General features: G+C 44.8%; 42 protein-coding genes (1 of these 42 cut by a window edge). 19 read left to right on the top strand and 23 right to left on the bottom strand.

Annotation, left to right across the window (positions count from 1 at the left end):
- Positions 1–36 precede the first annotated feature (36 nt).
- Positions 37–2,262: a photosystem I core protein PsaB gene (gene psaB, locus ACE1CD_RS06110; protein WP_374798974.1), complete on the bottom strand. Its 2,226-nt coding sequence runs from the start codon at positions 2,260–2,262 to the stop codon at positions 37–39.
- A gap of 119 nt (positions 2,263–2,381) precedes the next feature.
- Positions 2,382–4,637 carry a photosystem I core protein PsaA gene (psaA, locus tag ACE1CD_RS06105; protein WP_374798972.1) on the bottom strand — a complete coding sequence of 752 codons (2,256 nt, stop codon included), beginning with the start codon at positions 4,635–4,637 and terminating at the stop codon, positions 2,382–2,384.
- A 492-nt stretch (positions 4,638–5,129) separates the two neighbouring features.
- On the opposite strand from psaA, the gene ACE1CD_RS06100 reads away from it, so the two are divergent.
- Both ACE1CD_RS06100 and ACE1CD_RS06095 read left to right on the top strand, forming a co-directional pair.
- Entirely contained in the window at positions 5,130–7,355 is a 2,226-nt protein-coding gene (locus ACE1CD_RS06100) for a hypothetical protein (protein WP_374822402.1), read from the top strand.
- 346 nt (positions 7,356–7,701) lie between these two features.
- Positions 7,702–9,231 carry a thioredoxin-like domain-containing protein gene (locus ACE1CD_RS06095; protein ID WP_374822399.1) on the top strand — a complete coding sequence of 510 codons (1,530 nt, stop codon included), beginning with the start codon at positions 7,702–7,704 and terminating at the stop codon, positions 9,229–9,231.
- On the opposite strand, the gene ACE1CD_RS06090 is transcribed toward ACE1CD_RS06095, so the two are convergent.
- Together ACE1CD_RS06090 and ACE1CD_RS06085 are read right to left on the bottom strand one after the other, a co-directional pair.
- The gene (locus ACE1CD_RS06090) at positions 9,224–9,979 is read right to left on the bottom strand and encodes a circadian clock KaiB family protein (protein WP_374798966.1); all 756 of its coding nucleotides are present in this window, start codon (positions 9,977–9,979) and stop codon (positions 9,224–9,226) included. The two genes, ACE1CD_RS06095 and ACE1CD_RS06090, sit on opposite strands and share 8 nt — an antisense overlap.
- A 124-nt stretch (positions 9,980–10,103) precedes the next feature.
- Positions 10,104–11,396 (bottom strand): type IV pilus twitching motility protein PilT, encoded by a 1,293-nt coding sequence (locus tag ACE1CD_RS06085; RefSeq protein WP_374799176.1) that lies wholly within the window; start codon positions 11,394–11,396, stop codon positions 10,104–10,106.
- 882 nt (positions 11,397–12,278) lie between these two features.
- Here ACE1CD_RS06085 and ACE1CD_RS06080 point away from each other — a divergent pair.
- The 3 genes from ACE1CD_RS06080 to ACE1CD_RS06070 all read left to right on the top strand — a co-directional run bounded on the left by ACE1CD_RS06080 (position 12,279) and on the right by ACE1CD_RS06070 (position 17,616).
- Positions 12,279–12,656 (top strand): hypothetical protein, encoded by a 378-nt coding sequence (locus tag ACE1CD_RS06080; protein WP_374798964.1) that lies wholly within the window; start codon positions 12,279–12,281, stop codon positions 12,654–12,656.
- A 419-nt stretch (positions 12,657–13,075) separates the two neighbouring features.
- Positions 13,076–14,206, top strand: coding sequence for a non-hydrolyzing UDP-N-acetylglucosamine 2-epimerase (gene wecB / locus ACE1CD_RS06075; protein WP_374822396.1), 1,131 nt, complete (start codon positions 13,076–13,078; stop codon positions 14,204–14,206).
- Positions 14,207–14,616: 410 nt separating this feature from the next.
- The gene (locus tag ACE1CD_RS06070) at positions 14,617–17,616 is read left to right on the top strand and encodes a GDSL-type esterase/lipase family protein (RefSeq protein WP_374822393.1); all 3,000 of its coding nucleotides are present in this window, start codon (positions 14,617–14,619) and stop codon (positions 17,614–17,616) included.
- A 203-nt stretch (positions 17,617–17,819) separates the two neighbouring features.
- Here the strand turns inward: ACE1CD_RS06070 and ndhD1 are convergent, their stop codons facing one another.
- The 5 genes from ndhD1 to ACE1CD_RS06045 form a co-directional block, all read right to left on the bottom strand.
- Complete coding sequence (ndhD1, locus tag ACE1CD_RS06065) at positions 17,820–19,415, bottom strand: photosynthetic/respiratory NAD(P)H-quinone oxidoreductase subunit D1 (protein WP_374798958.1); 1,596 nt, start codon at positions 19,413–19,415, stop codon at positions 17,820–17,822.
- Entirely contained in the window at positions 19,412–19,564 is a 153-nt protein-coding gene (locus ACE1CD_RS06060) for a hypothetical protein (RefSeq protein WP_374822390.1), read from the bottom strand. Before ACE1CD_RS06060 ends, ndhD1 begins: the two co-directional genes overlap by 4 nt.
- Positions 19,565–19,668: 104 nt before the next feature.
- Positions 19,669–21,756 (bottom strand): NAD(P)H-quinone oxidoreductase subunit 5, encoded by a 2,088-nt coding sequence (locus ACE1CD_RS06055; RefSeq protein ID WP_374798954.1) that lies wholly within the window; start codon positions 21,754–21,756, stop codon positions 19,669–19,671.
- 272 nt (positions 21,757–22,028) lie between these two features.
- A complete protein-coding gene (locus ACE1CD_RS06050) occupies positions 22,029–22,412 on the bottom strand; it encodes a thioredoxin family protein (RefSeq protein WP_374798952.1) in 384 nt (127 codons plus the stop codon).
- A 180-nt stretch (positions 22,413–22,592) separates the two neighbouring features.
- Positions 22,593–23,306 carry an NnrU family protein gene (locus ACE1CD_RS06045; protein ID WP_374799174.1) on the bottom strand — a complete coding sequence of 238 codons (714 nt, stop codon included), beginning with the start codon at positions 23,304–23,306 and terminating at the stop codon, positions 22,593–22,595.
- 201 nt (positions 23,307–23,507) lie between these two features.
- Between ACE1CD_RS06045 and ACE1CD_RS06040 the strand changes: the two genes are divergently transcribed.
- Positions 23,508–24,530, top strand: a complete 1,023-nt coding sequence (locus tag ACE1CD_RS06040; RefSeq protein ID WP_374798950.1) for a LysR family transcriptional regulator — start codon at positions 23,508–23,510, stop codon at positions 24,528–24,530.
- A gap of 623 nt (positions 24,531–25,153) precedes the next feature.
- A complete protein-coding gene (locus tag ACE1CD_RS06035) occupies positions 25,154–28,390 on the top strand; it encodes an ATP-binding protein (protein WP_374822387.1) in 3,237 nt (1,078 codons plus the stop codon).
- A 14-nt stretch (positions 28,391–28,404) separates the two neighbouring features.
- Here ACE1CD_RS06035 and ACE1CD_RS06030 read toward each other — a convergent pair whose 3' ends face one another.
- Positions 28,405–29,133, bottom strand: a complete 729-nt coding sequence (locus ACE1CD_RS06030) for a Crp/Fnr family transcriptional regulator (protein WP_190461998.1) — start codon at positions 29,131–29,133, stop codon at positions 28,405–28,407.
- 268 nt (positions 29,134–29,401) lie between these two features.
- Between ACE1CD_RS06030 and ACE1CD_RS06025 the strand changes: the two genes are divergently transcribed.
- Positions 29,402–30,379, top strand: coding sequence for a DALR anticodon-binding domain-containing protein (locus ACE1CD_RS06025; RefSeq protein WP_374822384.1), 978 nt, complete (start codon positions 29,402–29,404; stop codon positions 30,377–30,379).
- Positions 30,380–30,556: 177 nt separating this feature from the next.
- Here ACE1CD_RS06025 and ACE1CD_RS06020 read toward each other — a convergent pair whose 3' ends face one another.
- A complete protein-coding gene (locus ACE1CD_RS06020) occupies positions 30,557–31,411 on the bottom strand; it encodes a Cof-type HAD-IIB family hydrolase (protein WP_374822381.1) in 855 nt (284 codons plus the stop codon).
- A gap of 192 nt (positions 31,412–31,603) precedes the next feature.
- Between ACE1CD_RS06020 and ACE1CD_RS06015 the strand changes: the two genes are divergently transcribed.
- From ACE1CD_RS06015 to ACE1CD_RS06000, 4 genes are all read left to right on the top strand, one after another.
- On the top strand, positions 31,604–31,735 hold the full coding sequence (locus ACE1CD_RS06015; RefSeq protein WP_374822379.1) for a hypothetical protein: 132 nt from the start codon (positions 31,604–31,606) through the stop codon (positions 31,733–31,735).
- 373 nt (positions 31,736–32,108) lie between these two features.
- Positions 32,109–32,876, top strand: a complete 768-nt coding sequence (locus tag ACE1CD_RS06010) for a PEP-CTERM sorting domain-containing protein (RefSeq protein WP_374822376.1) — start codon at positions 32,109–32,111, stop codon at positions 32,874–32,876.
- 129 nt (positions 32,877–33,005) lie between these two features.
- On the top strand, positions 33,006–35,963 hold the full coding sequence (gene polA / locus ACE1CD_RS06005; RefSeq protein ID WP_374822374.1) for a DNA polymerase I: 2,958 nt from the start codon (positions 33,006–33,008) through the stop codon (positions 35,961–35,963).
- A 63-nt stretch (positions 35,964–36,026) separates the two neighbouring features.
- Positions 36,027–36,326 carry a hypothetical protein gene (locus ACE1CD_RS06000; protein ID WP_374798939.1) on the top strand — a complete coding sequence of 100 codons (300 nt, stop codon included), beginning with the start codon at positions 36,027–36,029 and terminating at the stop codon, positions 36,324–36,326.
- A 31-nt stretch (positions 36,327–36,357) separates the two neighbouring features.
- Here the strand turns inward: ACE1CD_RS06000 and ACE1CD_RS05995 are convergent, their stop codons facing one another.
- Positions 36,358–37,233 carry an SDR family oxidoreductase gene (locus ACE1CD_RS05995; RefSeq protein ID WP_374822371.1) on the bottom strand — a complete coding sequence of 292 codons (876 nt, stop codon included), beginning with the start codon at positions 37,231–37,233 and terminating at the stop codon, positions 36,358–36,360.
- Positions 37,234–37,492: 259 nt separating this feature from the next.
- Between ACE1CD_RS05995 and ACE1CD_RS05990 the strand changes: the two genes are divergently transcribed.
- The 3 genes from ACE1CD_RS05990 to ACE1CD_RS05980 all read left to right on the top strand — a co-directional run bounded on the left by ACE1CD_RS05990 (position 37,493) and on the right by ACE1CD_RS05980 (position 39,121).
- Positions 37,493–37,921 carry an element excision factor XisH family protein gene (locus ACE1CD_RS05990; RefSeq protein WP_374822368.1) on the top strand — a complete coding sequence of 143 codons (429 nt, stop codon included), beginning with the start codon at positions 37,493–37,495 and terminating at the stop codon, positions 37,919–37,921.
- A complete protein-coding gene (locus tag ACE1CD_RS05985; protein ID WP_374822365.1) occupies positions 37,897–38,244 on the top strand; it encodes a XisI protein in 348 nt (115 codons plus the stop codon). The genes ACE1CD_RS05990 and ACE1CD_RS05985 overlap by 25 nt, the downstream gene beginning before the upstream one ends.
- A gap of 313 nt (positions 38,245–38,557) precedes the next feature.
- The gene (locus tag ACE1CD_RS05980) at positions 38,558–39,121 is read left to right on the top strand and encodes a thermonuclease family protein (protein WP_374822362.1); all 564 of its coding nucleotides are present in this window, start codon (positions 38,558–38,560) and stop codon (positions 39,119–39,121) included.
- 2 nt (positions 39,122–39,123) lie between these two features.
- On the opposite strand, the gene ACE1CD_RS05975 is transcribed toward ACE1CD_RS05980, so the two are convergent.
- The 3 genes from ACE1CD_RS05975 to ACE1CD_RS05965 form a co-directional block, all read right to left on the bottom strand.
- A complete protein-coding gene (locus ACE1CD_RS05975; protein WP_374822359.1) occupies positions 39,124–39,432 on the bottom strand; it encodes a LapA family protein in 309 nt (102 codons plus the stop codon).
- Between the two features lie 195 nt (positions 39,433–39,627).
- Complete coding sequence (locus ACE1CD_RS05970) at positions 39,628–41,073, bottom strand: phosphoglucomutase/phosphomannomutase family protein (protein WP_374822356.1); 1,446 nt, start codon at positions 41,071–41,073, stop codon at positions 39,628–39,630.
- Between the two features lie 92 nt (positions 41,074–41,165).
- Positions 41,166–41,435, bottom strand: coding sequence for a hypothetical protein (locus ACE1CD_RS05965; RefSeq protein ID WP_374798925.1), 270 nt, complete (start codon positions 41,433–41,435; stop codon positions 41,166–41,168).
- Positions 41,436–42,175: 740 nt separating this feature from the next.
- On the opposite strand from ACE1CD_RS05965, the gene ACE1CD_RS05960 reads away from it, so the two are divergent.
- A complete protein-coding gene (locus tag ACE1CD_RS05960) occupies positions 42,176–43,225 on the top strand; it encodes a hypothetical protein (protein WP_374822354.1) in 1,050 nt (349 codons plus the stop codon).
- A 119-nt stretch (positions 43,226–43,344) separates the two neighbouring features.
- Here ACE1CD_RS05960 and ACE1CD_RS05955 read toward each other — a convergent pair whose 3' ends face one another.
- From ACE1CD_RS05955 to ACE1CD_RS05940, 4 genes are all read right to left on the bottom strand, one after another.
- Complete coding sequence (locus ACE1CD_RS05955) at positions 43,345–43,509, bottom strand: hypothetical protein (protein WP_374822351.1); 165 nt, start codon at positions 43,507–43,509, stop codon at positions 43,345–43,347.
- Positions 43,510–43,539: 30 nt separating this feature from the next.
- Positions 43,540–44,778 carry an RNA-guided endonuclease InsQ/TnpB family protein gene (locus tag ACE1CD_RS05950; protein ID WP_374822348.1) on the bottom strand — a complete coding sequence of 413 codons (1,239 nt, stop codon included), beginning with the start codon at positions 44,776–44,778 and terminating at the stop codon, positions 43,540–43,542.
- A gap of 299 nt (positions 44,779–45,077) precedes the next feature.
- On the bottom strand, positions 45,078–45,935 hold the full coding sequence (rsmI, locus tag ACE1CD_RS05945; protein ID WP_374822345.1) for a 16S rRNA (cytidine(1402)-2'-O)-methyltransferase: 858 nt from the start codon (positions 45,933–45,935) through the stop codon (positions 45,078–45,080).
- A gap of 15 nt (positions 45,936–45,950) precedes the next feature.
- Positions 45,951–48,263 (bottom strand): EAL domain-containing protein, encoded by a 2,313-nt coding sequence (locus ACE1CD_RS05940; protein WP_374822342.1) that lies wholly within the window; start codon positions 48,261–48,263, stop codon positions 45,951–45,953.
- A gap of 234 nt (positions 48,264–48,497) precedes the next feature.
- On the opposite strand from ACE1CD_RS05940, the gene ACE1CD_RS05935 reads away from it, so the two are divergent.
- From ACE1CD_RS05935 to ACE1CD_RS05925, 3 genes are all read left to right on the top strand, one after another.
- The gene (locus ACE1CD_RS05935; RefSeq protein WP_374822339.1) at positions 48,498–49,367 is read left to right on the top strand and encodes a sugar kinase; all 870 of its coding nucleotides are present in this window, start codon (positions 48,498–48,500) and stop codon (positions 49,365–49,367) included.
- A 127-nt stretch (positions 49,368–49,494) separates the two neighbouring features.
- The gene (locus tag ACE1CD_RS05930; RefSeq protein WP_374798913.1) at positions 49,495–50,397 is read left to right on the top strand and encodes a 3'(2'),5'-bisphosphate nucleotidase CysQ; all 903 of its coding nucleotides are present in this window, start codon (positions 49,495–49,497) and stop codon (positions 50,395–50,397) included.
- 532 nt (positions 50,398–50,929) lie between these two features.
- A complete protein-coding gene (locus tag ACE1CD_RS05925) occupies positions 50,930–53,578 on the top strand; it encodes a PAS domain S-box protein (RefSeq protein WP_374822336.1) in 2,649 nt (882 codons plus the stop codon).
- Positions 53,579–53,585: 7 nt separating this feature from the next.
- Here the strand turns inward: ACE1CD_RS05925 and ACE1CD_RS05920 are convergent, their stop codons facing one another.
- The 4 genes in view from ACE1CD_RS05920 to ACE1CD_RS05905 are tightly spaced (at most 42 nt apart) and all read right to left on the bottom strand, a layout consistent with a single transcriptional unit that may run on beyond the window.
- On the bottom strand, positions 53,586–55,841 hold the full coding sequence (locus ACE1CD_RS05920) for a hypothetical protein (RefSeq protein ID WP_374822333.1): 2,256 nt from the start codon (positions 55,839–55,841) through the stop codon (positions 53,586–53,588).
- Positions 55,842–55,883: 42 nt separating this feature from the next.
- Complete coding sequence (locus ACE1CD_RS05915; RefSeq protein ID WP_374822330.1) at positions 55,884–56,696, bottom strand: sugar phosphate isomerase/epimerase family protein; 813 nt, start codon at positions 56,694–56,696, stop codon at positions 55,884–55,886.
- 8 nt (positions 56,697–56,704) lie between these two features.
- Positions 56,705–57,478 carry a hypothetical protein gene (locus ACE1CD_RS05910; protein WP_374822327.1) on the bottom strand — a complete coding sequence of 258 codons (774 nt, stop codon included), beginning with the start codon at positions 57,476–57,478 and terminating at the stop codon, positions 56,705–56,707.
- Between the two features lie 14 nt (positions 57,479–57,492).
- On the bottom strand, positions 57,493–57,671 hold the 3' end of the coding sequence (locus ACE1CD_RS05905; protein ID WP_374822324.1) for a glycosyltransferase family 2 protein. Its footprint extends 643 nt past the window's final position; the window shows 179 of its 822 coding nt (coding positions 644–822); the start codon falls outside the window, past its right edge — the gene reads right to left on this strand; its stop codon occupies positions 57,493–57,495.

Below are 57,671 nucleotides of genomic sequence, written 5' to 3'. Positions count from 1 at the left end.
TAATTACCTAACAACGAGGTTATTCAATTGAGGACATCAACCGAATTTACCAGCAGTAGAGGCAATTAGGAAGGCCGCGTAGGTAAGGACATAACCAACAGCGAAGTGGGTTAAACCAACCAAACGAGCTTGAACGATCGACAGAGCAACTGGCTTGTCTTTCCAACGAACCAAGTTCGCCAGAGGAGTGCGTTCGTGAGCCCAAACGAGGGTTTCGATCAACTCTTGCCAGTAACCGCGCCAGCTAATCAGGAACATGAAGCCGGTAGCCCAAACTAGGTGTCCGAAGAGGAACATCCAAGCCCAGATCGACAGGTTATTCATGCCGTAAGGGTTGTAGCCGTTGATCAGCTGAGACGAGTTCAGCCAGAGGTAGTCGCGCAGCCAGCCCATGAGGTAGGTAGAGGACTCATTGAACTGAGCCACGTTGCCTTGCCAAATACCCAGATGCTTCCAGTGCCAGTAGAAGGTTACCCAACCAATGGTGTTCAGCATCCAGAACATAGCCAGGTAGAAGGAGTCCCACGCAGAGATGTCGCAAGTACCGCCACGACCGGGGCCATCGCAAGGGAAGGCATAGCCGAAGTCTTTCTTGTCGGGCATCAGCTTGGAACCGCGTGCATCCAACGCACCCTTAACGAGGATCAGGGTAGTGGTGTGCAGACCGAGAGCGATCGCATGGTGTACCAAGAAATCGCCAGGGCCAATGGTGAGAAACAGAGAGTTAGTGCCTGCATTGATTGCATCCAACCAGCCCGGTAACCAGACGTTGGCGTGGTTAGGCCAAGCGGTGCTGGCAATACTGTCTGGATTGGACAGCAGCACATTCATGCCATACAGCACTTTCCCGTTAGCCGACTGCACGAACTGTGCAAACACCGGTTCGATCAGGATTTGCTTTTCAGGAGTTCCGAAAGCTACCACCACATCGTTGTGGACGTACAAGCCCAAGGTGTGGAAACCCAGGAACAGAGACACCCACGAGAGGTGAGAGATGATTGCCTCTTTGTGCTGTAGGACTCGATCGAGTACGTTGCCTTTGTTTTGTTCGGGGTCGTAATCACGCACCAAGAAGATAGCTCCGTGGGCGAAAGCACCGACCATGATGAAACCAGCAATATATTGGTGGTGAGTGTACAGCGCTGCCTGAGTGGTGAAGTCCTGCGCCAAGAAAGCGTAAGAAGGCATCGAGTACATATGTTGAGCCACCAACGAGGTGATTACACCCAAGCAAGCTAGGTGCCAACCCAACTGGAAGTGCAAAGAGTTGTTGTAGGTGTCATAAATGCCTTGGTGAGGCATATTGAACGGTCCTTCAACCTTTGTGCCAAAGAAATCTTTGGCATTCATCATTTCCTTGATGCTATGACCGATTCCGAAGTTCGTCCGGTACATATGACCGGCGATGATGAACAGAACTGCGATCGCCAAGTGGTGATGGGCAATATCCGTTAACCACAGGGACTGAGTTTGGGGATGGAAGCCACCCAAGAACGTCAGAATTGCCGTGCCCGAACCTTCCGAAGTCCCGAAGATGTGTCCCGCGGTATCTGGGTTCTGGGCGTACACACCCCAGTTGCCTGTAAAGAACGGAGCCAGACCTGCTGGGTGTGGCAGAGTAGTCAGGAAGTTATCCCAACCTACGTGCTGTCCGCGTGCTTCCGGGATTGCAACGTGAACCAAGTGGCCTGTCCAAGCCAGCGAGCTAACACCGAACAAACCAGCCAAGTGGTGGTTCAGACGGGATTCAGCGCTCTTGAACCAAGAGAGGCTGGGGCGGAACTTGGGTTGTAAGTGCAACCAACCTGCGAACAAGAACACAGCTGCCAGCAGCAGGAGGAACAACGCGCCTTGATACAGGTCATTGTTTGTCCGCATACCGATCGTGTACCACCACTGATACACACCGGAGTAGGAAATGTTTACCGGGTAATCAGCTCCACCTTGGGTAAAAGCTTCTACTGCCGGTGCGCCAAATTGGGGGTCCCAGATCGCGTGTGCTATGGGACGAACATTCAGCGGGTCTTTGATCCACTGTTCAAAGTTACCTTGCCAGGCTACGTGGAACAGGTTGCCGGAAGTCCACAGGAAGATGATTGCTACGTGGCCGAAGTGGGAAGCGAAGATCTTTTGGTAAAGATTCTCTTCTGTCATGCCATCGTGGCTTTCAAAGTCGTGGGCCGTGGCTATCCCGTACCAAATCCGACGTGTTGTCGGGTCTTGCGCGAGATCCTGGCTAAATTTTGGGAATTTAGTCGCCATCTTTAAGTCCTTCTCGCATTTCCTCAGTTATTGTTCATGGTTCGCCATTCATTGCTCCTTATTCGTTATTTTTGTTCATTTCAACGAACTGGGAACAATGAATCGCGAACATGAACTATCTAGCCCAGTGAAAGTGTGCGAGCTAGGAAGAACGCCCATGTGGTTGCGATTCCTCCCAGGAGGTAGTGAGCCACCCCCACAGCCCGACCTTGAACGATGCTCAGGGCACGAGGCTGAATGGATGGAGCCACTTTCAGCTTATTGTGCGCCCACACAATCGATTCGATCAACTCTTGCCAGTAGCCGCGACCGCTGAACAAGAACATCAAGCTGAATGCCCAGACGAAGTGAGCGCCCAAGAAGATCAGACCGTAGGCAGACAAAGCTGTTCCGTAGGACTGAATCACCTGAGAAGCTTGAGCCCACAAGAAATCGCGCAACCAACCGTTGATCGTCACGGCACTTTGGGCAAAGTTACCACCTGCAATGTGAGAGACGGTGCCATCTGGGTCAATAGTACCCCATACATCGGATTGCATTTTCCAGCTGAAGTGGAAAAGTACTACCGAGATGCTGTTGTACATCCAGAACAGACCGAGGAATACGTGATCCCAACCCGATACTTGGCAAGTGCCGCCACGACCGGGACCATCACATGGGAAGCGGAAGCCCAAATTAGCTTTATCTGGAATCAGACGAGAGCTGCGGGCGAACAGAACGCCCTTGAGCAGGATCAGAACGGTAACGTGGATGGTGAAAGCGTGGATGTGGTGAACTAAGAAGTCCGCTGTTCCCAGCGCGATCGGCATCATTGCCACCTTACCGCCTACAGCCACAATTCCGCCCCCAAAAGCATAGCTTACAGGCTGAAGCGCATTGGGAGCTGTAGCACCCGGAGCCAATGTGTGAATATTTTGTACCCACTGAGCAAATACGGGCTGTAGCTGGATCGCCGTATCCGAGAACATATCTTGGGGGCGACCGAAAGCACGCATCGTGTCGTTATGGACGTACAAGCCGAAGCTGTGGAAGCCCAAGAACATACACACCCAGTTCAGGTGAGAAATGATGGCGTCCCGGTGACGGAGAACGCGATCGAGCAAGTTGTTTTGGTGTACTACCGGATCGTAGTCCCGCACCATGAAGATTGCTGCGTGAGCTGCTGCTCCTACGATTAGGAAGCCTCCAATCCACATATGGTGTGTGAACAGGGACAGCTGCGTCGCGTAGTCTATCGCTTGGTAAGGATAGGGTGGCATGGCGTACATATGGTGCGCCACGATGATGGATAGAGAACCCATCCACTGGAGGTTCCAAGACAGCTGAGCGTGCCAGGAAGTTGTGAATACTTCATTCATTCCCTTGTGGCCTTCGCCTGTGAAGGGACCTTTATGAGCTTCTAGAACTTCCTTAAAGCTGTGACCGATACCCCAGTTCGTCCGGTAGAAGTGTCCGGCAATAATCAACAGTACTGCGATCGCCAGGTGGTGGTGTGCTGTATCCGTCAACCACAAGCTACCGGTTACTGGGTTCAATCCGCCCTTGAACGTGAGGAAGTCGGCATACTGACCCCAGTTCAGGGTAAAGAAAGGCACTAAGCCTTGTTTGAAACTGGGATAAATCTGCGCTATCAAGTCACGGTTCAAGATGAACTCGTGGGGCAAAGGAATATCTCCCGGAGCCACACCAGAATCAAGTAGCTGGTTTGTCGGCAACGATACGTGGATTTGGTGACCTGCCCACCCCAGAGAACCGCAGCCTAGCAACCCAGCCAGGTGGTGGTTCATCATCGACTCCACGTTTTGGAACCATTCCAATTTGGGAGCCCGCTTGTGATAGTGGAACCAACCGGCAAACAGCATCAGAGCTGCCATTACCAGTCCACCGATCGCCGTGCAATACAGTTGGAAGGTATTCGTGAAGCCTGCGGCACGCCACATATAGAACAGACCCGAAGTGATCTGAATTCCGTGGAAGCCGCCACCTACATCAGCATTAAGAATTCCTTGACCTACGATCGGCCACACAACCTGGGCACTCGGTTTAATGCCCGTTGGGTTAGCTAGCCAAGCTTCGTAGTTCGAGAAGCGAGCGCCATGAAAATACATGCCGCTCAACCAGACAAAAATGACAGCCAAGTGACCGAAGTGTGCGCTGAAAATTTTACGCGATATATCTTCCAGGTCACTGGTATGGGTATCGAAATCATGGGCGTTCGCATGGAGATTCCAAATCCAGGTTGTGGTTTTTGGACCTCTGGCGAGAGTGCGATCGAAATGTCCGGGCTGACCCCACTTTTCAAAGCTAGTCGGAACCGGATCTTTATCGACTACAACCCTTGCCTTTGCTTCCCGCTCCGGAGGACTTACAGCCATGAAGACTCTCCTCTCTTTTTACAAGGCACGAGCATTGACTCGTCTGAACTCACTCTTGAGGATTGTAAACTGAGGAGCTCCGCTTTGCTTGCAATTAAGACGACTGCCAACTCTTACAAGCTTTTGGGGCCGCTTTAATTGCCTGCGGTAGTTCCTTCTGTTGAATTATAGGACTTGCTTCCCAACCTGTTTGTCAGCACTTAACAATAATTCAAATTGGCTAGAGCGAAGACATACACTAGCTTTTACCCTATAACTATTGGTTAAAAAGTCAAGAGGTATTTCGATTTAGTTAATAAAACTCAATAATTAGTTAAGATTAAGCCTCAAATAAGGGAGCCGAAGGTAATAATTAGAAGTGTTTGAGCCTTTTGGGCTATAGTCTCCTATGGACGGCTTGTAGGGTCGGGTTTAATCCAGAGCCATAAAGGTAAAAAATAACTTATATAAAACCGTCCCAGTTATGTATAGCTTGTTTAGGAGCTTTGTAGCGTGCTTGATACAAACTGGCAGCAAAGGGCTGGAAAAGCGCTCGTCACATCATTCTTAATAGCGGGAATACTTGTTTTGAGTTTGACGGGCTGTGGCGATCGCATATCCACATCCGGGACATCTGACAACTTAAATACCGCACCAAACCAAAACGCACCCAAAATTGCGGAAGTTTCCCCGCCTCAAGTCATTCAAGAGCTGCGTCAGGCATTGGAAACTTACCAGCCCCAGGTAAGTATTGTCAGTCCTCAACCCAACGAGGTTTTAAACGATAACACTCTCACAGTGCGATTCCAAGTGCAAGACCTACCGATCTTCAAAAATCCAGAACTAGGTCTTGGCCCCCATCTGCAAGTCTTCTTGGACAACCAACCCTACCAGACAATTTATGACCCCAACGAGCCTTTAATTTATAGAGATTTAGCCCCTGGTACTCACACACTCAGGGTTTTTGCCTCTCGTCCTTGGCAGGAAAGTTTCAAGAATGAGGGAGCTTATGCCCAAACCACATTCCATATATTTACTAAGACAGATGACAATAACCCCGACCCCAATCTGCCACTGTTAACCTACAGTAGTCCTCAAGCCAATTATGGGGGAGAACCAATCATACTGGACTTCTACCTCACTAACGCTCCACCGCATGGAGTAGCGCAAGAAGATCCTCAAGATAACATTTCAGATTGGCGGATTCGTTGTACCATCAACGGCGAAAGCTTCATCATCGACCAGTGGCAACCAATTTATTTAACAGGTTTTCAACCAGGGAAAAACTGGGTACAACTGGAATTGCTCGACGAACAAGGCAACCCAGTCAAAAACGCCTTTAACAATACAGCTCGTCTAATTACCTACGAACCAAACGGAAACGATACGCTTTCCCGCCTCGTTAGAGGGGAACTTTCAGCTGACGATGCTCGTGGCATAGTCGATCGCAACTATATCCCCAAACAACCAGAACCTGAACCCACACCTGAACCCACAGTAGAAGCCACACCTACACCCGATTCAGCAGTAGAAGCCATACCCACACCTGAGCCAACACCGGAATCAGTACCTTTCGTTACTCCTGTACCCGAAGTTATACCACCACCCGCACAACCACAAGAGGAACCAACAAAAGCAGAAACTGATGCAGAAGCTAGCAAATCCGCCGAAACACAACCAGTAGAATCCAAACCAATACAAACACCCCAAGCGAGTGGATACTTTAATCGCTTTTCGCGTCCAGATAGCATTCCCGAACCAACACAACCTAAAGCATTTGAAAAACCGGGATTTGGCGGATTTTTTAATCGTTTCCGACGTCCGCAAATGATTAAGCCTTCTCCTACACCACCAGAAGCGATCGAAACACCAACGCCTGCGTTAATTCCTACTCCACCAACTCCCTCAACAGAAACTGTACCGACACCGGAAACAGAGGTAGCACCAACTCCCTCAACAAAAACTGTACCGACACCATTACCCGAAACATCCCAAACTTTAGAACAGGATCTGGCTAAATCCGAGCAAGGAGAATCTCAAGATAGCGAAAATGTCGATCGCATCGAAACCACTTCTGCTACCGAGACGTCACCATCTGTAGATTTGCCGCCGACTTTACCTGAAATAATCGAAACCCCTACTCCAGAGCCAATTGCACCTCAAGCAGAGCCATCTCCACTAGAAACCTCTTATCCACCTCAAATTGAGGCAAGTGAAACGAACAGATTAGAAACCACCCCTGTACCCCAAGCAGAAGCAACTGATACAACCAATGGGAAATCGGCGACATCAGATCTAGAAGCAAAATCGAGCGAGTTACCTGCTAGCGAGGCAAGTCCAACTATCCTTGAGGTGGAATCATCACCCAGCTTGCCACCTACACTGCCAGAAATAATCGAAACATCAACCCCTGAGTTGAAAACTCCTGGCCCATCTACTCCTGCATCGGAAACATTAGCCGAATCTAAGGCCGATCGAATTAAAATTCCGGAGGCAAAATCTAATCAACCAGATGTAACGCCACAACAAGCACCCAATCAAGAAAAAATCAACCAATTTTTACGATTCTTCCAGCCCTTTAGGCGTTCACCTAGCTCGGTGTCTACACCTCCAACCGTTCCCAGTTCTCAAATTGAGAAATCAGAAACATCTCAACCAACTTCAGAGGTGTCATCTCCGACAGAACCCTCTGAGGTACCAGCAGATGCTAGAGCAGTTGATGTAGTGACGGAAACTTAGATTACACTTCCGCCACAACTCCCCTTTTTCAGGGTGTATCAACAATCACAGAACTTAGCTAGAACATCTGAAAGTCGGGTCAATTCATGAATTGACCCGACTGCGTAAGCGATCGATAAAATGACTGTAGGCGATCGCATTTATACAGCCCATAAAGCGGATTTCTTCAAGAAATCCGCTTTATATACACAATCGATACAACCGGACATAATATGAAATACGCAACGATCGCAAAATCAGTACACCTACTAGGTAACTTGTAGCCTTAGCCACTCAGAAAAATTTGGGTTAGGTAAAGAAATTTGAAGCTATGCTATGGGATATTGTCCTAATTGAAGGAGATCCTATGGCACCTCGCGTCAGAGCCCCAGAACTGCCTCAAAACTATCCTTGGCTTAATACCGATCGCCCCCTATCCCTCCAGCAACTGAAAGGACGAGTCGTACTACTTGACTTTTGGACATATTGTTGTATCAATTGCCTACACGTTTTACCCGACTTAAAATTTTTAGAACAAAAATATAAAGACAGCCTTACCGTCATAGGTGTCCATTCAGCCAAATTTGAGAACGAGAAAGAAGTTGAAAACATCCGTCAAGCTATCCTGCGCTACGATATCGAACATCCAGTCATAGTTGACAGCGGCTTTAGAGTTTGGGAACACTATGCAGTGAGAGCGTGGCCAACTCTGGTACTCATCGATCCGGAAGGCTACTATGTTGGTAACGTTTCCGGTGAAGGCCATCGGGAAAAACTCGACAACCTGATTTCACAGTTAATACAGACACACCAAGAGAAAGGAACTATTAATTTTCAAGAAATTAGTCTGGCTTTAGAAAAACAGCGACAACCATTAAGCGCACCGCTAGCTTTTCCCAGCAAAGTTTTAGCAAGCGAAAACGGGATTGGCGGTCAGTGGTTGTTTATCGCAGACTCCGGTCATCATCGCATCGTCGTAAGTACTTTAGATGGAGAAGTTTTGCATCTAATCGGTACGGGAAAACCAGGTTTAACCGATGGTTCCTTTAGTGAAGCTCAGTTTTTTGCTCCCCAAGGAATGGCTTTTGATGAAGAAAATCGGATTCTCTACGTTGCCGATACGGAAAATCATGCTTTGCGTCGGATTGATTTTCAAAGCCAAACAGTTGAAACTATAGCAGGCACAGGCGAACAAAGCCATAATATTCCGCCTCACAGCGGAGTTGGTTGGGAAACTCCCTTGAATTCCCCTTGGGATTTGCTCAAACTGGCTAATAGTCTTTTTATTGCAATGGCTGGTTCTCACCAAATTTGGGAAATGCGTCTGGACACAGGGATTGTGCAAACTTATGCTGGTACGGGTGCAGAATCTTGCGTTGATGGCACTCGTCAAGAGTCCGCTTTTTCCCAACCGAGCGGGATTACTACAGACGGTCGAGAATTATATATCGCCGATAGCGAAATCAGCTCGATTCGTGCTGTCGGACTCGGAGACATAGATAAAGTGAGAACTGTCTGCGGTAGTGGGGAATTATTCGGTTTTGGGGATGAGGATGGCATTGGATCGAAAGTAAGACTACAGCATTGTCTGGGTGTAGAATATGCGCCAGATTACCTTTGGGTAGCCGATACTTATAACCACAAAATTAAGCGAGTTGACCCTCACACTGGCAAGTGCCTGACGATGCTAGGCGATGGCAAGCAGCAGTTAAGAGATGGTCAAGGTCTAGATTGTAGCTTTTTTGAACCATCCGGTCTAAGTGCGATCGCAACACATCTTTTTATTGCCGATACGAACAACCATGTTATCCGTCGTGTGGAACTGGATACTCTTAATGTCACCACCCTTCATTTTCCCGGCTTGTGTGCGCCAGATGTCTGCCTTCCTGCTACCTAAGAGTATCTTTTGAAACTAACAGCCACATTATTCTGTCTACATCCTCTATTTCACCGACAATTCGTCGTATCGGTCGAGGCCAAACCTTAACCAGAGTGGGTGTGGCAGAAATCTGGTCAGCTTCTGCTTGTTCTGGATGCTTAAAAACATCAATAACTTTTAGAGTGTAAGGCTGGTAGAGAGATTGCTCTAGAAGCTTATGTAAAGTTTGCAGAATTCGTTCTGTAGTGCTGTTGTGACCGGAAACAAAGAGACGCAGTACGTATCCCTGAGCTTCTGGCGACTTTGGTAAGGGTGAGTAGAGTTCTGGCTGGAAACTGGGATGAAGAAGGCTATTTTCAAACCGTACCACGAGATCGTGTTCTTCCCATAGCTGCGGAAATCGATCGCGATAAGTTCCCAACACCATCGGATCGCACAAGTCTTCATGCCAAGGGGCAGTCTGCCAAACCAATTCCCCGGTTTCAAAGACAGCATTCAGAAGTGATTGATACCGTAAAACCGCTGGATAAGCTTCCGCAGAAATACGCACTTGCTTGTTGCGAGGATCTATCCATCTGTCTATAGTCGCTGTATAGCAAGGTACTAAAAAGTGGGGTGGTTCTGTTAAGCCCAAAATTTCTTGCAATCCGGCACATAAATGCAGATGCCATCGATTCTGCTTGTTTGGATCGATGCAGTAAATGAGATCTCCTCCTGGTGTAAAAAGCGCAATCCCTTTAAAAAGTTGCCCTTTGTCAGCGGTCATTGGTCATTAATTATCGGTCATCAGTTAGCGGTCTTTGGTGCCCAGTAATGAGCTCGGCACAAACAAAGGACAAGAAAAAGAGCGTTCTGAGGAATCCTCCTGAGAACGCCAGCAAATACAAAAATTAGACACGTCCCCGCAGGAATTGAGCCATTTCGTTCGGGGTCGGCGACCTTTCCAACGCTTCCTCTTCGGTAATCCGGCCTTCCTGATAGAGCGCCAAAAGAGCTTGGTTCATGGTCTGCATACCGTCAAATTTAGATTTGAGCATAACTCCAGTGATTTCCTCGTATTTGCCCTGGATGATGTACTCTTTGATCGCATCTGTGTTGATCAGAATGTCATGGTAAGCTGCACGCTTGCCATCGGTGGTTTTGCACAAACCCTGTGCAACTACTGCTACCAGGGATTCTGCGATCGCCACTTTCATAGAATTCTGTTCTTCTGCCGAGTATAGGTTGAGAATCCGTTCAATTGTTTTTACCGCACTGTTGGTATGTAGCGTCCCTGCTACTAAGTGACCCGTTTGTGCAGCTTTAAGCGCCGTGTTAACGGTTTCTTTATCCCGCATTTCCCCTACCAGAATCAAATCCGGGTCTTCCCGCAAAGCCGCTTTCAAAGCGTTATCAAATTTTCGGGTATGCTGTCCTACCTCCCGGTGTTTAATTAGAGATTTTCGACTGACGTGGACAAATTCTATGGGGTCTTCGATCGTGATGATATGCTTGGCCATATTCTTGTTAATGTAATCGATCATGGCCGCCATCGTTGTGGACTTACCAGAACCTGTTGGCCCCGTCACCAAGATCAGACCCTTATGGTAATGACAAATATCTTTAAACACTGGAGGCAAGTTTAATTGCTCCATGCTCAAGATATTGTTTGGAATCAAGCGCATCACCATCGCTGGGCCTCTCATACTACCGAAAACGTTGATGCGGGCCCGCGAGAATTCGTACTGCGTTACTCCATCAAAGTCTAGATGTTCTTCAAATTTCTGAATTTCCTCGTCGCTCATCACCTCCTGCATCCAACTCATAAAAGTTGGATAATCGACTTCGGGGAATTCCGCGAGAATGATGTCGCCGCGCTTGCGAAAGCGCGGTGCTTCACCTACGCCGGCGTGGATATCCGAGATGCCGTTGTCAAAAGCATACTTGACAACTTCTGCTAGAGTTGGCTGCCCTGGAGATCGACCGTTACTTCCCCCTGGTGTCCGTCCGCCTGCGGATGCTGGCGTTGCTGCTGGTGTTGCTGCTGGTGGAGGAGTCGGCTGCTGTCTTGGGGGTGGAGCAGGCGGGGCACTGGCAGCCCCGCCTGCTGTTGGGAAGGGCGGCGGTGGTGGCGCAGCACCCGGAGTCCTTGCTACGGTCGGTGGTGCCCCTGCACCCGGAGGTCGAGAAGTTGTAGGCGGCATACCCGTGCGAGCGGTGTTGGGCATAGCTACAGTTTCTTCTGTTGGTCGCTGAGTTGCTCCAGCAGATGTCTCAGGTCCGGGCATTCTTCTGGCAGGTGGTGGCCCTGGTGGTGGGCCTGGTGGCATCCCACGAGAACCGGGCGGTGGTGGCATGGGGGGGCGCTGTGAGTCTGTCATAGGTTTAGTACTTTACGACGCTGTGAAATTTTTCTGCCGATAGAGCGGACACACTTCTATCTCTTTTAAGTTTTCCCATAATTTGGTACTGTGCATCAGTTTCGTCAAAATATCCGCTAAAATTACAAAAACTAGCTTTTTACAACTTAACTCCCTTCTTAGCCGCCTGGATTACCATTTGTGCGGTTGTGTTTCTGCCATTACAAGCTTATCCTCTGGCTGAGCGATCGCTTACAACTGTTACGTCAGTATTAAGTCCCAAGCTCAGACACAAAGTTAGCTTTGTTTTGGCAGTAGGTATTTCTCTTGTGTTCCTTTGATTTTGCAACAGTTTTCCAGTTTTTTGCAAAACTGATGACAAAATTATGAGAAACGCAGCCGGAACTAATAAGAAATATTAAGGAGTTTAGCAGTATGTCCACCGATTAAGTTTTACTGCCTTGCTCATAATACCTATATCCAAAGACATAGGTTATAGAACAGTTTTTGCCTAAGAGTTACCTCTTTAGGCAGACATAGAATGCAAAAATTTACTGAGATTCTAGTAACGCCAAGAAAACTGATAAAATGTAAAGTTTATTAAAAATATATTCATCTTAACCAAAAGTTTATATATACTAAAAACCACCGAGCTATCAGTCGGAAGTAATAATCCGAATTTTACGTAAATCAGATTTTTTCCTTATTAAGGAAGGAGGAATGACTATGACACTAGCAAAAAGCCAGAATTTAAGCACAACCTATGCCTTTTCTACGATCAAAAGCTTTTTAATCTGGACGTTCACCCTCTCAGTTTGCTTACTGGTAGTTGGTTTTCCGATAGTCATGCTCATGGTTGTTGTAGGCTCTCTGCTATCGATCGCGCTGCAATCGGTTATGCCAGTTAGCGCGGTGTTACTGGTAGCGGGCGGTTTAATTGCCGCTAATGTTCTAGCAGTTATGGCAGGCGCAGCCATGCTTTCCCTGAAAGGCGTTCATCCTCACGAAGTTAAATGGTTAAATTGGTTGCGTGGAGAGGAAAACCTACGTCATAGTTCTGTTTACGCGGCCTGCCCTTTAACGTGCGACATCAATATAAAGTAAACGTCCACGGTTAGCCGTTATTTTAAACGGTTATAAGGCCCGGTAAAACCGGGTTTTTTCATGTGTAGGGAGATCTGCCAAACAGTATGTATAAATCTTATGGCTTGAAATAAGCCAAAAAAGAAAAAATGTTATTTTTTTTCGCTGATAGATTGGAGTGGCTAAGCAAATTACTTCACCCTTGACCTTTTGAGAAATTCTCTAAAATTTATTTCGTAACTGGTAAATGTTTGTAGATTTAAGAAAATATATTTAGCGTTTTATCCTTCGTTACATTCGGTAAAACCCCTATATCTGCTACCAACCTAGTTATTTTATCCACCCAGCGCCCCTCAAATATAAAAATCCGGATTTCTTCCGAGATAGCTGTACCATGATGGCAGACTTGTATTTGCACCTTTGCTAGCCACTCGATTTCAATGTCCCAATCACCCTTCAAGATTTGTATTATCGTGGGAACCCGCCCGGAGGCGATTAAACTAGCTTCAGTGATTCAACACTTCAAGAGTTCCTCATCTTTTGACACGCGGGTGATTTTGACAGGCCAGCATCGCGAGATGGTAGATCAAGTGATGCAACTGTTCGACCTTCGCGCTGATGGGAATTTGGCAATTATGCAGCCCCAGCAAACCTTAACCGATATTACCTGTCGCAGTTTACAGGGTTTGGAAATGTTATTTAGGGAAATGCACCCGGATGTAGTCTTAGTGCAGGGAGATACGACCACGGCTTTTGCAGCAACCCTAGCAGCATTCTACCAAAAGATTCCCGTAGGACACGTAGAAGCAGGTTTGCGGACAGACGATATGTTCAACCCCTACCCGGAAGAAGCAAATCGGCGTTTGATTTCTCAACTAACCCAGCTGCATTTTGCGCCGACTTCGCAAGCTGTGGATAATCTTCGGCGTTCGGGAGTTGTGGGAGAAATTTACCAGACTGGCAATACTGTGATCGATGCTTTGTTGATGGTGGCGGAACGTCAGCCTGCTTGTAACATACCCAATTTAGATTGGCAGAAGTACAGAATACTACTGGCAACGGTGCATCGGCGCGAAAATTGGGGGGAACCCTTAAAGGATATTGCGAAAGGATTTCTGCAAATTTTAGATAAATTTCCGGATACGGCTTTGCTGTTGCCCCTGCATCGCAATCCTACGGTGCGAGAACCGCTACAGGCTATGTTGGGTAAGCATTCCAGAGTATTCCTGACCGAACCTTTGGATTATGGGGAATTGGTAGGTGCAATTCAGCGCTGTTATTTGCTGTTAACAGATTCTGGCGGACTACAGGAGGAAGCGCCTAGCTTGGGGAAACCAGTCTTGGTGTTACGGGAAACTACGGAAAGACCGGAAGCGATCGCAGCTGGGACAGCTAAACTGGTGGGAACCAATCCCACTAATATTTTTGCTGTTGCCAGCGAGTTACTGTCCAATCCCACTGTTTATAAAGCAATGGCAACAGCAATCAATCCCTTTGGGGACGGTCATGCAGCGAAACGGATTTTACAGATTGTCGAGAATTACTGCCAGAGGGCGGCGGCGAGATCCTGAGAATCCCATCTCTGTATAATACTGTTCCGATTAGGTCAAGCTCTCACTTGACTAAGTTGGGTTTTCTTTGCTGAACCCAACTTATTAGTTATTTACTTTGTTTTCCCTTTTCCTCTCTCTTTTACTCAATAGAGAGGAGCGGCTACGTTACAGGTTTCTACGGTCTCTTCATCTCAGCTTTATAAAGTAAGCCAAAAAATCCGCAATATTACGAAGAATTTGTAAAGATACTGCTTCACTTATAGCACTATTTCGTAAGTGTGGCATAAACTAAACTCAACAAATACTGGCGTTCTAATAGTATTTACAGACTTATTTGGGCGTTGATTTAGATTTCCAGAAACTTAGGTTCCTGGTACGTACTGACGCGGCAATTTTTAGCGACAAAAAATTTTTTAGGAGGAAAATTTATGTTACCAAAGATTCTCACAATAGGTGACTCTATCACTCATGGAGTTATTTATCCCAGTAGCGATACAGAGAGCGGGGGATACCGCACAGAACTATACAACTTATTTGCAGCTGATAATTTCAACGTAGACTTTGTAGGCCCCCGATCTAATGGACCGAGTAACATCGATAAAGACCATGCGGGAAATCGCAGTTGGAGAACAGATGAAATTCTTAATGGCAGAGTTTCAGAACCTGAGATTGGCAAACTCGATGATTGGCTGAATGCTTATCAGCCGGATGTAGTTCTGCTAACGATCGGCACCAATGATATACTACAGAATTATGACCTTGGAAATGCAGACGATCGACTCAACGAAATAGTCGATAAAATTACGACGAAATTACCTAATTCACATTTGTTTCTAGGCTCTATTCCCAACTCTTATAAATACGCCGACGATCTGCAACAGGTTGCTAATTTCAACTTCCAAGCTCTCCAAATTGTAAACAACAAAGTCGCACAAGGAAAAAATGTTACTTTTGTCGATATAAACTCCAAGCTAAACCAGAACGATTTAGCCGATAAAATTCACCCGAATTTGGATGGCTATACGAAAATGGGTAATGCTTGGTACGATGCGCTAGTGCCATTTCTGGGTATACAGAAAACCACTCGCGTCCAAGCTGAAAATATGACACTGACGAACTACATTGTCGAATCGCGGAACAGCTCGGCTTTGGGTCAGAAGGTAATCAGTGTCAATGCAGCTACAAACTCCATTGGTACGGCTTCCTTTCAGTTTTCCGGTTCAGCGAATAAATACGATGTAGTCGTCGGTTATTATGACGAAAACGACGGACAAGGACAGCTAAAATTCAAAATAGGCGGGAACCAAGTAGATCAATGGACGCTCAACCAAAACTTGGGCAATGCCTCTCCAAACAGCCAAACAAAGTTACGCCGAACAGTTGCCACGGGAATATCCTTAAATCCGGGAACTGCGATCGAAATTCAAGGCACGGCAAACCAAGGCGAGTATGCACGAATAGATTACGTAGAATTTATTCCCTACTCGAACGCAAGCTTCTCTGCTGCTAATATTACACAAGCCAACGGCACCACTCACACTATTTCTGTTACCTATACAGATGAGGACGGTATAGACTTATCTAGTATCGACAACAACGACATTCGGGTAACTGGGCCAAATAACTTCAATCAACTGGCGACCCTTACAGGAGTGAATCAAAGCAACGGTGCAGTCACCGGCTTTTACCGCATTAACGCTGCGGGGGGTACTTGGGATACAGCCGACAATGGCACTTATACTGTAGCGCTACAGAACAATCAGGTTAAAGATAACAGCAACAACTTCTTCCCAGGCGGAAATTTGGGAAATTTCCAGGTAAATGTGGCTCAGTCTGGCGGAAACATCCGTATAGAAGCTGAGAATATGCAGCGAACAAGCTACCTGATTGAATCAAATACTGCTGCTTCCAACAGTCAATTAATCAGTTTAGGTTCATCGGGTAGTTCAAGCGGTAAAGTAACGAGCAACTTTAGCGGTGCGAGCGGTATATATGATGTAGTAGTTCGCTACTTTGATGAAAACGATGGACAAGCAAGTGTAAGCGCAAAAATTGGCGGTACTCAAATAGCACAGTGGAGTTTTAATCAAAACTTAGGTAATTCTGGCGCTGTCAGTCAAACGGCAGTTACAAAAACGATCGCTTCTGGACTATTTATCAACCAAGGTGCAGCGATCGAACTTCAAGGCATCGCCAACAGTGGTGAGTTTGCCAGGATTGATTATATCGAATTCCTGGCCGCCGGTACAGCGCCACCGCCAAGTGATGTCAGCGCACCGATACTGACCTTATCTGCAACAAACATCACCAACACTAGCAATAGTGCCTACACTTTCACAGTTACTTACACTGATGACCAAGCTGTCGATATTTCCAGTTTGGATAGCAGCGACTTGCGCGTCACTGGCCCAAACGGTTTTGACCAATTGGCAACCTTTGTCAGCGTTGACAGCAACACCAATGGCGCTACCCGCACCGCTACTTACAGTCTTAATGCTCCCGGTGGCAGTTGGGATGCCTTAGACAACGGCAATTACACTGTAGCTTTGCAAGCAAACCAAGTTAAAGATACCAGCGGCAACTTTATTAGTGGTGGAAATCTGGGTACATTTCAAGTGAGCGTACCTCAGCCTAACGGAACTGTCCGTATAGAAGCTGAGAATATGGTGCGGACAAACTATCTGGAGGAGTCAAACAGCGCTGCTTCTGGTGGCAAAGCAATAGGTCTCCCGAAAAGTGGAGCCACTTCTGGTAGCGCCAGCACAAGCTTTACTGGCGCTAGCGCTACCTATGATGTATTTCTGCGATATTTTGATGAAAATGACGGACAAGCAACATTGAAAACTTCGATCGCAGGTACTCAAATAGACCAACGTACCCTCAACCAAAATTTGGGTAGTGCGGCTGCGGATAACCAATCTGCCGTCACTCAAAAGATTGCTACGGCTTTATCTATTAACCAAGGCGCAACAATTCAAATCCAAGGGGTAGCAAACCAAGCTGAGTATGCGCGGGTCGATTACATCGAATTTATCCCTGTACAGCAAGCACCGCTCACGGTAATTAATGGTACTGATTCTGCCGATATCCTGACAGGAAACTCTCAAAATAATACCATTAATGGTTTAGCAGGTGATGATACCCTAATTGGTGGTGCTGGCAACGACAGTTTGAATGGTGGTAGCGGTGCGGATTTGTTCGTATTAGCACAAGGACAAGGAACTGATACCATTGCAGATTTTACAGATAATCAAGATGTGCTGGGATTATCGGGTGGTTTGACGTTCCAGCAACTTTCTATTATCCAAGGTACTGATGTTAACTGGAACAACACTTTAATTAAAATTACAAGTACTGATGAGCTTCTAGCGACTCTGAGTGGGATTCAAGCTAGCAGTATTACGGCAAATGATTTCACTGTGGTTTAGGAGTGCGATCGATTGGATCGGGACTTACGCACGCCGAAGCCAGAAACCGGGGTTCTTCGTCGATATCTAGTTGAAAAAGCAACGATTTTTCTAAGAAACCCGGTTTTTTTGCGTAAGTCCTATGGATAATTTCAATCACCAAAACAAAAAAGCCCCCACTGTGGGGGCTTTTTTGTTTTTACACACTTCAAATTTGCGCGAGATTAATCGCCAATTTGAGGCGCAATCGCCACAGTTTTCAAAGTTGTTGGCAATGTCCTATTTGCTTGTGCTTTTTCAGTCAAACTAGGTACAGAATCTCGAAGTCGTGCCGTCAACGCCACTGTAGTAGCATCGTAGATTTGAGTCAGCATTTTGGGATAGAAACCAATGCCAATAATGGGAACTAATAGAGAGGCAATAATGAACACTTCTCGCGGTTCCGCATCGACCAAAGCTTCATGTTCGACTAACGCTTTGTTTTCCGGGCCGTAGAAAATCTCCCGCAGCATAGACAGCAGATAAATTGGCGTCAAAATCACACCAACCGCTGCTAAGAATACGATCACCACTTTAAAAGTGGAACTGTAAGCATCGCTGGTCGCAAAGCCGATAAATACCATCAACTCTGCCACAAAACCGCTCATTCCCGGTAACGCTAAAGATGCCAGAGAACAAGCAGTCCACATAGAGAAAATCTTCCGCATTTTCTGACCGACGCCGCCCATTTCATCTAACATCAGGGTGTGCGTGCGATCGTATGTTGCCCCCACCAAAAAGAACAAACTAGCGCCGATCAAACCGTGGGAAACCATTTGCAAAACAGCACCGCTTAAGCCCAAATTAGTAAAAGAAGCCATGCCGATCGTCACAAATCCCATATGAGATATTGACGAATAGGCAATCTTGCGCTTCAAATTCCGCTGGGCAAAAGAAGTTAGCGCCGCGTAGATAATATTCACAACCCCCAAAACTACTAAAGCCGGGGCAAACACCACATGGGCGTCAGGAAGAATGCCCACATTCATCCGCAGCAAGGCGTATCCACCCATTTTGAGGAGAATGCCGGCCAGCAACATATGCACTGGCGCGGTTGCTTCACCGTGGGCATCTGGCAGCCAGGTATGGAAAGGAATAATGGGAAGTTTGACAGCGTAGGCAATAAAGAACGCCGCATACATCCACAATTGGAAATTGAGGGCGAAGTCCTTAGCGGCGAGAGCTCTCATATCGAAAGTTACTTTATCGCCGTAAAAGGCCATCGCCAGCGCTGCCACTAAAATAAACAGCGAACCGCCAGCGGTGTAAAGGATAAATTTAGTAGCCGCATAGAGACGTTTCTTGCCGCCCCAAATCGCCAGTAGCAGATAAACCGGAATCAATTCCAGTTCCCACACCAGGAAAAACAGCAGCATATCCTGAACGGCAAAGACAGCGATTTGACCGCCGTACATCGCCAGTATCAAGAAGTAAAACAGCTTTGGCTTCAAAGTCACAGGCCATGCTGCCAAAGTTGCCAGCGTGGTCATAAAGCCGGTGAGAATGATCAGGGGCATGGATAGCCCATCCGCGCCTACCGACCAATTCAAGTCGAGTTGAGGCACCCAGGCATAGCTTTCCGCCAGTTGCAGACCGGGTTCGGATAAATCGTACCCCGTGTAGAAAGCATAAGCAATCAGGGCAAAATCAATCAGCCCTACAGTTAGCGCGTACCAACGCACCGTCTTACCGTCCTTGTCAGGCAAGATGGGGATGAGAAGGGACGCCGCAATGGGGAATAAGATTATGGTTGTCAGCCAAGGAAAATTAGCTGTATTCATTGCCACTCAAGTTTGGAAATACCGAGTCTGGAAGAATGATGAGTTTGGAGTTGAGTAGGTACACCGCAGTGTCCTGCCCGTACCATTTTGAGTTCTAAAGAGGCAGATGAGTATATTTCTTTGGATTTAATTCCAAAGTGTGCGCTCAAAACTACTCCTCCACTCAAAACTAAAATAGGGCGGTCGATCGAAATGTTGGTGCTGTGAAGCTGACATTGCGATCGAACACGCCCCTAAAAAACCAACGCTACGATCAAGTCACCCCAAAGAAAATCACTCCCAAGAGGACTGCGGCAAACACGATGAGCGCGTAGAATTGAGCGCGGCCCGTTTCAAAGTATTTCAGACCTTCACCGCTTAAGAGTGTCACCAAGCCGGTCAAGTTGACCGCACCATCGACGACTTTGAGATCGACTTCCATAACTGCCCTAGCTAAGCGACGGCTACCTTGAATGAAGAGCAAATCGTAAACTTCGTCAAAGTACCACTTGTTCTTAGACAGTTTGTAGAGAGAGGGGATTTTGGCAGCGATCTCACTCGGATCGATCTTAGCCAGCAAGTACATCAAAGTAGCTAACGTTATCCCAATTAAGGATATCCCCACAGAAGTACCCGCCATCACCAGAAATTCCGACAAACTTTCGTGTCCGGCTTCTGCGTGTAACTCTGTAGCTAATTCGGTCGCTGGATGGATGAACTCCTCAAAGTAATTGCCAAAAGGTGTTCCCACCAAACCAATCAGTATAGAAGGAACTGCCAAAACCATCAGCGGCAGAGTCATCGTGATGGGTGATTCGTGCGGTTTATCGCTGTGGTGATGACCTTCGTGTGCTTCATGGTCATCGTGACCGTGCGCTTCTGCTACAGTCAGTTCTTGAGGATTCATGGCACCTGGGCCAAAAGCCAAGCCCTGACTTTGTAACACTTCTGCTTTAATCTTGTTGCGGATATTTTCATCTTTACCTCGGAATTTACCTTCAAAGGTAGTGAAATACATCCGAAACATATAAAAAGCAGTTATCCCAGCAGTCAACCAGCCGATCGCCCACAGAACTGGATTAGCTTGGAAAGTAGAACCCAGAATTTCATCTTTTGACCAAAAACCTGCAAAAGGCGGGATACCGGAAATCGCCAAAGTCCCGATCAAAAAGGTAATCGCAGTAATGGGCATATATTTCCGCAGACCGCCCATCATCCGCATATCTTGAGCGTAAGCCGGGTCGTGACCGACGACTGCTTCCATACCGTGAATCACCGACCCAGATCCCAAAAACAGCATCGCTTTAAAGTAAGCGTGAGTTGTCAGGTGAAACAATCCAGCACCGTAAGCGCCTACTCCCATCGCCATCACCATGTAACCCAACTGGGACATAGTGGAATAGGCGAGACCTTTTTTGATGTCATTTTGGGTAATTGCAGTAGTTGCGCCCACAAAAGCTGTCACCGCACCTGTCCAAGCGATGACATTCATCGCCGACGGTATACCTTCAAACACTGGGTACATCCGCGCAATCAGGAATACACCAGCGGCGACCATCGTGGCGGCGTGGATGAGGGCGGAGATCGGCGTTGGGCCTTCCATCGCATCCGGTAACCAAACGTGGAGGGGTACTTGAGCGGATTTGGCGACTGGGCCCATAAATACCAAAATTGCAAATAGTGCCGCCAAACCTGCACTGAGATAACCCGATTCTACAAAAGCTTGTAGTTTAGTTCCAATGACATCAAACTCAAAGCTCCCGGTCGCCCAGTATAAGCCCAGGATACCCAGAAGCAAACCAAAGTCGCCGACGCGGTTAGTGACAAATGCTTTCTGGCAGGCGTCGGCGGCGGCTTTGCGATCGTACCAAAATCCGATCAGCAAATAGGAACACATCCCGACGAGTTCCCAGAAAATATAAATCTGCACCAAGTTGGAACTAACCACCAAACCCAACATAGATGAGCTAAACAAGCTCAGATAGGCGTAGAAGCGCACGTAACCTGGGTCGTGAGCCATGTAGCCATCTGTATAGACCATGACGAGGAAGGCTACGGTGGTCACGACGACTAACATTAGGGCTGTCAGATGGTCGATCGTATAGCCCATTGTCAGGTGGAAATTACCAGCTGCTGCCCATTCCAGAGTACGGGTGTAGGGTTCGTGGCCTTGAAATTGACTCCAGAACAAGGCAAAGGACAAAACCATTGCCGCGCCTAGCATCGATACCACAAACACGGCATTTAACTGCCGCAGCTGGTTAGTAAATTTGTTAAATGAAATCAGCCCGATGCCGACTAACATGGCCGCTAAGAGCGGCAGGACGGGTATTACCCAAGCATACTGATAGATCGGTTCCATCACGGATGTCTACTTTAAAGTTGTTCTCTCTAGTTGGCAAAACCGTTAATAATTGTGGCACACACAGGATTGCTTCATCTCTGCCACGAGTTAGGCCAAATCTTAAAAAAAACTGGTTTTTTGGGATGTCCGAGTCGCACTGATGAAATTTTTGCTTCAAAAAAACCCGCTTTTCGCATTAGTTATGCGATCGGTTACCATAACCGAAAAATATCCCACCCTAATATACCAGGGTGGGATATTTTAATTATTTAACTTGCTATCGGGGCAAATTAGGCAGAGAAATGTTGATATTCGATCGGCTGTAACCGTTGCTGTTTGCTATGCTCTGCACAACCGAGGGAAATCAACTCCAGTACCGCAGAAAGATCGTCCCGATTCCGGAAGGAATCGAAACGATAGGCGATTTCACCATCTACAAATAAAATTAGCGTTGGCAGTGTTGTCAGTCGATAACTGTGGGAAATTTTAAAATTTTCATCAGCGTTAACGCACACTACCTTGACTTTTTCGCCCAATTTTGCTTGAAATCGAGCTAATTGGGGGGTTATCAGCTTACACAAACCACACCAGGGAGCCGCAAAATGAACCAGCACCGGAGTGGGAGATTTTAAAACTTCTTGTGAAAACGTCCGCTCGTTAACCGACAACAGCATGATCCCTCAAGCTATGGTTTATATGGGTTTGATATGCAGTTGGGATCATGTTACATCGATTCGGGATCGTCTGACGATAGAGATCGCAAATGGTGACAAAAAATAATTATCGAGAGTGGAAACAGGAGACAGGAAAGCAAGAAAGTTTTCTTGCTTTCCGCTTTCATTACTTTATTCCCATCACCAGTTGACACGGGCAGTAGCTTGAATTAAAAGAGGGTGACAATACCACAATAACAAGACAAAAACACCTACCCCAAGATAGGCTGGCCGAATAAATTCTTGCCATTGTAAAGTTTGACGACCTTGGACGATCGCAAGAAAGGGTATTGCAGAGGTACGGGCTTTTACGGCGGTAAATGCTTCGCCGTAGCGAGACAGGAGGCGGCGATCGCCATGCCATACACCGAATAAATGATGCAAAATCAAACCTATTGATGTAATCAGGGTAAAAGTGGTGCCGATCCAGAGCGTGTGTGCAACGCACCAGATAATTTGTCCTACCATTTGGGGATGCCTGGTGACGCGAATGATACCGGTTTCGTAAAGATGAACTTGCGGTTTCTCGATCGCGGCAATTTCCAACAGGTTAAACGTGGCTGGATAAAGAAACAGAAACGAAACTGCCGACAGCAACCATACCAGAGGCTGAACTCCAGGAACGCCCTGTACCTGCCACAATTGCAGTCCATCGTAGCGATGGTTAAAAAAGTAAACGATCGTCGCGACGGCGAGAGGTAGGCTGACACTGGCAAACAGGATGCGATAAGCTCTAGGCCCAATGATTTTTTCGCCCCACTGCCGCAAAGCAGCCAAACCGCTATGGGCGATCGCAAAACCCAAAAGCAACCCCAGAATCGTGAAATGGCTCGGAGTCAGCCAAGCAAATGACATCATATTACTTAAGCAATTTAATTCAAACGGATTCCCGCACAGCTTATGTCAGAGATATTCTCAGTGGAACCGATCCCTTGTTATGTTAATTTCGATTTCAGCAGAGGCATCACAACGGTAAATCGCTATCAGCGCCAATTACAACCGAAATATTCATAGTTTTTCGGCCCAAGGCTCCTTACACCTTTCTGGTAAGCCAGTATGTCTGACCTTCCTTTCACACTAGATCAGTTGCGTATTCTCAAAGCGATCGCCGCTGAGGGAAGCTTCAAACGCGCTGCCGACAGTCTTTATGTCTCGCAACCCGCCGTGAGCTTGCAGGTACAAAACTTAGAGCGGCAGTTGGATGTGCCGTTGTTCGACCGAGGGGGCCGACGGGCACAACTCACCGAAGCAGGTCATCTCCTGCTCAGCTATGGCGAAAGAATAATATCACTTTGTGAAGAAACTTGTCGCGCCATAGAAGATCTCCAAAATCTCCAGGGTGGCACTTTGATTGTCGGGGCATCTCAGACAACGGGGACATACTTGCTGCCCCGGATGATCGGCTTGTTCCGACAAAAGTATCCGGATGTGTCAGTACAATTGCACGTTCACTCTACTCGCCGAACTGCCTGGAGTGTGGCAAACGGACAAGTGGATCTTGCCATTATTGGCGGTGAAATTCCTTCCGAACTTGTAGAAGCTTTAGAAATCAAGCCTTACCTAGAGGATGAGTTAGCGTTGATTTTGCCCGTCTTTCATCCTTTAGCAAAAGCCGATATCATCCACAAAGATGACCTTTACAAGCTGCAATTTATAGCTTTAGACTCCCAATCCACTATTCGCAAAGTGATTGACCAGGTGCTGAGTCGTTGCAGCATCGATACTCGCCGTCTGAGAGTGGAGATGGAATTGAACTCGATCGAGGCGATCAAAAATGCAGTGCAGTCAGGCTTGGGAGCGGCTTTTGTCTCCATTTCGGCAATTGAAAAAGAGTTACAGATGGGTATCCTCCGCCGCGCCACAATTGAAGATGTGGTTGTCAAGCGGATGCTGTCGGTGATTTTTAATCCCAATCGTTACCGCTCCAAAGCCGCAGAAGCTTTTAGCATGGAAATTCTGCCTCAGTTTGCCCATCCCGGATGGGGAAAAGAGCTTTTAGAAACACCGTCCCTCACGGGAAATTCCCATAAATTTCCTGCACAAGAAGAGACGAAAACTATCTTCAATAATGGCAGTTGAAGAGACTGGGGACTGGGAAATTTTAAATTTGAGATTTGAGATTTGAGATTGTATTCAATTTCAAATCTGCAATCTGTAATTTTTAATTCCTGAATCCCCACTAACTAACACTAAATTCCTATGTATGGAAATCTATTGCACCCGTCCAAACTGCCCCCGCCCCTCAATGTGTTCTCAGACTTGGACGATAGTTTTTTAGCATTTTAGCAAGCTACCAAATCGTTGCGAAAAATAGATTTTTGTAAACAAATATTGAGTGTATAAAAATCGAGTTGGTTTGCCAAGACCCAATTACGCGATCGCTTCACAATGCTTTACAAAGAGTTTCTAATACGAATTGTTGACAACGCATCCGAGGGGTAGACCTTTCAGGGAAAATAGAATAAAAAATCACATCTTTTTTTAGTGATGGCCATAGCCAATGAAAGTGGCTGGAGAAGGGCTGTTTTGCAAATTTAAGTATCCCTTCTCATTTTGTTCTGTAACTCAGCCAACTTGAGTAACGCGGTCAATCCATTCAAAAAAAGGCACTTCGGTGGCGATTTGTTGAAAATTTATCTAAATCTAAGTCGCGTAAAAAGTATCCATCCGGCAAGAGCGCTTTCTTATTATTGAGAAACTAAATGAAAAACCAGACTCCAGCACGAATCATACTAGAATTGACAGCTTCAAACTGGTATTTTTGCTTACAAGTTCTGCAAAGAGCGTTGGAATCAGTTGGATGGATAAGAGCTTTACTGATAGCAGGCGAAAACTCAGATCTGTGTAAGAAAATAGAGCTATATTGGTTGGAAATAATAGAAGCTTCTTTGGGACTGGAGTATAGAAAACCGGGAGTAGAAGAGCTTTACCCGGTGCCCAACAATGAATCTGCTGCATACTGTTATTCATCTGCTACTGAAGCAGAAGCATTGGTCAAAGAAGAATGTAAGGCGACGGCGATCTTTACTGTAGGATCTTTGGCAGAGCTTTACCATCTGAGAAATTCTGACGATCGCGCTTGGCATAGCAAAGTTGTAAATTCTCCGGCTTCCGACAACAATCTGCAAACAAACTCTGCCAAAGCAGCTCGCACAACGGGAGAAAAGAAGGGCGAATCTATTCCACCAATACAGCTTGTCAGTCTGTCAGGAGTAGAAGCGAGTGTAATTGTATTATCTAGCGATCTGAATTTATGGATGCAGATAGACCCACTAAAAACGCCAGAAAATATCCAGCAAAACTGGCGAGTTTCTCTAATTTTCGATCCGCACAAAATTGTCGAATTGCTTGCTATCCCAGCGATCGCAACTGCTCTACCTTACTATTCGGAATTGATGGCGGCGGATCTGACGAACAACAATAGCATTGTCAAACGGTTGTGGCTGCAACTGCTGTCGTTGCTTCAACCATCTCGTGCGATCGCGCCAGCGCAACAAGATCGCAGTTCTGATGCTGTCAAGCAAATAGAAAAGCATGAGAACTGGAAAGAAAACACACTTAAACTTGCTTCTAATCCGCAAATGTCGAGTACCTCAGTATTATCTTCATCACTTTTAGAGAGTGCATCCATACCTGTGCTGCTAGAACCACTGTTCTGGGAGTCGCCGATCGGTATTCTTTGCGAGAGCTTAGATGGAGGTATTCTCAGAGCAAATCCAGCTTTCGAGAAATTGATAGGTTACACAGAAGCACAATTGCGACGACTGGATTGTCGAGCTATCAGTCATCCGGAAGATTTCGCGGCGGAAGTTAGGTGTATTCAGCAAATAGTCAGGGGAAGTTTACAGCGACAAACGCTGCAAAAGCGCTATATTTGCCGAGATGGCACGATTGTCTGGACAGAAGTGACGATATCGCAGATCGATAGCGGCGAAGCAGACGATCGCTACTTACTGGTATTCGTAAAAGATTTAACCACTATTCAACGAGCGGAACAGGAACTGCAAAAGCGGCGACAGTGGGAAGCGCTGTTGAGCGAAATAGCCGCCACGATCCGCAGTTCGTTCGATTTTCCCAAAATTTTAGAGATTGCGGTCAGGCGGCTGCGATCGGTTCTCAATACCGATCGGGTGCTTGCCTATCAGTTGCAATCAGACCAAAGCGGTGTTTGCGTAGCGGAAGCAGTCGAGCCTGCTTACCCGGTAATTTGGCGGCAAACTTTTTCAGCGGAAACAATTCCCACAAGTTATCTGAAAGCTTACAGCCAAGGTCGCCTTTGGCATACAGCAGATATCTACAGAGAGGCTTTATCTGTCTGCCATCAACAAATGTTGGAAGCAATGAAGGTACGCAGTATGATGGCAGTGCCAATTCAACGCCCAAATGAAGAGTTACAGGAAGAAGGTGTGCGTCCTTTGTGGGGTTTAATTTTTGTTCATCATTGTCGTACTCCCCGACAGTGGACGCCAGACGAACAACAGCTGGTGCAGGCTGTTGCCAATCAGGTGGCGATTGCTTTTGAGCAGTCGCTGAGAGTTCAGCAACTGCAAGCATATACTCAAGAATTGGAAGAACGGGTAACAGAACGAACTCGTTCTTTGGAAAGATCTCTGCAATTTGAGCAACTGATTCGCAACCTAACGAAGGTGCTGCATCAGGTGGATCTTGATGAAGACCAAATGCTGCAAGTAGCAGTCGAAGGTTTAGTAAAAACGCTGGGAGTTGCAGGTGGTTATGGATGCCTTTTTAACAGAAACAATGGTGTACTGGAGGTGCGTTACGAATATTTGAGAAAGACAGAGATTTACAACTTTACTTCCCACTCGTTAGCACAAAAGCATCAGAAAAGCCAGCAAAACTCTCCTATAACTGGTAAATCTTTGCTGGGGGTGTGCTGGGCGCTAGAGGATTTGTCTGAAAGTAGCCGCAATGGGCTTTTAGCTGGAAAAAGCTGTTTTATAAGTAATCCATCACAAAAGTCGATCGCGCTTGGCGAGAGCGAAAGTTTAGCGATCGTGCCTATTTTTGATGCACTGGGCTTAATCGGTGCTATTTGTCTGCGTGCGGGCACAAGTGAAGCACCTGCTACTACTCCACGTCCATTGGAGGCAGATGAAATTCAGCTAGTCGAGCAAGTGGCGAGTCAATGCGCGATTGCGATCGACAGATCCCGCACTTGGCGATGCTTGCAAGCACAAAACCAGGAACTGGCTACCCTCAATCGCGTCAAAGGAGAACTGATTGCCAACACCAGTCACGAGCTGCGGACACCCTTAACCGCTATTCTCGGTTTTTCAAGTGTCCTCATCCAAGAATGCTTCGGGACACTCAATAGCAAACAGAAAGAATATGTGGAACGCATCAATAGCAGCGGTCAACACCTGCTGGCGCTGATCAACGATATTCTCGATCTTTCCCGGATTGAGGCAGGTCGCTTGGAACTGGAACCGCAAATAGTTTTTATCGCCGAAGTAGTCGAAAGCGCGATCGACTTGATCCGGGAGCGGGCCCAGGAACAAGGTTTGACTCTGGATGTTGAACTAGATCCTGACTTAGAGTACTGCGTGGCCGATCCCAGACGCCTCAAACAAATGCTGTTGAATTTACTTATCAATGCGATTAAATTTACTCCAGCTGGAAAAGTTGGTCTAAAAGTCTATCGTTCTCACCTTTTATCGGAAAGCGGCTCTACGGACAAGATTAATTTTCTTGTTTGGGATAACGGTATCGGCATCGATTTGGAAGATCAAGGGAAACTTTTTTCTCCTTTTTCGCAAATTGATAGTTCTCTATCGCGTCGGTATCCGGGAACTGGGTTAGGATTGGCGATCGTGCGGAAATTGGCAGAACTCCACGGAGGGTCGATTACGCTAGAGTCTGGCAAGGGGCAGGGGGCACGCTTCACCCTGTCTTTGCCCCTGCTTTCCTCTTCCGAATAACAATCCCGGTTTTTTTAGCGACGCAGTGCCGTATCGGTGGGCAAACAGATCAGATTGTCGTCTTGGGTATGAATTAATCCCCTCTGGCGTAACTTGCCCATTAAGCGAGTGACTGTCACGCGAGTCGAACCGATCGCGCTGCCAATTTGGGCGTGGGTGAGAGTCCAGGGGAGAGAGTAACCTTGTTCGCAGGGTTCGCCAAATTCCTCAATCAACAGGGTGAGGAATCCTAACAGGCGATCGATCGTGCGGCGTTGTCCTAGAGTACTCAGCCACAGTAATTTGCGCTGGTGCTGGTAGCGAAACGCATCTAAAACTTCTCGCCGGAAGTGGGGCCAGTTGTCTAGGTCGTGCCAGTACATCCACACTACGGCTGTTTGATCGACGTGGGCGTAGCTGTGGAGTGTAAATGGGGACTGAGCTACAATTTCAAATGGCTGTCCGGCACCTACAAAGCCTAAGAAGGCTTCCTCTTGGTTAAGGGTGGAGGCGCGAGAGTTAAGGTTACGATGGGTGGCGCTCACTTGGGCAACACCTACCATTCGCACAGCACCTCGCTGTACTAAATACAGCAACCCAGGTCTGGCTGGAATTTTTTCGTCTTTGCTGAAAGTGCGACACCGATAATGTTCGTTAGCCCAGTCTAATATTCGCTGCCACGTTAAAAACGGTCGCGATGCTTCCGGTCGCAGTGTATCTGAGCTTACAGGGTTTGGTTGTATGGAGAGAGACTGTTGCACCATAGGTTGGGAGGCCAAAAAAGGGCTTTAATGGGACGTTTATCGACAGGGTGGTTTTTGGGTAAAACCGAGTCATCGGGCAATATTAAAACTAGATCCGCTTTATAGCATCTTTATATAAGTTTTACTGTAAATTTAAAGTAATAAAAGATACCTTAGATTTTACTAAATTATCAAGGCTGGGAGTTTGTTATTTGTTATATTTGATGCAAGTTACTACCGTAGATAGATGTAACCGATGTAAAAATATGACGTGGCTCGGTAAACAGCTGTGAATGAAGATTTACCGATGATGGATTTTCCTGCGATCGCATATGCGCTGCGGCTCTACTTACAAGAGGCAATGGATTTGCTCAGTCAAAAGCTAGGTATTGCAGATCCTGACATTAGCTTCGATCGGGATGTGCAGGGTAGGAACGCGACCGGAATTTTTGATGTATACCAATTTCAGAATCAAACACAGATACTTTACGTGTCGCCCATCGCGCTCAGGCTGTCAAAGTTATCGAGAATACCAACTGCGGATTTGGCAGGTGATCTCGTAGATGAACTCTACGGATTAGGGGAAGAGCGTTACCCGGAGATTAAAAGATATTTTAACATTAAAGTCGCAGAGCGAGGCTGGATTCACTGGCATTTGAGTGATTTGGCTATATCAGCGTGGTTGCAGCGTTTGGTTGAGGGTGAGAGAGGAGGTAGAGGAAAGAAAGAAAAGATTTATTCTCTCACTCCCCCACTCCCCCCCACTCCCCCCCACTCCCGACTCTCTCAAGGAGTCGCCAGTCAAGATTCCGCAATTTTTGCGATCCAGTACGCTCATGCTCGCTGTTGCTCGCTGCTGCGGATGGCGCACCGAGAAGGTGCGATCGCGCTGGCAGAAGCCGATCCAGAAACGACTCCGACGCACTGGTGCATTGTCTCCCCCAAGGCGATTCCGTGGCTGACAGGTGAGAAAAAACTGCGGTTGGTACACCCAGCCGAACGCACTCTGATTTGCTCTTTGTTTGTGTTGCTGGATACTTTGTATTGCCCCTCGTCTTCTGAGCGTGCGATCGATTGGCAGAAAATAGCGCTGGATCTGGGCCAAACGTTCGAGACGTTTTATAGCCGATGCCGCATTTGGGGTGAGCTGAAGACAGAAGATCCGAGTCTGTCTCAAGCGAGATTGGGGTTGTTCGCAGCTACTCAACCCTTTCTACGCTTGCTTTTGGAGGACTTTTTAGCAGTGTCTGCCCCACTGGAACTATAAGTTTATTTAGGCAATATCTGCCAAAATGGGGTGATAGTTATCAAAATTTAATATATAGAAAGGGATGACAAAACTAATTCAGCTCTTGTATAGTGACTACTGTGTGAGGAGCGAACCAGTTGGGAGACCGAGACGAAACACGGCCAGTCGTCGGTCTCCTTTCTGATCGAAGGCGTTTTAAAGGATAAATTTTTCAATGGCCGCGACAACGCCGTCTTCTTCAACGCTGGGAGCTACCCAATGGGCGATCGCTTGTACGTCGAAAGGGCCATTTGCCATCGCTACACCGACACCGGCGTACTCAAGCATTTCGACATCGTTATAGTTATCTCCAACCGCCATCACGTTACCAGACTCCAATCCTAGAATGTCTTCAGCAAGGTAACGAACGGCAGTACCTTTGTTCACCCACGGGTTGGTAGCTTCAAAAAAGGTGGCTACGGATTTGGTAAGGTAAAGTTCTGCTGGGGTGTACTGCTGCTTTAAGGAACCCAACAAACGCTCGATCGTATCGGTATCGTCGCTGAGCGCTAATACTTTAGTAGGACAAATATCTTCTCCGTTATCTCCTGTGAGCGCTAGGCGCAAGTCGCCTACTGGGATAGGCTCGATCGCAGAACGTTGTGAGTAAATCTCTGTCTCGGGGGTAATTTGACGGACGTAGAGTCGATCGTTGATGTAGAAGTGTACGGAAAGCAGCGATCGCAATTCCGGTTGCTCGAAGTAGTCTAGCAGTTGCAAGGCAATTTTCTTAGCTACTGGCAGATGACGCAGCACTTTTTGAGTGGCTGGGTCTTTAATCAATGCTCCCTGGTAAACTATCAGGGGTAGTTGCGAGTTTATGTCTTGATGGAAGCGCAAAGCAGAACGGTACATCCGACCAGTCGCGATCGCCACCTGTACTCCTTTTGCTTGCACTGCTTTAATTGCTTGTTTGACCGGTTCGCGAATTTGATTGGACTCACCTGCGATCGTTCCGTCGATGTCTAAGACCAAGAGTTTTATCTCTCGATCGGCTGCGCTTTGCTGCATAGTTTTTGTCCGTACTCCTCAATTAGTTTGCCATACCCATAGGTGTTACCCCCATAATTTAGCTATGTAGGGGCCATGCTTTTTAAGTATAAATACTTAGTTCACGAGCATAGCATCAATATCTGCAAAAAGCAGATCGATAAATTTGTGGAAAATACGGTATTACCTAACCATTGATAAAGGTTATTTTATATGACATCGCCAAGAGTTGAAATTTATTTAGGCAAAGAATACAACCAAAGCTTTGTCTTGTGGGTTATCAAGTTTATTTCGTGGGCGATTTTTATTTGGGGTTTATCTACGGGTGCTTGGATAGATAAATAATCTGGGGACAGGTAGGCAAATAATGCGAACAGTCATTTTTGCTTAAACCTTGCTGAACCAGTTTATTTATAGTCTTTATTACGTCGCTAATGGTTAAGTAAACCATTAGTAATTTTCTATTTTTATAAAAAATCAAGGGCTTGCTAGATCGACCGAAAGGGTGGATTTGAAGCTTCTCAAATCTTTCCTAAAAATTGGGTAATCAAAGCCTATGGGGATAATTGTGCAAAATTTGGCTATAAAAAAGAAAAGTTCATAAATGCAGCAATAAATTTAAAGATTTAAAGAAGCATGGCCGAAATAGTAGACGCTCAAAATTAGAGCCAGTAATAATGTGATTGAGATAGAGCAAAAAAGTTCCCGGAGAAATTCAATGAAAACAAAATTATTGGCAAGTCTGACATTTTCTGCTGCTGCTGCGATCGCCGGCTTGATAGCACCAGCCCAAGCAGCTTCTTTATATAGTGGAGAAATGTTTGGTACTGGGGGTCTGAAATTTCTTGAAGATACTAAAGTTGATTTCACATTTAACGAAACTCACGGTAGTTATCAATCAACGGTCAAAATTTTTGAGGTAGGTGCTAATAACAGCCTCACTTTCATCAAAAATTTATTTTCCGAGACAAAAGGTTCCGATAATGGCAGTGCAAACGGTTGGCTGGGAAGTTGCGGAAATACGGTGGCGTATACACCCGGTACGACAAGCTGCACGAACACCTACACTTTTGAAGCTGGTAAAGTATACACTTTAGGACTGGACAGCGGTAGTGATGGAAAGGTATACACCACAAGTGCATTGAATACTACAGCTAATGGCACGAAACTGCCTAACGGTGTCAGCGAAACACAGCAAGCTGTATTTAATTCCTTTGGTTCCCTCGGACAAACGGACGGAACTATATATAGTGCAGCCAATCAAAGTCAATATCAATCAGGCGATCCTTTGGCAAATATTGTCAGAATTGGTTTCGACGATCGCGGCAATGGCAACGATAAAGATTTCCAAGATGTTACCATTTGGGCAAGTGCATCGAGAATTGAGAAAGCATCAGTACCCGAACCAACTGTATTGGCTGGTTTAGCGTTGACAGCAGCAACTCTTTCTGTATCTCGTCGCCGTCGTAATGCTAAAAACGGTTAGTTTTGAGTGGATCTACGTTAATGGAATTTCAAATTAATGAGTTTAAGCCGTGAGCTGGGATCGCCAACGGCTTTTTAGTAATTTAAATTGACAAACACAATTTCCGGCAGTCTGGTTAAAATGAGGATTATGTCAAAATCCTCATCTGCTGCACCGGAAAATTTACCTGCGATCGTTTTGGTTGACGGTCATTCGTTGGCGTTTCGCTCCTATTATGCCTTTGCCAAAGGTCGCGATGGTGGTTTGAAAACGAAAACGGGAATACCGACAAGTGTGTGTTTCGGTTTCCTCAAGTCGTTGTTGGCAATTATCGAGTCGCAGAAACCGGACGGAATTGCGATCGCATTTGACTTGGGTTTGCCAACTTTCCGCCATGAGGCAGATGACACCTATAAAGCCGATCGCGCAGAAACTCCAGAAGATTTTATCGCCGATTTGAAAAATCTTCACGAACTTCTCGACGCTTTTAACTTACCAATTGTAACCGCTCCTGGCTACGAGGCCGATGATGTGTTGGGAACCTTGGCAACTCAGGCGAGTGCAGCGGGTTACAAGGTGAAGATTTTAAGCGGAGATAAAGATTTATTCCAATTGGTTGACACCGATAAAAGAATAAGCGTTTTGTATCTGGGTAGAAACTTCTTACAGCGCGGTAGCACCGCCGGACTGGCAGAGTTTGGGCCAGAAGAAGTCAAAGAAAAAATGGGAATTATACCAGAACAAGTTGTTGATTACAAGGCTCTGTGCGGCGATACTTCTGATAATATTCCCGGCGTTAAGGGAATAGGTGATAAAACAGCGGTGGAATTGCTGACAGAGTACGGTTCGCTTGACAAAATCTATGCTTCTTTGGATGCAATTAAAGGTGCGAAGAAAACCAAGTTGGAAACTGGGAAAGAAGCAGCTTATCATTCTCAGCACTTGGCAAAAATAGTGACTGATGTCCCTTTAAATCTAAGTTTAGAAGATTGCAAACTGAAGGGTTTTGATAATGCAGGTTTAGAACCGCTACTGGAAAAATTAGAATTCAAAACTTATTTGAAAAAAATCAAGGAATTACAGCAAGCATTTGGTGGAATTGCTGAGGATGTGGGCGGGCAAGATGCCCACCCCACAAGACAAGATACGGACACAAGAAATGAGGAAACAACTTTTGATTTTCCCGAATCTGAAGATTTGGCATTTTTCAGTTTTGAAGAAACGCAAGCTGCACAAAAAAAACCAGATTCTGCAATTACACCTCAGATTATCGATACTCCAGACAAACTGAAGGAACTGGTAAAGCAACTGCAACTTTGCACGAATTCAACCACACCTGTGGCGTGGGATACAGAAACAAGCGATTTAGAACCGCGAGATGCTGAATTAGTGGGAATTGGCTGTTGTTGGGGAATAAATCCAGATGAGATTGCTTATATTCCAATTAGTCATAAAAAAGGCGCAAACTTAGACAAAGCAGAAGTTTTAGAGGCATTGCGTCCGATTTTGGAGAGTGATAAATATCCGAAAACGCTACATAATGCGAAGTTCGATCGCCTAATATTTCGGTCTCAGGGAATTAAGCTGGCGGTCGTTGCATTTGAAACCATGCTGGCTAGTTATGTTTTGAATCCAGAAAACAGTCACAGTCTCAGCGATTTGACACTGCGATATTTAGAAATAAATATTCAAAGCTATGCAGATTTAGGAATACCGAAAGGTAAAAATATCGCCGATTTAGATATCGCCAAAGTGGCAGATTACTGCGGAATGCAAGTCTATGCCACATTTCAACTCGTTGCCAAACTGCGCGAAGAACTAAAAACCGCTGCCAAACTATACGATTTGCTGCTGGAGATCGAACAACCGTTAGAAGCAGTGTTAGCTGAAATGGAATATGTCGGCATTAGAATTGATGCGGCATATCTGAAAGAACTATCGCAAAAGCTAGAAAAAGATTTAGAAACGATCGAGCAAAAAGCTTATGATTTTGCGGGAGAAAAATTTAATTTAGGTTCCCCTAAGCAGTTGAGTCAGCTACTGTTTGAAAAGCTGAAATTAGACACGAAAAAATCTCGCAAAATCGCGACGGGTTATTCTACCGACGCTGGGACACTGGAAAGACTGCAAGGAGATCACCCAGTAGTTGATGAAATTCTCGAATATCGCACTTTATCTAAATTGAAATCAACTTATGTCGATGCGTTACCCACACTGATTCGATCGGATACTCAGCGCGTGCATACAAATTTTAATCAAACAGTTACTGCAACTGGAAGGTTGTCTTCTTCCGAACCGAATTTGCAAAATATTCCCATTCGCACTGAGTTTAGCCGCCTGATTCGCAAAGCTTTTTTACCAGAAGATAATTGGTTAATGGTATCGGCGGATTATTCGCAAATTGAGTTGCGAATTTTGGCACATTTGAGTCAAGAACCTGTGCTTGTTGAAGCATATAAAAATAACGAAGATATTCACACCGTCACGGCGCGAATAGTGTTTGAAAAGGAAAAAGTGACTTCCGACGAACGCCGTTTGGCGAAAACGATTAACTTTGGCGTAATTTACGGAATGGGGTCGCTGAAATTTTCGCGATCGACAGGTGTAAATAAGACAACTGCCAATGATTTTATCAAAAAATTCTACGATCGCTACCCCAAAGTTTTTGAATATTTGGAGAGGATGAAACGGGAAGCGATCGCACACGGTTACGTCGAAACAATTTGCGGACGCCGCCGCTATTTCAACTTTGAAAGTGATAGCGTTCGCAACTATCTAAATGCTAACCCAGACGATATCGACTTCGATAAACTCAAGAAAATGAGTGCGTCAGATGCACAATTTTTACGCGCTGCGGCTAACGCACCCATTCAAGGTTCCAGCGCCGATATCATCAAAATTGCGATGATAAAACTGCATCAAATTTTACAGCAATATCAGGCGCGTTTGGTATTGCAAGTGCATGATGAATTGGTCTTTGAAGTTCCCCCGTCTGAATGGGAAGAATTGCAACCTAAGATTCGAGAAACAATGGAAAATGCTGTGCAATTAAGTGTGCCGTTAGTAGTTGATGTTCATGTTGGGTCAAATTGGATGGAGACGAAGTAAAGCAAATTTAGATGCGCTCTTCTTGCATTATTTACCATATAGTAAAACCACAAAAGTTTATTTATGGACACATTAGGTAAACTCCAAGTTCTCAAAGACACTTACTCTGACCAAGAGGAACTCGATCGAATCTTAGGAAAACTGCTCGAAATCGCTCTCAGTCAACATCGAGAAAGCTTACAAAAGTACGAACAATCTTTAAGCGAATTTGAGCGGCAGTACAACATAAAATCTGATGTGTTTTACCAACGTTTTGAGGCGGGTGAATTGGGAGATGATATTGATTTCTTTGAATGGTCTGGTTTATATGAACTTCGCCAAAACATTCTAGAAAAAATACATCACTTGGAGTTAACGGTGTGACAATTATTACGACATTAAAAGTTCCCGAAAGTTAAAAATTTCCCCGTAACGCTTCCAACTCTTCACGTAAAGACAAAGGTTGATATCCCAAAGCAAAAGCTTTTAAACTATCCAACGAAACATCAGCAGGTCTAGGTGCAGCCATCGGTACATCTTTTTGCAAACAACCTTTCAAGTTTTCTTGCGGAAGTTGAAGTACTTCTGCCATCAAGCGACCGAATTCATAGCGCGAAATTCGCTCTTTTCCACCCAGATGAATGATGCCTTCAACTTGTTCTAGCGCTAATAACAATCCACTTGCGGCTGTTATCCCGCTAACGGGTGTTCTGAATTCATCTGTAAATAAACTTAACTCTTTTCCTTCTTTTAAAATCTTGATAAACGGCTGAATAAAGCTAGTAGCACCAGGCGGCGCAATGCCAAACATTAAAGGCATTCGACAAATGGCTGTTTTGGGATAGCGTTCCAGCATACCTCGTTCAGCCATAACTTTTTGCTCGCCGTAAACGTTGACAGGAGAAACAGAATCTGCCTCGCGATAAGGAGGATTTAGGCCATTAAAAACCAGGTCGGTGGAAGTGAAAGCGCAAGATATGAAATAATCCGCACACAATCCAGCAATATTCAAGGAAGCTGTGACATTAATTTGGTATGATTCATCAGGATGATTTTGACAAAAATTGGGATTGGATTGTGCGGCGGTATGAATAACTGCGTCTGGCTGAATTTCCTCAAACAGGCGTTTTAGCTCTTGAAAATCTCTCAAGTCTGCTTTGACGATATTGATATCTGGAATATCAACTGATTTAGAAAGATAAGTTCCATAAACTTGCCATTGTTGTTTGGCTAGGTGACACAAGTTCCATCCTAAAAAACCGCTACATCCTGTGACTAAAAGTTTTTTCATAAAGGTGAGTATTGCAAAAAAAACGGTGAAGAAAGGAAGACTTAACCCCGCATACCCCTACCCCTTCCTACAAGGAAGGGGGAAAGCGGAAAAACTTTTTTTAGCTGGAAGGGGGAGCCGGAAATGCGCTCTGCTTGCTATTTTAGGGGTAAGGTAAGAAAAAAAGTTTAATATTGGGTCGTCAAAAGCTATCCATGCGCCATAGTTCGGAAACTCCGGTGTATAAAATAGACATAGGAGTCTAAACAAGACAAGTTTCATGCCCGCTAAAGACCTCTATCATGATACAGTTCGCACCGCCCTTATTAAAGACGGTGGGACAATTACTGATGACCCGCTCATTCTGAAGATAGGGGAACGCTCCACGTTTGTTGACCTGGGTGCTGAAAAACTGATTGCGGCTGAAAGAGATTCTGTAAAAATCGCTGTCGAAATCAAAAGCTTTCTTAGTCCTTCTCCTATTAATGATCTCGAAAATGCTTGGGGACAATTCTTTTTGTATGCTAGAGCGCTCCAAAGAAGAGATCCAAACCGTCGTCTATACTTAGCCGTCAGTCGCAACACCTTTGACACTTTGTTCCAAGAGGAAGCCGGAAAAATCCTGTTAGAAGAACCTGGTTTTAGCATCATAGTTTTTGACTCAAACAGTGAGGAAATAATTTTATGGATACCGCAAATCAACCCCTAGAGCAATGGCGTGAAATTCTGGAGAATATTCTCCAATATTATGCGGATATTCCTTATCGTTATGGTGATGTGATTACTTATGTTATTGTCAGCCGCGATCGCAACCATTTTATGCTGGTACACGAAGGCTGGGAAAATGACCGAAGAGTTCATGGCTGTATCGTTCATGCGGAAATTCGCAATGAGAAAATCTGGATTCACTATGATGGAATTGAAGATGGCATCACAAATGAACTTGTCGCTGCTGGAGTACCTAAAAATCGCATTGTCCTCGCCTTTCATCCTCCTCAAGTTCGAGAGCATACTGGATATGCTATTGCATAGCCTCTGTAAAGTTGAGCATTTTGTAATGCCGATCGCTAAATTCATGCTTGATAAGCATCTTGTTAAACTAAATCCGGCTTGATTACCCCCTTTTTTAAAGAACCGCGTTAGCGAAGCGATTCGCGATCGGGAATTAGACGCAAAGAGCGTGAAGAGAAGAGGACGAAGATAAAAGGGATAGCGTTCCCCGGATTTGGTATTAGTCCTCGCCACTCACTCAACCTCAAGCCACTATGTCTTTAGAAATTATTTCAGTAATTCATATTGATTCGGCGTAAATAAGTTGATAGGTCAAAGTTAAAATTGAAAATGTATGAGTTACAAAAAATCGATCGCGTCCTCGCTAAAATGTCTCGGCGTTGCTTTCCTGATTCTCACTTTAACAGGATGTCCGAACCGTCCGGGACAAATTACTTACACCGTCAAACGAATCAGCGATGGAGATACACTCGCGGTCACAGACTCGAAGGGAGAAAACTTTACTGTGCGTTTCGCCTGTATTGATGCACCGGAAGTTCCCCATTCCCAAAAGGAAAAGCAAAGCACAAAATTGGTGGACAAAAACCAATTCAAGTGGGGAGTAAAAGCGCAGGGTCGGGTGCAGCAGTTGGTGAAACAAGGCGATCGCGTTACCTTAACTTTAACCGATACCGATCGCTACGGTCGCAAAATCGGTGAAGTCCGTTTACCTGACAACGTTTTCATTCAAGAAGTGTTAGTCCGCGAGGGATTAGCGTTGGTGAATCGTCCCTACTTGAAAAACTGTCCCAGTGCAGCTATTGTGGAGCAGGCAGAAGCGGAAGCAAAGAAAGCTAGACGAGGTATTTGGAGCGATCGCACTTTTGTGGCTCCTTGGGAATATCGTCGCATAAAATAATCTTACCAATCTTGCGATCCGGTTTCTAACCAATCACTTCCGCCGGTGGATTGACGATTTTCTGGCACATCGTCCTCAAAATCATCATCCGATCGATTTTCTGAAGGTATAAATAAAGGAAAAGCGATCGCACCTCCCACTACCCCAAGACTAGCACTAAAGGCCAGCACCACACCAACCGGCAGTTTAATTGACTCGAATCCCAAAAACTTCAGAGAAACTTGGGTAGCATTTTGAACTGAGAGGATGGCGATCGCTCCGAGCCATATGGCTACGATCGAGGAAGTGAGTAAATTGGCGATATTTTTCATACATTGCCGCAATCGCGATCGAAACAGACTATATCTACGATGCTAAGACAAATCTTTGCGATCTTAGAAACCCGGTTTGCGATCTTAGAAACCTGGTTTCTTCAAGAAACCGGGTTTCTTATTCTTCAAGAAACCGGGTTTCTTATTTGAGAAACCCGGTTTCTGATTCATCGCTACTTAACTTCGATCGACAACTCAAACAACTGCTGGCGCAGGCTTAAGGTTGTTGATGATATTTTCCATGTATTCGGCAATTTGCGCTTGTTTTTCGGGAGAATTGGTTTCTATGTAAACGCGCATCAGCGGTTCTGTTCCCGAAGGACGCAGCAACACCCAACTACCTTCTTCTAAGTAGAGTTTGATACCGTCTTTGCGACCAACTTCTTTCACTTTAATCGTTGCCACTTCTGCGGGTGGATTTTTAGTGAAAGAGTCGATGACAGCAGCTTTGTGCGCGTCATCGAGGTGCAAGTCCAGGCGCAGGTTATAAAGTGGGCCATTAGCTTCGGCGATCGCTTCTTCCACCAACTGACTCAGCGGTTTACCTTCGTAAGCAACAGCTTCTGCTACCAGCATATCTGCCAACACGCCGTCTTTTTCGGGAATGTGACCGATAATACTGAGTCCACCAGATTCTTCACCACCGATCAGCACCTGCGTCTCGCGCATTTTCTCGCCGATGTATTTGAACCCTACTGCGGTTTCGTAAAGCGTCAAACCGTACTTAGCAGCAAAATTATCCAGCAAGTGGGTGGTAGCAACCGTGCGAACGATCGCACCTGTTTTGCCTTTATTCTTGACCAGGTGACGCGCCAACAACAGCAACACGGTGTTGGGAGTAAGCACGTTTCCTTGTTCGTCTACAATACCAAAGCGATCGCTATCTCCATCCGTCGCCAAACCCAAATCTGCGCCATCTTGCTTGACCGCATCGACCAACTCTACCAGCTGTTCCCCTTTCGGTTCCGGCATTCCGCCGCCAAACAAAACATCCCGGTACGTATGGAAACTTTCCAAATCGCAACCGCTATGTTGCAACACCGTATCCAGGTAACCGCGAGAGGTAGAATAAAGCGCATCGTATTTGACCTTCAGCTTCGCGCTGCGAATGCGTTCCACATCCAGCAATGTGTAAATAAATTCCAGATAAGCCGGTTTCGGGTCAAAAGTTGATATTTTGTCAGAATTGCTTCCCGATGGCGGCGCATCCGTAGCACCTTCAATATTTGCTACAATTGTATCCGTAATTTCCGGTGTAGCTGGGCCTGCATAATCGGGGATGTACTTAATGCCGCAATAGGGCGCTGGGTTGTGACTGGCGGTGAACATGAGCGCCCCAGCCGAGTTGAGATGCTTGGCATTGTAGGCAATTACCGGAGTCGGGCAATCGCGATCGACTATTTTTACCGTCCAACCGATCTCAGCCAGAATCTGAGCCGCTGTGTGGGCAAATCGATCTGCCAAAAAGCGGGTATCGTAAGCTATCAAAACAGGTCTGTCTTTGGAATAAGCTGACTCTAGGTAACTGGCGATCGCTCGCGTCACCTTACACACATTAGGGAATGTGAAATCATCAGCAATAATCCCCCGCCATCCATCCGTACCAAATTGAATCTTTTTCGAGCTGCTGCTAGCACTCATTTGAGCCACGTCCTGTCACTTCACCATCCATAGTATAGGAAGCGTGTCATTCAGGAGACAGCAGCAATAGGCGTAAATTGTGGGAATGCACGTTATGGCATCCAAAAGCGATTTGAACTGCCATTGTTTATTCTGTCGGATAATGTGGCGGCCCTTTTTGAGGTCTTATTCCTCCTGCCATAAATTTTCGCAATCAGCCAAATCGGCCACAGGAGGGTAATCCCAGCGGCAACAAATCTTGTCGAGTTACCTCGCAATTGCGACTCTTGCAGGGGGTTGAAATCTTTCCGGTGGGCAAGATAGCAAATCAAACCGGAAAAAGTGTAAGAGGCTGCTACGTAGGCTAATAGCATTGCAGTCACGGGGAATACCTCGGTTTTGCAAGAGAGGAGCGGTGATTTAGGTAGCAATTCATCTGGCCATAGCCCATCTCCCGAAGGAGATGGGCCAGACAAGTTTGTTACACCAGAGTTAAAGATACACCCGTGACGATCGGAGCCTGCTAAAAATCAGGTTCCATCCACATCTCCAACAATTCTTGTGGGGTAGGCATCCTGCCTGCCCTTTGAGATTCTTTTGGCGGAGATGTCTAAGTATTGTTTTACCAGGCTTTGCCTTAATTTGGCGTCGCTAAAAACGAAAAATTACAGGCAAATACTGAGTTATTTACTCAGCCTTTATGGAAACAATAGTAAATTTACGGTATTTTTATCAAATTTAGTTGAATGTATTTTAAATCTTTATAAAAACTTTATATTTTTGATTCGGAGAGTAGTCGATCGAAGTAAGCCGTGTTTGTGCCTGCGGGAGTCCAGCACCTGCCGTTCAGCCCGTAAGCGCGTTTGTTTGTCAGAAATCTATAGAAGGATTAACAATTTTAAACAAAATGTTTTACTTTTCAGCGAAAGTACTGCATACTTAACGTCCATAGCACATAAAGATTCCATGAAATCCCCATATGGTTTGACAAATTTTCTTAAATTTCGCTTTCTTAGATAAGACTGTTTATTTTCGTGTTAAAACAAGCTAAGTCAAGCCAAAAGGCTTAAAACTGCTTTATTTGCTCTTTTAAAACTTTTTTTCGCAGATTCAGTGCAAAAATATGACTCAATCATTCGCATCTACCGGAGTTAACTTTAAATCTCCCCAAGTTCCAGCCATCCAATCCCAACCATCGGAATTGAAACTGCACTCACTGGCGGCACTATGGGCGCGGAAATACGTTCTCTCCGTGACTGCCCGTAAAGATGCAAAGCCACCGAGAAAGCTAGAAACGCTGACAGAAGTATCTTCTTTAGAAGGTAGAGATCGCACGGCAGAGAAATTAAACCAGAATCTGACTTTAGCTAGCGCCCAAGCTTGGTCTTTGACGGAAACGCTGCTGGGAGAGGAAATGCGACGCCACGGCATCAATCCAGACTTAATCAACCCCCTGGAGATTGCAGCAGATACGCGCAATTTATTTCAAAAAGCGTTAAAAGCTTATCGGAAAGAGATCCCACCTGCACGTTTGTCAGTAGTTTTGGGGGCAGATTGCGGTCAGGTGCGGCAGAAGTACACCAGTGTAGATCGGCGTGCGATCGGATTTGCCAGTATGCAGTTCCACTACACCGGCCAAAAGTTGCTGGAATGTCTATCGCGATCGGAACAAGGATTGTTTCAGTCTTACTTAAAGGTCATGGACGATCATATGTATATGCCCTTGCAAGTGGCTTACAAAGCAGCTGCCGATCTGCCTCTAAATTCTCCCCAACTCTTAGCGGTTCAGCATCTTTTACCCGCCAGCACCAACATTGCCTATGCTGTTTTCGATCGCGTCTGTCGTCAGCATCCGGGCTATGAAAGCTACAGTGGCCTTGTCAGCGACGAAAAGGTGAAAATATCAAGCATCCGCGATGTCGAGATGTTTCAAGTATATTTGTGTTTATGCGTTCTCCAAGGTAACATTTGCTCGGTACAACAGGAGCTGTTTCCCTTATGCGTAATGTTGTATCCTCGATTGGGTGTGAACTGGTCGTTAGTGCAGGATATGCTGCAAGCGATCGTTTGGGAGTTGCACGATCGTCTGCGCTTAGAAGATGTCGCTGTCTTCTTACCCTATTTGCGTACCTTATCGGAAATGTTTTCTAAAGAGGTATTTCAAAACTGTTGATTGCTAAACTGACTTTCTTCTACTAAGCTTGCTTCCGAATCCGAGCAACTAATGGGATTGACTGCTAACGTTTCAGCGATCCCTTCTTCGCTTGTAACTTCCCCGATTATCCAAATGGGCTACAAAGCCGTTACCCAAAGCTTGACTAATGCCTTGACAAGAGTAGGGTTAGTCGATTTATACTCCTGCCGATATTCCTTGCCACTGCCGATCGAGAGCAGACAGCAAATCATACCGGAAAAAACATAAGCTGTTGCGGAAGACGCAAATAGCAATGCTGTCATGATACACCGCTCAACGAAACCTACTTAAACCTACTCACAGGCTGAAAGGCCAGTCATTCGTAGTGGGTCAAGCACCACAGGGTTAAACGGCAAACCCTTTATTCCTTGGTCAAAGACATCAGGAATTACTTTTCGAGTAATATTAAATGACCCATTCACATCGGCATTTAATAATCTACCCTGAGCTGTTTTATACAACCCTCTCGCTATTCTATGTCCCTGAAATACTGGTTTTTTTGCCCCATATTTAGGTACATCATCCCCATCTACAGCACTAGCCCTAGATGTATAGGCTTCTTCTGTAATGACTACGAATATTCCTTTTAATTGAGCTTTATACGTCAACATTTCGATTAACCTATAATGAGGAATATTCACAAATTGTTGATTGTTCCTTTTACCTAAGTTAATTGATTGTTTCCAATTTGGATTATGCCCAATTACTAAGATGCCTATTTGATGCTGTTGACACCAATCTATGACTATGCGGCTAGCTGTATGTAGATAATTTTCTACTCTACAGTTGCGTTTATGAGTGAGCTTTTTTAATCTTTGAGATTGGTTTTGATTCGGCTTGATTTTGAGATGGGATTGGAAAGCCGAACGTTGTTTATTGTAAAAGGTGTTAATCGCTTTTAGTGGTCTGCCTTTAATCAAAAGAGGTCTGACGCCTGGAAGATTGGTAGTTACAGCCATTAAGTTATTAACGCCTAAGTCTACACCTGCTATTTCTTGAGCATTGGTTGTCTCTTCTAGTTGTTCATAAACTATTTCGATGACATAACAACTACTTTTCGGCACTATTCTCGCTTCGATTATTTCCTTGGCGAATGTGGGAATTTGTATTTCACTCATGGATAGCTGACAAATTCCTTTTTTTAAGGCTTTTTTCGAGATGGCTTCGTGAGGATAAGGGAGAATATTCCGGCCTTTGGTTTTGTGTTTATATCCCGGTATTTTTGGTGTACCATTAAATTTTTCGGGATTGATTTGCCAAGTTTTTACAGCTTGAAAATAACTTGTCCAGGCTGAATCTAATCGGCGGATAATTTGCTTACTCACTTTGGTGGGTAAGGCTTTGTACTCTGAGGTTTGTGATAGTTGGTGATAAAGTTGGTTAAAGTTTAATTTCTTCTGGTGTTGAAAGAAGTGTTGACGATAATGATAATTAGCTAGGTTAAACAAATTTTTCGACAAAAAAGCCAAGTGGTCAATCTCTGACCAGAGGGGATGGTTTTTTGTGATGATATGACGTTCAACTAGCTTCATGTTGTGATTATACTATGAGAACGGCTTTCCCAAAAACTCTTTCCCCCAAAATTGCTCACTATTGGTATTTAGCTATCAAAATAAATAAGATTGAGCAGAATTAGTTAGATTTTTGGCAACTGCATTTATCCCCTAATACCAATAAGATAAGCATAGCCGTAGCAAAACATAGCTGGATGTAATCATGCAGCTTTTGTAAGACGGCTGTTGTAGTTTTTTTAACCTGTTTATTTTAAATAAAATAACCTTAAGTTAGGGTTATTTGTATAAAATTTTGATGAAGACAGCTCGAGTTTGCCTTATATTTCTACAACAGGAAGAGAGAGGGCTAGCTCATATATGAAACGACGCGGTAGAGAGGTTGCTTTTGCGAGCTGGCGGCTGGCTTGCGAACGAGATATTCCTTGACCCAGTAGCTGTTGTAACTCGGATTTAAGGATTTCTTCCGAAAAATAGGGCTTTTCTAGCTGGAGACCTGCTAGGGCGAGCGTAAATTCTCCTTGGGGCGAGCGTTGGGAATAAGCAAGTATAGCCGCTGCGATCGTTCCCCGCCAGAACTCTTCGTGCAATTTAGTTAACTCCCTTGCCAAGACTAGCTGCCGGTCTCCACCCAAAACATCTGCCAAATCTTGCAAAGTTTGCCGCAAACGATGGGGAGATTCGTATAAAATAATAGTTCGAGATTCTGTTTGTAAAGCTTCCAAACGCTCCTTTCGCCCTGACCCTTTTGCAGGTAAAAAACCTTCAAACACAAATCGGTCTGTCGATAAGCCAGATGCGCTTAAAGCTGTAATTGCCGCACTAGCGCCGGGAATGGGTACTACTGGTATTTCTACGGAGATACAAGCTCGAACTAACTCGTATCCTGGATCGGAAATCAACGGCATACCGGCATCGCTGACGAGAGCGATCGATTTTCCCTGCTTCAGTAGATCTACTAACTCCGGAATGCGCTGCTGACGATTGTGTTCGTGGTAACTTATCTGGGGCGTAGCAATTTGAAAATGCTGCAAAAGTTTCCCTGTATGGCGGGTATCTTCCGCCGCGATCGCATCCACCATTTGCAAAATCCGCACTGCCCGGAACGTCATATCTTCCAGATTGCCGATGGGAGTTGCGACAACGTATAAAGTGCCGATGTGCAGAGCCGTTTGCATATCAATTAATTCAACTTAAGAACAACGCCTTTCCAACCATATTTCTGGGTATATTGGGCTGGGTTTAGTCACTAAGGGATGGGGGGCGGCGATGCCATAACCCTGAGCGTAGTCTACCCCAATATCCTTTACTTTTTCCAGGATAGAGGCATTGGTAACGAACTTAGCGATCGTCTCAATACCCATAACATGAGCGATATTGTTGATTGCTTTGACGCTCTCGTAAGTAATTGTGTCATCCAAAATGCCTTCTATCAAATCTCCAGCTATTTTTAAATAATCCAAAGGTAACTGTTTAAGATAAGCAAAAGAAGAGATACAGCTACCAAAATCATCCAAAGCTACTCGGCAACCTAAATACTTGAGAGCGCGGATGAGCTTAGTTGTTTGGCTAAAATGTGAGAGCGCCACGCTTTCAGTAATTTCAAAGCAAATCGTCTCAGGCAAGATTTCGTGGAGCGAAAACTGCTCATACAGAAAGTTAATAAAATTTTCGTCGTTAATGCTAGCTGTAGAAAGATTGAGCGCATAAAGAGAACGATGTTGCATCTCCCTACCTTGCCGAGCCTGCTTTGCCAAGAATGTGCTTATCACCCAACGATCGATAATTGGCATGAGGTTGTATCGCTCAGCTGCTGGTAGAAAAGCCATTGGGGGAATCACCTCCCCTTTTTCATCCACCAAACGGAGTAAAACTTCGTGGTATTCTCTCACAAAGCGATGGGAACCAACAGAAACTATCGGTTGATAGTACAAACAAAACTTGTTGTCTGCCAGTTCCGAAGTTTGGGAATATTCGATCTGAGTTTTATCTATATCGTTTTCACCGATCGCTTGATTAATTCTGGCGATCCATTGTTTTTGATCTCGCTGTTGCGCCAGATCTTCATCGTTAGGTTTGTAGATGTGTACGCAATTGCGCCCTTTATTTTTAGCTTGGTAGCAAGCAGCGTCAGCTGCGCTTAACACCTTATCTACATTTTGTAAGACTACATGACCGTAAGTTTGGCAGTCAGTCAGGGGTACTACTCCGATACTGACGCCGAGACTGAAAGTTTTATCCTGCCATACAAATCGGAAAGTTTGGATCGCTTCTTTGAGCGATCGCGCTACTTTAAGTCCTTGCTGAAGAGGGCAATTATAGAGCAGTAAGGCAAATTCATCACCGCCGAGTCGCGCTAAAATATCGGTCTGGCGGACGTGAGTTTGCAACATAGCGCTGAGCTGACGTAGCAGCTCGTCACCAGCAGCATGACCGCAAGTATCGTTAACAATTTTGAATCGGTCTAGGTCGAGATAACAGAGGGTATGCTTTTGATTTTGTTTTCTGGCACCCAACACAGCTGCTTCCAGACGCTGCTCGAATTCGCGACGGTTGATCAGTCCGGTGAGTGCATCGTGAGTAGCTTCCCAAGACAACTGTTCGTTTACTTTAGAAAGAAAGGCGGTACGCTCTCCGACCATATCTTCCAAGCGTTCTTGATAATGCTGTAGCTGCTTGAGAGTTTGCTTGTGCTTGGTGACGTCTTCTACCATGCGAATGCCAAATTCGGGGTTACCCTCGCTATCGCGTACCAAATAACCGGTGACGTGACACCACATTAACTGTCCGTCTTTGCAAAGGTAACGCTTTTCCATTTGGTAGCGATCGCGCTCCCAAAACAGATAAGGGCTGTCTACCCGGTAGCGATCGCGTTTCCTTGCGATGAGCTCCTGATGTATCTCCTCATCCTTGGGAAAATGCGATCTTGAATTTTTGCCATATCCCAGCATCTGCTCCAGTGCTGAATTCCTTGCTACAGTTTGGCCTGCCATATCGATAATTTCTATACCTATGCTGGCTCCTTCAAAAATCGATCTAAATAATGCCTCCCTCTCGTTGAGAGCTGCTTCTGCCTGTTGCCGTTCCACGATCTCCCGTGCGAGTTTCTCATTCGCTGCTTCTAGTTCGGCGGGGCTCTTAAGTGCCATTGCTTGAGGAATTAAGGGAAACAGCTTAAGAGCCGCATATATGGATATTACAGCACTAACTGCTTTGAAACCACCGTATAGCGCATAGTTTGGATGCCAAAGCATTGTAATTTCCATAATTTGGCTGGTGCCATAGGTAATGAAGAAAGCGCCAAACAGCCACAGCACAGGTGGTAAAGCGACATCTTCTCGCTTATGGATGAAGTAGAGTAGCATGAGCGGAATCGAATAATAAGCCAACCCAATGAGAGTATCCGACAGGATGTGCAGCCAAACCAATTCTGGGTAGTAGGGGTCGTAGTACCCAGAGTTGATGAAGTTTGGTGAAGCGAACAGGTCTTTTAATACTTCCTTCATAAAAAGCCGTTTTTTTTAAAGATACTGTAAAGTTTACCTTTATCTCTATCTTAAAATCACACAGTCGGTTTAAGATACGATTTTTATTCTATTTTGTTAAAAATGAAATTCTCTAAAAATGGGTGTGGATAGATTTTCGCTGACTATCGCGTCCATCTTATTAGCTTGACCGATACCTTGTAAGCCATCTGTGGATGGAGGTAAAACTTTTCAAACTGAGTAAAAAGTGTAGCAATGGTAAAAAATGGTTTATTTGTAGGACTGCTAACTTTAGATTTCCTCTATCTAACGGAGGGTTATCCAAATAGGAACCAAAAAATTGTGGCATCTGACTATACAGTTGCAGCAGGTGGCCCAGCGACGAATGCAGCAGTAAGTTTTAGCTATTTGGGCGATCGAGCCACGCTTTTGGGTGCGATCGGCTCTCACCCGATTACTAACTTAATCCGCACTGATTTAGAACACTGCAAAGTCGATATACAAGATTTGGCTCCTACTAGGTTGGAGCCGCCGCCAGTATCTTCTATTATCGTCGCCGAAGCAACTGGGGAGAGGGCTGCGATCTCAATCAATGCGACTAAATACCAAGGTCACAAAGAAAGCCTTTCTCCAGATATTGCGTTTGGTATGGATATAGTGTTAATTGACGGTCACCAAATGGAAATTGGTAAAACAATCTCACAATTAGCTAAAGCAAACAAGATTCCGGTTGTCATAGATGGTGGCAGCTGGAAGGCTGGATTTGATGAGATATTGCCTTTCGTGGATTACGCGATTTGTTCGGCTAACTTTTACCCACCTGGCTGCCAAAACGAGCAGGAGATTATTAGCTATTTTTCATCTCTGGGAATTTCACATATTGCCATTACCCACGGAGAAGAAGCCATTCAGTATTTTTGCCAGGGTGAAGCTGGGTGGATAGAGGTTCCTAAAGTTAAGGCGGTGGATACGCTGGGTGCTGGGGATGTTTTCCACGGAGCTTTTTGTCATTACATTTTGCGGGAAAATTTTACCGATGCTTTAGCAGCAGCGGCTAAGGTTGCTTCCTATTCGTGTCAATTTTTTGGAACTCGTCGGTGGATGGAATCAGGTTTGAGCTTGTAGAGGTGAATTTTAGCGCCAGGGGAGCAGTAAAGATCGAAAAATATCGCCCAACTTGCCCTTAGCGTCAATTTTACGGTTATTATGGGCATTGGCTCCACCCATCTGTAAATAGTAAAGGAATTGTAGCGTGACTGAATTAAAATATTTAGGCGAAAACCGATTTGAAGGGTTAGAGGAAGTAGCTGCGATCGCTCGCTCAGTCGCTTGGGGAGCAGCTGATATCCTGCGATCGTACTATCGCGGCGAACCTCATACCGGTGACCTGAACATTGAAAATAAAAAAGAAGGGCCGGTTACTGCTGCTGATATAGCGGTCAACCACTATATCTTGGACAACTTGCAAGCTGCTTTCGGAACTCAAGATTTTGGCTACTTAAGCGAAGAAACCTATAAATTTCAGTCTAAGGGAGTCTTGTCATCGCCTTTACCGGAAGATTGGATTTGGATTGTTGACCCTTTAGACGGTACGCGAGATTTTATTGACAAGACGGGTGAATATGCTGTTCAGATTGCTTTAGTATATCAAGGAAGTCCGGTACTGGCGGCGGTGGCATGGCCGGAAACAGAAAAGGTATACTACGCAACTAAAGGCGGGGGTACTTTCGTGGAAACTCGCGATGGATTATTAAGGCAAGTGCGAGTGTCCGATCGCAACAAACTAGAAGATTTGTCTATCATTGTCAGTCGCACTCACCGAGACGATCGCTTCAATAATCTGTTGCAGCAATTGCCTTCCAAAAATCTCAAATATGTCGGTAGCGTAGGCTGCAAAATAGCTACAATTATCGAACAGCAAGCAGATATTTACATATCTCTTTCTGGGAAATCTGCTCCAAAAGACTGGGATATGGCGGCTCCCGAACTGATTTTGACGGAAGCTGGGGGTAAATTTACTTATTTGGATGGTTCTGCTCTCAAATACAATCGGGGAGATGTGCATCAGTGGGGTTGCTTGGTTGCTAGCAACGGTCACTGTCACGATGATTTATTAGCACAAACCAAACAAATTCTGGAAAAAGTGGATGGGTAATAACGCGAGCGCGTATTGCACGACATTTAATCAAGAAAAATACCAATTATTATTCCTTTCCGGCTCCAAGAATATCTATGATGACGCAGAGTGATAAAAGAAAGATCGATAATCTTCTGGCGGAAAGTGAGTAATTAGTAATTGCATAAATTTTCACATTTAAGAAGATTGCAGATAGAAAAGCAAAAATTTAGTATCTGCAATCTCTACTCAATCTTTAATATTATAATGAAATTGAAAATATTAATAACGGTAAGTTACTCTATTCCCACTCAAGGATTGTGTATTGGCAAGCTGGGGAGGCGTAAAGATAGGGATAGAATGAAAAATACATAATATTATCTGAAAAAATTAAATCAACAGTTGTGCGATCGCTTAGTTATAGCGAGGGCTTTAAGCCGTTAATTATAAATTGGAAGTTAATCTGATATTTACGATATTTATCTAATTAAAACAGCAGACAATCTCTAGCCAAAACAAAATATAACGGCTAAAACAGAAATCATAAACCGTTACAAAATAGGATTTCTCTATGGCAGCATTCTGGCAAACCCTATTTTCAAGTAACTTTATTCCGCACGGCCATTGCTATCTGTGGAAACCAGGACTGGTATGGCTGCATATAATATCCGATTCCCTGATTGCTGTGGCTTACTACTCCATTCCGCTGATGTTGGTATATTTTGTGCGGCAACGGCGAGATTTACCGTTTGATTGGATCTTTTTACTTTTCGGCACTTTCATTATTGCCTGCGGTACAACTCACGTTATCGAAGTGTGGACGTTGTGGCATCCCCATTATTGGATATCCGGTTTAGTTAAAGCTCTGACGGCTGCGGTATCTTTATATACTGCTGTTATGCTGGTGGCTTTGATTCCAAAAGCATTGGCTTTACCGAGTCCAGCACAGTTGGAAATAACCAATCGAAAACTAGAAATGGAGATTTGGGAACGCTTAAAAGCAGAGGAGAAAATTCGCTTTCAGGCGCGGTTGTTGGATGTTGTGGAACAAGCTGTGATTGCCACGGACTTAAAGGGAATTGTTAGTTATTGGAACCAATTTGCCGAAAAACTCTATGGCTGGTCAGCAGCAGAAGCGTTAGGTCGCGACATAGTGGAACTGATCCCATCTGAACTTTCTCAAACACAAGCAGCCGAATTGATGTCGCAGTTGAGTACAGGCGAAAGTTGGTCGGGGGAATTTATGGTGCGCCATCGCAACGGCAGGAGTTTCCCGGTACTGGTGACTGATTCGCCAATTCACGATGAAAGAGGTATTTTGTGCGGCGTTGTTGGCCTTTCTTTTGATATTAGCGATCGCAAGTTGGCGGAGGAAAGATTGCGCCAAAGCGAAGAACGCTTCCGCAGTTATTTTGAACTGTCGTTCATCGGTGTAGCGATCACCTCGCCCGAAAAAGGTTGGATTGAAGTCAACGATACTTTCTGCGAACTTCTCGGCTATTCTCGAAATGAATTGATCGGCACAACTTGGGCGCAATTGACGCACCCGGAAGATTTGGAAGTTGACCTAAATCACTACAATCGCGTGTTAAAAGGTGAAATTGATGCTTATTCTTTGGAAAAAAGGTATATTCGCTCTGATGGTGACATAATTTACACTAACATTTTGGTTCGCTGCCTGCGTCGATCGGATCGGTCGATCGATTATTTCGTGGCGCTACTTGAGGATATCACCGATCGCGTGCGGGCAAACGATGCCCTACGGCAGTCGGAAGCGCGGTACAAAGAACTCGCCCAGCAGGAAGAATTGATTAATCGGCTAGCAAGTCAGATCCGCAACTCCCTCGATCTGGACACTATTTTGGAAACAGCAGTACAGGAGATCGGCAAGCTGTTACAGATCGATCGATGCCTTTTTATTTGGCTTCGCTTTGTTCCTTCCGTAAACGGGGAAAATGAAAGTATAATGTGGGAAATTGTCAAGGAAGCTAAGCATCCGGATCTAGAAAGTAGGATTGGTGTGTATCCGCTTCAAGAACAGTTTAGCCCGTTGGTGGAGAAGCTTTTGAACTTAGAAATAATCCGTGCTGACGATGTAGAAACTCTAACCGATCCGATTTTGCAGCAGGTGTTGCGTTTTTTGGGCCACACTTCTATGCTGGATCTGCCTTTCAAGACGCAATTTGGTCAAATTGGTATAGTCAATTGCAGTCATACTAAAGGTTTCCGTCCTTGGCGCGACAGCGAAGTGGAATTGCTGCAAGCGGTGACGGATCAACTGGCGATCGCAATTAACCAAGCCGAACTTTACGCCCAAAGTCAAAAAGCTACTAAAATTGCCCAAGCGCAAGCAGAACAAATTGCCCAAGCGCTGCAAAAATTGCAACAAACTCAAGCTCAACTGATTCAAAGCGAAAAAATGTCCGGCTTGGGACAGCTAGTTGCCGGGATCGCTCACGAAATTAATAACCCGGTTAGTTTTATCCACGGAAATATCAACCATGCCACTGGATATATTCAAGATTTGCTCAGTCTGGTAAAACTTTATCAACAATATTATCCCAAACCTGTCAAAGAGATCGAAGACAAAATTGAAGAGATCGATCTCGATTTCTTATTAACAGACCTGCCCAAATTGCTATCTTCAATGAAAGTAGGGACAGACCGCATTCGTCAGATTGTTTTGTCGCTGCGTAACTTCTCCCGTCTGGATGAAGCGGAAATGAAACCTGTTGACATTCACGAAGGTATCGATAACACCTTGCTGATTTTGCAACACCGATTCAAAGAAAACGCGGCACGCCCCAGTATTAAGTTGGATAAAAACTATGGAAAACTGCCGCTTGTCGAGTGTTACCCAGGCCAAATCAATCAGGTATTCATGAATATCCTGAGTAACGCCATTGATGCGATCGAACATTTGAAATTTGCGGGAGTAGAAACGTTAAAAGAGAGCATCCCTACAATTTGCATTCGCACAGAAGTTGCTAACGATTCGGTGCAAATAAGTATTATAGATAATGGCCCTGGCATAACTGAAGAAATACGCCACAAGTTGTTCGATCCATTTTTTACTACAAAACCAGTCGGCAAGGGAACTGGATTGGGACTGTCAATTACGTATCAAATTGTAGTTGAAAAACACGCTGGCAAAATCGAGTGTATTTCTGTACCAGGAAAAGGGGCTGAATTTGTTGTGCAAATTCCCATTCGCCGCTAATACGACTTCAATCAACGAGGTTAATATTGATGTCTTGGCCGATTTGATGGAGCTGTTCGCTTTTTGTATCGTAACTCCAAACTCTCACGAGGTTATTACCTTTTGGTAAAATTTTGGTGGGAATTAAGAGGTTCCACCCAGATTGGGTATAAGCATTATTAGCTAAAGTTTTAGCTACATCTGGTCTGGGAACGTTTACTCTGGCAACTGCGATCGGCTTATTTTGTTCGCCGTAGGTAATATAAACTGCATCAGCCGATCGTCCTTGTTTGGGCAATATGGCCCATCCACTCAGCGCTAAGGTATTTCTTCTTTTAATCTTTTCAGGCACTGGTGTATCTATATAACCATTACGGATATTTGCTTGTGTTTTGATAAAAGTAAAATTCTGATTGCGCTGCTGCCAAAACCAATGAGAGCCAACAGCAATGTATGGTTTGTATTTATCTAAGAAATATTGATAAATTATCGAAGCTCCCTCAGAAACATGGATGCCATCTATGGCATTAGACGAAGCATCATTGCTCATTAAAATTAGTTTTGGTTTTTGTCGATCGATATCGCTAACGACTTGAGCTTGAGCTACGGGAGGGTGGGCATAGTAAGCATAGCTAAACTTAGAGCAAGAAGGTTTTTGAAACAAATAGTACCAAAAACCTTCTGATGTAAGACCATAAAAACACGATAATTTTTCTATTTCGGGCTGCAATGTTTTGTATGCTTGTAAATAATCATTTTTGATAATTTTTTCATCCGGTATTTGGTATGATTTTTGCATTCCATCAACCGTAAGATAAGCGATATAGGGATTGAAAAATGGACTTAACACCGCCAGTGAAACTATAACCAAAGTTGCTAACTTATGGGGTGTTGTTTTAAAATTATTAATTTGGTCTTTGCATAAATGTACGCTCAGGTAAGCCAACAAGAATACAGTCATGAGTGCGCCTGGAGCAACATGACCGTAATCGCTCCTATCTAGAGCAATTCTGGCATATATTAAAGATGAAAATAACAGGATAATAAGCAAACAGTTTTGTTCGCAAAGTTCTTTGAGTTTGGGATTATTTTGATATTCTACAAACAAATAAATTGCTCCCAAAATAATCACTAAAATCAAAAATATAAAAGGACGCCAAATCGGTAAATTTTCTAAACTAAAAGACGGCATAGCAATAAACGTCATGTATCTGCCATAACGCGCCCAGTAAGCTATTTGCGATAATAAAGCCGATACTTGATCGAAGCCGAGTATAATAACTAAAGCTATTGCAGAACTGAGTAGACCTAAACCAGAATTACTCAACCAAGCTCTAGAAAACTTTTTATCCAGAACAAGTGTTAAAGCGCAACAAACTGCGTAGATGGCGATAAAATAAACGGCTCGATCGTACACGTAGAGAATACTTACGGGTATAGATAATCCTATAAGTGTTGGCAAGATCAACATTTCTGTTCTACTTAACTTACTGGATAGAGCCTGCCGAAAAAATCTCAAAGTTAAGGTTATTTGCAGTAACAAGTACAAATCTCTACCTTGGTGGATACCTTTGGCAATTTCAAAGATGAAACCATCAAAAAAAGTAAAAATTGCACAGTAGATAATAAATATATTTCGTCTGGGAATATTGAGTTTTACCGATGAGATAATTTCCCCAATCAGCCAAAAACAAACTAAGTAGGTCAAAAAACCTAGAGTCATCCTAATCAAGCGAGTTAAGGCAATGATATTGGAGTGAGTTGCTAGCTTGCTGGCGATTAAGCTGGGAAACACATTCATACCAAAACCGTGAATCATGAATGTACTTAAAAACGGTTTGGTTTGCGTAAGAAAATTAGGTAAAAATCCTAGATATTCACCTTCGTGAAAGGTATCTTCTAATGGAAATGCTAAATAACCATAGGTTCTGTTGATTGCCCAAGATAAAAGTAAAATAAATGATATAACTAAATAAAATCTTGTATTTATTAAAAAATTGGCTCCTTTTTTGATAAATTGCCATTGCCGTTCTACGAAATTTTGATTTCTAGTGACGGCGATAGTGGCGATTAAAAATGGAACGGCGAGGAAAATCAGAAATCTGATGTAGTTAGTGTAAGGACTAATATTTTTAGTAGTGGCTAGGGAAACCAATCCGGTTTTATTGGCACCAAGGGGTATCTGTAAGTTATCGAAAATAGGTATGAGAATCAGAAATGATATTACTGCTACCGCAAAAATGGCGAATATCTTTAAATTTTGAGGTTTGTTCTCGCTTGACATTGTTAATTCTAGATAGTGTTTAAGAAAAAGTCGATGCCAACGTCAACTATAATGTTGAATAGCTATTTGTAGAGCTTGTTCTACATTGGTAATATTTGCATCTGGATTTTGAGTTTTCATTTCAATCGATGTCCAACCTTGATAGTTAAGTTCAGACAAGGTGTGCGAAAAAAGTTGATGATCCACTCCTCCAGTACCAATTTGGCCTAAATTAGGCTCGCTAATATGAAAGTGGCACACACGCTTAAATGCTTGTTCGATCGCACCTGCGATCGCCTCCCCACTCATGGTCATTCCAGCTGCATCTAAGTGCAAACCAAAACCATCGCTGTTAACAGTATTGACGAGTTCTAATCCTTGAGTGGAAGTGTTGATAAAATCGCAACCGTAGACGGGAGGATTTGGTTCGATACAAAAGAAAACGCCATTTTTCGATGCTACTTCACCCAAACCGTAGAAAAATTCTTTGGCAATTTGTTGAACTTGTTGGGGTGGTAACTTGCCAATACTTCTGTTTTTGGGAGAACCAAACACAAGTACCTTTGCGCCAAACTTGCTACCCAATTGGATAATACCTGACAAATATTCAAAAGTTTCTTGTCGCTTTTGTTCTGACTGGAAAATGGTGAGGTCGGGTCTGCCAAAAAGCAAAGCTTGCATGGCGACGATTTCAATATCTCGGCTTTCCCAAAATTTCCTGTAAGCGGCTATTTCCGAATCGCTCGCTGTTAATGGCGATGGCCAATTTTTGGTGGGAGCGATCTCTACACCTTTGATGTTGAGATTCTGCATGAGGTTAGCGATCGCTTCCTCTTCCTGTACTTGCCAAGCTATGTTAGAAATGGCTATTTTCATGGCTGCGATTAACTCTTGACGACAGAACTTTGCTTTGATACAAATTCTTTCATTTCGGTCAAAACGCTATTTTTGGTGTAGGCATATATGCCAGATTCACCAAACAAATGCGCGTATTCAGTCCTCATATCGTACTTGATTGGACGATTGTGAGGTTCGTTAATAAAGTCAATTTCAAATACTTTTTTGGCAACTTCTGCAACGCTGGTAGGTTCAGTCGCCAAATTCACTAATTTCAAATTGTTTGTCAAGGCTGTTTGAATATCCTGCCAGAGATGCGCGAGGTTATAAAATTGAAATACGTTATCTTTGTGGATTTGGTCAACGTTGTTTTTATGAATAAAGTCATAAACGATATTCTTTTTCAAACCGTCTCCAAACAGACCGGGTAACCGGATAACCAAAGTATCAAACCGTTCTGTGACAAATTGTTCTAATTGCAGTCGGTGTTTGCCATAGGGATGCAAATCCTGGGTATCAATTTCTGTTGCTTCATCAACTTCAATAGGAACCGGATAGACATCGACTGTGGATATCAAAACAACTTTTTTGGCAGATACCTGACCCAGACAGTTCATTAAGCGAGCGAGGTTTTCTGCATCTTTGACTGGCTCTTTATTGGCTAACCACTTAACGGCTGGTGCGCCAGAACAAACAAGAAAGTCAAAATTTTTTCCAGCGATAGATTCAATATTTTTAGAGTTGTACAGGTCGTCAAATTGATGTTGATTAATTAAATTACCCCCGACAAACCCCGTGTATCCTATCAGCGCATTACTCATCGATCGCCTCTTTTTTAGTTATTGTTTGTGGCAGGTGGATTGTATTTATGCAGACAAGCTTTGAGCAAGGTTTTCATCACGATTATATTTCCCTTGATGGGACTAATTTTAGTAGGAACTGGCCCTTTGGATGGATATCGCCGGCATACTGGCAGTTCTTTTACCCGAAAACCCAAACGAGCCGATCGAATTG

Origin of the sequence: Aerosakkonema sp. BLCC-F183 (assembly GCF_041929145.1) — a bacterium.
Lineage (GTDB): Bacteria > Cyanobacteriota > Cyanobacteriia > Cyanobacteriales > Aerosakkonemataceae > Aerosakkonema.
This window is presented reverse-complemented; position numbering and strand designations above follow the sequence as displayed.

Coding starts and splice junctions, on each gene's coding strand:
- psaB (WP_374798974.1), bottom strand. CDS start 2,262: ATGGCGACTAAATTCCCAAAATTTAGCCAGGATCTCGCGCAAGACCCG.
- psaA (WP_374798972.1), bottom strand. CDS start 4,637: ATGGCTGTAAGTCCTCCGGAGCGGGAAGCAAAGGCAAGGGTTGTAGTC.
- ACE1CD_RS06095 (WP_374822399.1), top strand. CDS start 7,702: ATGGCACCTCGCGTCAGAGCCCCAGAACTGCCTCAAAACTATCCTTGG.
- ACE1CD_RS06090 (WP_374798966.1), bottom strand. CDS start 9,979: ATGACCGCTGACAAAGGGCAACTTTTTAAAGGGATTGCGCTTTTTACA.
- ACE1CD_RS06085 (WP_374799176.1), bottom strand. CDS start 11,396: ATGCCGCCTACAACTTCTCGACCTCCGGGTGCAGGGGCACCACCGACC.
- ACE1CD_RS06080 (WP_374798964.1), top strand. CDS start 12,279: ATGACACTAGCAAAAAGCCAGAATTTAAGCACAACCTATGCCTTTTCT.
- wecB (WP_374822396.1), top strand. CDS start 13,076: ATGTCCCAATCACCCTTCAAGATTTGTATTATCGTGGGAACCCGCCCG.
- ACE1CD_RS06070 (WP_374822393.1), top strand. CDS start 14,617: ATGTTACCAAAGATTCTCACAATAGGTGACTCTATCACTCATGGAGTT.
- ndhD1 (WP_374798958.1), bottom strand. CDS start 19,415: ATGAATACAGCTAATTTTCCTTGGCTGACAACCATAATCTTATTCCCC.
- ACE1CD_RS06055 (WP_374798954.1), bottom strand. CDS start 21,756: ATGGAACCGATCTATCAGTATGCTTGGGTAATACCCGTCCTGCCGCTC.
- ACE1CD_RS06050 (WP_374798952.1), bottom strand. CDS start 22,412: ATGCTGTTGTCGGTTAACGAGCGGACGTTTTCACAAGAAGTTTTAAAA.
- ACE1CD_RS06045 (WP_374799174.1), bottom strand. CDS start 23,306: ATGTCATTTGCTTGGCTGACTCCGAGCCATTTCACGATTCTGGGGTTG.
- ACE1CD_RS06040 (WP_374798950.1), top strand. CDS start 23,508: ATGTCTGACCTTCCTTTCACACTAGATCAGTTGCGTATTCTCAAAGCG.
- ACE1CD_RS06035 (WP_374822387.1), top strand. CDS start 25,154: ATGAAAAACCAGACTCCAGCACGAATCATACTAGAATTGACAGCTTCA.
- ACE1CD_RS06030 (WP_190461998.1), bottom strand. CDS start 29,133: ATGGTGCAACAGTCTCTCTCCATACAACCAAACCCTGTAAGCTCAGAT.
- ACE1CD_RS06020 (WP_374822381.1), bottom strand. CDS start 31,411: ATGCAGCAAAGCGCAGCCGATCGAGAGATAAAACTCTTGGTCTTAGAC.
- ACE1CD_RS06015 (WP_374822379.1), top strand. CDS start 31,604: ATGACATCGCCAAGAGTTGAAATTTATTTAGGCAAAGAATACAACCAA.
- ACE1CD_RS06010 (WP_374822376.1), top strand. CDS start 32,109: ATGAAAACAAAATTATTGGCAAGTCTGACATTTTCTGCTGCTGCTGCG.
- polA (WP_374822374.1), top strand. CDS start 33,006: ATGTCAAAATCCTCATCTGCTGCACCGGAAAATTTACCTGCGATCGTT.
- ACE1CD_RS06000 (WP_374798939.1), top strand. CDS start 36,027: ATGGACACATTAGGTAAACTCCAAGTTCTCAAAGACACTTACTCTGAC.
- ACE1CD_RS05995 (WP_374822371.1), bottom strand. CDS start 37,233: ATGAAAAAACTTTTAGTCACAGGATGTAGCGGTTTTTTAGGATGGAAC.
- ACE1CD_RS05990 (WP_374822368.1), top strand. CDS start 37,493: ATGCCCGCTAAAGACCTCTATCATGATACAGTTCGCACCGCCCTTATT.
- ACE1CD_RS05985 (WP_374822365.1), top strand. CDS start 37,897: ATGGATACCGCAAATCAACCCCTAGAGCAATGGCGTGAAATTCTGGAG.
- ACE1CD_RS05980 (WP_374822362.1), top strand. CDS start 38,558: ATGAGTTACAAAAAATCGATCGCGTCCTCGCTAAAATGTCTCGGCGTT.
- ACE1CD_RS05975 (WP_374822359.1), bottom strand. CDS start 39,432: ATGAAAAATATCGCCAATTTACTCACTTCCTCGATCGTAGCCATATGG.
- ACE1CD_RS05970 (WP_374822356.1), bottom strand. CDS start 41,073: ATGAGTGCTAGCAGCAGCTCGAAAAAGATTCAATTTGGTACGGATGGA.
- ACE1CD_RS05960 (WP_374822354.1), top strand. CDS start 42,176: ATGACTCAATCATTCGCATCTACCGGAGTTAACTTTAAATCTCCCCAA.
- ACE1CD_RS05955 (WP_374822351.1), bottom strand. CDS start 43,509: ATGACAGCATTGCTATTTGCGTCTTCCGCAACAGCTTATGTTTTTTCC.
- ACE1CD_RS05950 (WP_374822348.1), bottom strand. CDS start 44,778: ATGAAGCTAGTTGAACGTCATATCATCACAAAAAACCATCCCCTCTGG.
- rsmI (WP_374822345.1), bottom strand. CDS start 45,935: ATGCAAACGGCTCTGCACATCGGCACTTTATACGTTGTCGCAACTCCC.
- ACE1CD_RS05940 (WP_374822342.1), bottom strand. CDS start 48,263: ATGAAGGAAGTATTAAAAGACCTGTTCGCTTCACCAAACTTCATCAAC.
- ACE1CD_RS05935 (WP_374822339.1), top strand. CDS start 48,498: ATGGTAAAAAATGGTTTATTTGTAGGACTGCTAACTTTAGATTTCCTC.
- ACE1CD_RS05925 (WP_374822336.1), top strand. CDS start 50,930: ATGGCAGCATTCTGGCAAACCCTATTTTCAAGTAACTTTATTCCGCAC.
- ACE1CD_RS05920 (WP_374822333.1), bottom strand. CDS start 55,841: ATGTCAAGCGAGAACAAACCTCAAAATTTAAAGATATTCGCCATTTTT.
- ACE1CD_RS05915 (WP_374822330.1), bottom strand. CDS start 56,696: ATGAAAATAGCCATTTCTAACATAGCTTGGCAAGTACAGGAAGAGGAA.
- ACE1CD_RS05910 (WP_374822327.1), bottom strand. CDS start 57,478: ATGAGTAATGCGCTGATAGGATACACGGGGTTTGTCGGGGGTAATTTA.